Here is a 57,671-nt window from a genome sequence, read left to right on the forward strand (position 1 = left end):
GCCGTGGGGGACGAGATCCACACCGTCCGGCAGGAGACCGTCATCGACCGCGCCGGGGTGGACGCGGCCACCTTCGAGGACGTCCGCACCCAGGAGGTGTCCGAGCTGCGCCGGCGCACCGAGGCCTATCGCGGCGACCGCCCGCCGCCGGTCCTGGCCGGCCGCCGCGTCGTCCTGGTCGACGACGGGTTGGCCACCGGCTCGACCATGCGCGCCGCGGTCGCCGCCGTCCGCCGCCAGGACCCCGCGCACCTGACCGTCGCCGTCCCCGTGGCCTCGCCGAACGCCTGCCGGCAGATCACACCGGACGTCGACGAACTGCTCTGCCTCTGGGCCCCCGCGGACTTCTCCGCCGTCGGCCAGGGCTACGCCGACTTCCGACCGACCGAGGACGACGAGGTGCGCGCGGCCCTCGCGCAGGCCCGCCCCGGTGAGCCGGAGGAGCGCGACGGTGCCGGCTGACGAGGGCGCGCCCGGCTTCCAGGAGGACGTCGTCGTCGACGTGCCCGGGGCGGCGTTGCGCGCCGACCTCGTCGGCCCCGCCGATCCGCGCGGTGTGGTGGTCTTCGCCCACGGCAGCGGGAGCAGCCGGCGGAGCCCGCGCAACCAGCAGGTCGCCGAGGGGCTGCACGCCGCCGGGTACGCCACCGTGCTGCTGGACCTGCTGACCCTCGCCGAGGAGGAGGTCGACGCGCGCACGCGCGAGCACCGGTTCGACATCCCGCTGCTGGCCGGGCGGCTCACCGGCGCCGTCGACTGGCTGCTCGGCCGGCCCGGCCTCGCGACCCTGCCGGTCGCCACCTTCGGTGCCAGCACCGGTGCGGCGGCCGCCCTGATCACCGCCGCCGAGCGACCGGAGAGGGTCCGGGCGGTGATCTCCCGCGGTGGCCGTCCCGATCTGGCCGGCAGCGCGCTCGACCAGGTGCGGGCGCCCGTGCTGCTGGTCGTCGGGGGCGCGGACGCCCAGGTCGTCGAGCTCAACCGGCAGGCCGCCGCCCGGCTCACCGTCGACCACGAGGTCGCGATCATCCCCGGCGCCACGCACCTGTTCCCCGAGCCCGGCGCGCTCGAGCAGGTGATCGACCGCTCCGCGGCCTGGCTGAGCACCTGGTTGCCGGCGCCTTCCTGATGCCCGGACCGGCCGCCCGGTGCGGGGCCGTGCGGAGGTCGCCGGGGCCCTGCGCCGAGGGGGGTCTGTCGGCTAGATCACATCGCGGCCTAGACTCGGGACCGAGCGGTTTGTGAACTCTTTCACAAGCCGCACCGGGCTCGACGACGGACCGGAGGGGTGGCATGACGCGGACCGCAGCGGCGCACGCCGCCGACGTCGTGGTCGTCGGTGCCGGGCCGGCCGGCTCCAGCGCGGCCTGGCACCTCGTCCGCGCGGGCCTGGATGTCGCGCTGCTGGAGAAGGCCGACTTCCCGCGGGAGAAGGTCTGCGGTGACGGGCTGACGCCGCGCGGCGTGCAGGCGCTGCACGACATGGGCGTCCAGACGAGCGGGCCGGACTGGGTGCGCCGCCGCGGGCTCCGGGTGCACGGCGGTGGGCGGGTCGCCGAGGTCGACTGGCCGCGGCTGGCCACCTGGCCCGACCACGGCCTGGTGCGCACCCGCCGGGAGCTCGACGCCCACCTGGCCGACCACGCGCGGCGGGCCGGTGCGCGCCTGGTCACGGGGGTGACCGTCACCGGGCCGGTGCTGGACGACGACGGCCGCGTGGCCGGGGTCCGGGGCGAGGCCGGCGCCGACCGGGAGGCGGTCACCTGGCGGGCGCCCCTGGTGGTCTCGGCGGAGGGCCTGTCCGGCCGGCTGGCCAAGTCCCTCGGGCTGCTGCGCCGCACCGACCGGCCGCTCGGGGTGGCCCTCCGCCGCTACGTGCGCAGCCGGCGCAGCGACGACGACTACCTGGACATCGCCTTCGACCTGACCGCCGAGGGCCCCACCCGCGAGAGCATGCCGGGCTACGGCTGGATCTTCGGGATGGGCGACGGCACGGCCAACGTCGGGTACGGGCTCCTCGACACCCGGCGCGGCACCGGGGCGGACCGGCGGTCGGTCCTGCGCCGGTGGCTCGACCTGTTCCCCGCCGAGGAAGGGCTCGGCGAGGACGACGCCGTCGGCCCGCTGCGCGGTGCCGGGCTGCCCATGGCGCTGAGCCGGGGTCCGGCGTACACCCGGGGGCTGCTGCTCGCCGGGGACGCCGCCGGCACGGTGAACCCCTGCAACGGCGAGGGGATCAGCGCCGCCCTGGAGAGCGGCCGGATGGCCGCCGAGGTCGCGGCGGCCGCGCTGAGGTGCCCGATCGGGACGGCACGGGAGGCGGTCCTGCGGCGGTACCCCGACCGGCTGCGCGCCGAGCTGGGCCGCCACCACAGGCTCGGCCTGGGCTTCCTGGCGCTGCTGGCCCGGCCGGCAGTGGTCCGGCTCGCCATGGCCCGGGGGCTGCGCCGCCCCGCGCTCGCCGACGCCGCGCTGCGGGTGATGGGCAACCTGACCGACGGCCGCGACGGCGACGCGATCGACCGCGCGCTGGCCGTGCTCCTGCGATTCACCCCGGCGACGTGAGGGAGCTGCCATGACGACCGGCCGGCACGACACTCCGTATCCAGACCATGACCAGGCCGTGACCGACATCACCCTAGGGTGCAGCTGATGCTCTCGACCTACGCCCCGCTCGTCGGCCTGTTCGTGCTGGCCGCGGCGTTCGCGCTGTTCTCGGTCGTCGTCGCCCCGTTCGTCGGGCCGCGTCGCCACAACCGGGCCAAGCTGGCCGCCTACGAGTGCGGCATCGAGCCGGTCGACCAGCCGCTCACCGGCGGCCGCTTCCCGGTGAAGTACTACCTGACCGCGATGCTCTTCATCGTCTTCGACATCGAGATCGTCTTCCTCTATCCGTGGGCCGTCGCCAACGACGCGCTGGGGGTGTGGGGGCTGGCCGCGATGGCCGTGTTCCTCGGCACCGTCTTCCTCGCCTTCGCCTACGAGTGGCGGCGCGGCGGACTCGAGTGGGACTGACAGGGGACTGACATGGGACTCGAGGAGAAGCTGCCGAGCGGCGTCCTGCTGACCAGCGTGGAGAAGTTGGTCAACTGGACCCGCAAGTCGTCGCTGTGGCCGGCGACGTTCGGCCTGGCCTGCTGCGCCATCGAGATGATGGCCTCCGGTGCCGGCCGGTACGACCTCGCCCGTTTCGGCATGGAGGTCTTCCGGGCCTCGCCGCGGCAGGCGGACCTGATGATCGTGGCGGGCCGGGTGAGCCAGAAGATGGCGCCGGTCCTGCGGCAGATCTACGACCAGATGCCCGAGCCCCGCTGGGTCCTGGCGATGGGGGTCTGCGCCAGCTCCGGCGGCATGTTCAACAACTACGCGATCGTCCAGGGCGTCGACCACGTCGTCCCCGTGGACATGTACCTGCCCGGCTGCCCGCCGCGGCCCGAGATGCTGATGGACGCCATCCTCAAGCTGCACCACAAGATCCAGCACGAGCCGCTGGGCGAGAAGCGCGCTCGGCAGCAGCAGCAGGCCCGCGAGGACGGCACGGCCAAGGACCTGCTGGTCGAGATGCCGTCGACCGTCCGCGTCGACAAGGAGGCCCGCCGCGCCTACGAGCAGGCGGCCGCCGAGGGGCGCACCGGGCAGTTCGGGATCGAGCGGCGCGGCGGCAACGCCGTCCTGCTCCCGGACGAGCGGGGTGGCCGGCGATGAGCAACGACGGCGGCTCGAACGTCGTCCCCGGTCGCGAGGAGGCCGGCTACGACGACAGCACCGCGCCGTCCGGCGGCTTCCGGAAGGGCGCCTTCGGGGTCAGCGGCAGCGGTGACACCTCGGGGTTCGGTGGGCTGGTGCGGGTGGAGCCCGGCGGCGCGGTCGCGCTGCACTCCACCGACCGGCCCTACGGCGGGTACTTCGACGAGGTCACCGACGCGTTGATCGAGGCCGTGGGGGAGGCCACCTACGCCGCCGCGGTGCAGCGCGTGCTGGTCGACCGGGGCGAGATCACCTACTTCGTCGCCCGGGAGCACCTGCTGACCCTGGTGCAGGCGCTGCGGGACGACGAGGCCCTGCGCTTCGAGCTGTGCAGCAGCCTCTCCGGCGTCGACTACCTCGACAGCGGCGGCCCCGAGGTGACGCCCGGCCGGCCCCGGCTGCACGTCGTCTACCACCTGACCTCGATGACCTACCGGCGCCGCATCCGGCTGGAGGTGGCGGTCACCGCGGAGGACCCGCACGTCCCGTCGGTGACCGGCGTCTACCCGACGGCGGACTGGCACGAGCGGGAGACGTTCGACATGTTCGGCGTCGTCTTCGACGGCCACCCGGCGCTGACCCGGATCCTCATGCCCGACGACTGGGACGGCCACCCCCAGCGCAAGGACTACCCGCTCGGCGGGATCCCGGTGGAGTACCACGACGCGACGATCCCGCCGCCGGACACGCGGCGGGCCTACCGGTGACGGGGGTCTACCGATGAGCACGACCTACAACCCGGCCGACCCCTACGCCGGCTCGCGGGAGACCACCGAGGGGCGGGTCTACACCGTCACCGGCGGGGACTGGGACGTCACCCTCGGGGCCGACCCGCACGGCGAGGAGCGCCTCGTCGTCAACATGGGCCCGCAGCACCCGTCCACCCACGGCGTGCTCCGGCTGGTCCTCGACCTGGAGGGCGAGACGGTCACCAAGGCACGCGTGGTGATCGGCTACCTGCACACCGGCATCGAGAAGAACACCGAGTACCGCAACTGGGTGCAGGGCACGACGTTCGTGACCCGGATGGACTACCTGGCCCCGCTGTTCAACGAGGCCGGCTACTGCATGGCCGTCGAGAAGCTGCTCGGCGTCGAGATCCCGCAGCGCGCGGCCACCATCCGCGTGCTGGTGATGGAGCTGAACCGGATCGCCTCCCACCTGGTGGCGCTGGCCACCTTCGGCATGGAGATGGGTGCCCTCACGGGCATGACCAACGGCTTCCGCGAGCGCGAGATGGTCCTCGACCTGCTCGAGGAGATCACCGGGCTGCGGATGAACCACGCCTACATCCGCCCCGGCGGTCTGGCCCAGGACCTGCCCGAGGGGGCGGTCGAGCACATCCGGGAGTTCCTGGAGGTCTTCCCGAAGCGGGTCGCGGACTTCCACCGGCTGCTCACCGGCCAGCCGATCTGGCAGGCGCGGCTCAAGGACGCCGGGTACCTCGACCTCACCGGCTGCGTCGCCCTCGGCGTCACCGGGCCGGTCCTGCGCGCCACCGGGCTGGCCTGGGACCTGCGCAAGGTGGAGCCCTACCTGGGCTACGAGACCTACGACTTCGAGGTCCCCACCGCCGACACCTGCGATGCCTGGGGCCGCTACCTGGTGCGCATGGCCGAGGTGAACGAGTCGCTGAAGCTCATCGCCCAGGCGCTGGACCGGCTGGAGCCCGGCCCGGTGATGGTCGAGGACAAGAAGATCGCCTGGCCCGCCCAGCTCTCCCTGGGGCCCGACGGCATGGGCAACTCGCTGGACCACGTGCGGCACATCATGGGTCAGTCGATGGAGGCCCTGATCCACCACTTCAAGCTGGTCACCGAGGGCTTCCGGGTGCCGGCGGGGCAGGTCTACGTACCCCTCGAGTCCCCCCGCGGCGAGCTCGGCTACCACGTGGTCAGCGACGGCAGCACCCGCCCGTGGCGCGTCCACGTGCGCGACCCCAGTTTCGTGAACCTGCAGGCCACGGCGGCGATGAGCGAGGGCGGCATGATCGCCGACGTCATCGCCGCGATCGCCTCGATCGACCCGGTGATGGGGGGCGTCGACCGATGAGTGCACTGCCAGGCAGTCCCGAGGGGACGGCGGTCACCGGGCTGGACTCCAGCCCGGTCGACGTCGCGTCCCTCGCCGAGATCCCGCCGCTGCCCGAGCAGGCCCGGCTCGAGGCGCGCGAGATCATCGCCCGCTACCCGGTGGCCCGCTCGGCGCTGCTGCCGATGCTGCACCTGGTGCAGAGCTACCAGGGCTACGTCACCCCCGAGGGCGTCGCGCTGTGCGCCGAGGAGCTGGGGCTGACCAAGGCCGAGGTCGGGGCGGTCGCGACCTTCTACACGATGTACAAGCGCCGCCCCACCGGCCGGCACCTGGTCAGCGTCTGCACCAACACGCTCTGCGCCGTGCTGGGCGGGCAGCGGATCATGGACGCGCTGTCGGCCGACCTCGGCGTGCACCACGACGAGACCGCCGCCGACGGCTCGATCACCCTCGAGCACGCCGAGTGCCTCGCCGCCTGCGACTACGCGCCCGTGGTCACCGTGGACTACGAGTTCTACGACCAGCAGGACGTCGACAGCGCCCGCGAGCTGGTCGCGGCGCTGCGCCGGGGGGAGAAGCCGCTGCCGACCCGCGGCGCGCCGCTCACCGACTTCCGCGGCGTCTCCCGCCAGCTGGCGGGCTTCTCCCAGCACCCGGACGCGGCGGCCGCTGCCGCCGCCGTCGACGCGCCGGGGAACTACGAGCCCACCCTGCGCGGGCTGCGGCTGGCCGCCGATCGCGGGGAGGCAGCCCCGCCGATGCGCGGCCCGGAGCCCGAGCCGGCCGACGTCGGCGAGCCGCGGGAGACCGTGCGCCCCTCGGGGAGCACGGGGGAGACCCCGGGCAAGGAGGCGGCGGACGCGCGGGTGGCCGCCGCCGACACCCCGGCCGAGAAGGCCGGCGCCGCGGGCTCGCACCCCGACGCCCCCGAGCCGGCCGGCCGGCGGCTGCCCGACGGCCGCGAGGGCACCGACACCCCGGCCGGGCAGGAGCCCGGCACCAGTGGCCAGAGCCCTGCCACCCCACCCCCGGACACCCAGGGTCCCGGCGGCCCGACCCGGACCATCGAGGGCCGCGGCCCGAAGCGGAGGCGATGAACCGTGCCCCTCACCCCTGTCCTCACCAGCCGCTGGGGCGCCGAGCAGTCCTGGCGGCTCGCCACCTACGAGAGGCTCGACGGCTACTCCGCACTCCGCACCGCGCTGTCCATGCAGCCCGACGAGCTGGTCACCCTGGTCAAGGACTCCGGTCTGCGCGGCCGCGGCGGCGCCGGCTTCCCCACCGGCATGAAGTGGAGCTTCATCCCCCAGCCCAAGCCGGGGGAGGAGCCCACCGGGCCCGCGGCGATGCCCAAGTACCTCGTGGTCAACGCCGACGAGGGCGAGCCGGGCACCTGCAAGGACCTGCCGCTGATGATGGCCGACCCGCACTCGCTGATCGAGGGCGTGATCATCTCCTCCTACGCCATCCGGTCGAAACTGGCCGTCATCTACGTCCGCGGCGAGGCGGTGCACGCGCACCGGCGGCTGCTCAACGCCGTGGGTGAGGCCTACGCCGCCGGCTACCTCGGCACCGACATCCTCGGCTCCGGCTACGACCTGGAGCTGATCGTGCACGCCGGCGCCGGTGCGTACATCTGCGGCGAGGAGACGGCGCTGCTCGACTCGCTCGAGGGCTACCGCGGCCAGCCCCGGCTCAAGCCGCCGTTCCCCGCGGTCGCCGGCCTGTACGGGGCCCCGACCGTCATCAACAACGTCGAGACGCTGGCCAGCGTGCCGTTCGTCGTCCGCGGCGGGGCCGGGTGGTTCAAGGCGTTCGGCCCGGAGAAGTCGCCCGGCCCGAAGATCTACTCGCTGTCGGGCCGCGTCGTCCGGCCGGGCCAGTACGAGGCCCCCATGGGCACGACGATGCGCGAGCTGCTCGAGATGGCCGGCGGCATCCGCCCCGGTCACGAGCTGAAGTTCTGGACGCCGGGCGGCTCGTCGACGCCGTACTTCACGCCCGAGCACCTCGACGTCCCGCTGGACTTCGACTCCGTGGCCGCGGCGGGCTCGATGCTCGGCACCACCGCGCTCATGGTGTTCGACGAGACCGACTCGATCGTCGAGGCCACGCTCCGGTTCACCGAGTTCTACGCGCACGAGAGCTGCGGCAAGTGCACCCCCTGCCGGGAGGGCACCTACTGGCTGGTGCAGATCCTGGAGCGGATCGCGCACGGCCGCGGCACCGCCGCCGACCTGGACCTGCTGATCGACACCTGCGACAACATCCTGGGCCGCTCGTTCTGCGCCCTCGGCGACGGGGCGACCAGTTGCATCACCAGCTCGCTGAAGTACTTCAAGGACGACTACGTGGCCCTGCTGCCCCCCGAGGAGCAGGCCCGGCTGGGGCGCAGCCTCCGCCTCGAGCCCGTGGGAGCTGCGTCATGACCCTGACGCCCACCAACCCGCCGCCCGCCCCGGCCGTGCCGCCGGGCGCCCCCGGCCCGCACACCCCGCCGGACGCCGTCCGCTGCACGATCGACGGGTTCGAGGTCGCCGTGCCGAAGGGGACGCTGATCATCCGCGCCGCGGAGCAGGTCGGTGTCTTCATCCCGCGGTTCTGCGACCACCCGCTGCTCGAGCCGGTCGGCGCCTGCCGGCAGTGCCTGGTCGAGGTCGAGGGGCAGCGCAAGCCGGTCGCCTCGTGCACCATGCCGGTCACCGAGGGCATGGAGGTCCACACCCAGCTCACCAGCCCGGTCGCGGACAAGGCGCAGCAGGGCACCATGGAGCTGCTGCTGATCAACCACCCGCTCGACTGCCCGACCTGCGACAAGGGCGGCGAGTGCCCGCTGCAGAACCAGGCGATGAGCAACGGCCGCGCCGAGAGCCGGTTCGTCGACGAGAAGCGGACCTACCCCAAGCCGCTGCCGATCAGCAGCCAGGTGCTGCTGGACCGGGAGCGCTGCGTCCTCTGCGCCCGCTGCACCCGCTTCTCCCAGCAGGTCGCCGGCGACCCGTTCATCGAGCTGTTCGAGCGCGGCGCGCTGGAGCAGGTGGCGATCTACGAGGACGAGCCGTTCGAGTCCTACTTCTCCGGCAACACCACCCAGATCTGCCCGGTGGGGGCGCTGACCAGCGCCCAGTACCGGTTCCGTGCCCGGCCCTTTGACCTGCGCAGCGAGGACAGCGTCTGCGAGCACTGCGCCTCGGGCTGCGCCATGCGCACCGACTACCGGCGCGGCAAGGTCACCCGCCGCCAGGCCGGCGACGACCCGGCGGTCAACGAGGAGTGGACCTGCGACAAGGGCCGCTACGCGTTCCGCTACGCCAGCGCCAACGCCCGGCTGACCACCCCGCTGGTGCGCGGCGCCGACGGGGAGCTGCAGCCGGCGTCCTGGCCCGAGGCGTGGGCCGCGGCCGCCGCCGGCCTGCTCCGGGCCCGCGCCGAGGGCGGTGTCGGCGTGCTGCCCGGCGGCCGGCTCACCCTCGAGGACGCCTACGCGTGGGCCACGTTCGCCCGCGTGGCGCTGGGCACCAACGACGTCGACGCCCGTGCCCGCGCGCACTCCGCCGAGGAGCTGGAGTTCCTGGCGAGCACGATCGCCGGCACCGGCCCGGTGACCGGTGCGGTCACCTACGCCGACGTCGGCGAGGCGCCCGCCGTCCTCCTGGCCGGCCTCGAGCCGGAGGAGGAGTCCCCGATCCTCTTCCTGCGGCTGCGCCGCGCGGTGCGCACCCGCAAGCTGCCGGTCTTCGACCTCGCGCCGTTCGCCACCCGGGCCGCCGCGAAGCTGGAGGCCACGGTGCTCACCACGGTCCCCGGGGCGGAGGCGCGGTCGCTGCTCGCGCTCGCCGAGGGCACCTGGGGCGGGCCCGCGGTGGAGACGCTGCGGAAGCCGGGCGCCGTCGTCCTCGCCGGGGAGCGGCTGGCCGAGGTTCCCGGCGCGTTCTCCGCCCTGCTCGCCCTCTCCCGGGCCACCGGGGCCCGGCTCGCCTGGGTGCCCCGCCGCGCCGGCGAACGCGGCGCCGTCGAGGCCGGGGCGCTGCCGAACCTGCTCCCCGGTGGCCGGACCGTCGACGACGACGTCGCCCGCGCCGAGGTGGCCGCGGTCTGGGGCGTCGACCCCGGCGCCGTGCCCGCCGCCCCGGGGCGGGACACCACCGGCATCCTCACCGCGGCGCGCAGCGGCCGGCTGCCCGGCCTGCTGGTCGGCGGCGTCGACCCGGCCGACCTGCCCGACCCCGCCCTGGCGCTGGCGGCCCTCGACGCGGCGGCCTTCGTGGTCAGCCTGGAGATGTTCCCCAGCGCGGTCACCGAGCGCGCCGACGTCGTCCTGCCGGTCGCGGCCGCACCGGAGAAGGCGGGCAGCTACCTGGACTGGGAGGGCCGGCTGCGGTCCTTCGACGCGACGCTGCACGGCTCCGGGCAGCTGCCCGACGGCCGTGTCCTGCACGGCCTGGCCGACGCGATGGACGCCGACCTGCGGCTGCCTGCTCCCGAGGTGGCGCGGTCCGCGCTCTCCGCGCTGGGGGCCCGCCGGTCCGCCGCGACCGCCTCCGGGCCCGACGTCGCCCCGCCGGCCGCCCCGCTGCTCCGGGACGACGAGGCGGTCCTGGCGTCCTGGCGGCAGCTGCTCGACGTCGGCACCCTGCAGCGCGACGAGCCCGAGCTCGCCGGCACCGCCCGCCGCCCGGTCGCCCGCATCGGCACCGGCACGGCCGCCCGTCTCGGCCTGGCCGACGGCGACCGGCTCACCGTCAGCGGGCCCACCGGTTCGATCAGCCTGCCGGTGGTGGTCACCGCCATGCCCGACCAGGTGGTGTGGCTGCCGATGCGCTCGCCCGGCAGCGAGATCCGTTCCGCGCTGGGCGCCGGGCCCGGCGCGGTCGTGCGGCTGGCCCGCACGTCGGCCGTCGCCGGGGAGGTCGTGCGATGAACCTGTGGGCCGCGCCCGACCAGCCGACGCTGGCGGACTTCGGGCACGACGTCTGGTGGATCGTGCTCATCAAGATCGTCGGCGTCTTCGCTGTGCTGGTCGCGATGACGCTGTTCGCGATCGTGTTCGAGCGCAAGGTCGTCGCGCGGATGCAGCAGCGGATCGGGCCGAACACGGTCGGCCCGCGCGGCTACCTGCAGAGCCTCGCCGACGGGCTCAAGCTGGCGTTCAAGGAAGACATCATGCCGGCGATGGCCGACAAGCCGGTGTACTTCCTGGCTCCGGTGATCGCCACCGTCCCGGCGTTCGTCGCCTTCTCGGTGATCCCGATGGGCCCGGTCGTGAGCATCTTCGGCGAGCAGACGCCGCTCCAGCTCACCGACGCCCCGATCGGGGTGCTGATCATCCTGGCGATGTCCGCCATGGGCATCTACGGGATCGTGCTGGGCGGCTGGGCCTCCGGCTCCACCTACCCGCTGCTGGGCAGCATGCGCAGCGCGGCGCAGATGATCAGCTACGAGATCGCGATGGGGCTGTCCATCGTGGCGGTGTTCCTCTACGCCGGCACGATGTCCACCTCGGAGATCGTCGCCGCCCAGGCCGACGGCACCCAGCTCTCCTTCTTCGGCTGGGAGTTCACCGGTCCCAGCTGGTACGCCGTCCTGCTGCCGGTGTCCTTCGTGCTCTACGCGATCGCCGTCGTGGGGGAGACCAACCGGGCACCCTTCGACCTCCCCGAGGCCGAGAGCGAGCTCGTCGGCGGGTTCCACACCGAGTACTCGTCGCTGAAGTTCGCCCTGTTCTTCCTCGCCGAGTACATCAACATGGTCACCGTCTCGGCGCTCGCCGCGACGCTGTTCCTGGGCGGCTGGCGCGCGCCGTGGCCGATCTCCATCTGGGACGGCGCGAACACCGGCTGGTGGCCGCTGCTGTGGTTCTTCCTCAAGGTCGTCGCCGCCCTGTTCGTCTTCATCTGGCTGCGCGGCACGCTTCCCCGGCTGCGCTACGACCAGTTCATGCGCTTCGGGTGGAAGGTGCTCGTCCCGGTCGCGCTGGTCTGGATCCTGATCGTGGCGACGATGCGCACCGTCTCCCGGGAGACCGACCTCTCCACCGGCGAGGTGGCGGTCTACGTCGGGGTCCCGGCGGCGCTGCTGGTGCTCGCCGCGCTCTGGCTCGGCGGCCGTTCCGCGCAGCAGGACACCCGGCTCGCCGCCGCCGAGGCCGCGGCCGGCTCCAACCACCCGACCCGGGCCGAACCGGAGGTGCTGCCGCCGGCCGGGGCGCGCCGCCGGCCCGCCGGTGGCCCCGGCCGCGCCGAGGGCGGGTTCCCCGTCCCGCCGATGGACCTGCAGGTGCCGCCGTCGCCCCGGCTGCGGCGCCAGTCCACCACCACCGCCGACGCGGCCCCGGTCGTCAGCACCGGGCGGCGCGGCACCGCCACCGTCGAGGAGGAGCGCGATGCCTGACCGCGACGAGCGGGAGACCCCCGCGCACGGCAAGCCCGGCGAGCAGGACATGGTCCGGCGGTCCCGCGGGGAGGTGGAGCACTCCGCGGCGGGCGGACGCAACCGGCCCGCCGTCCGGGACAGCCTCCTGCCCGCCGCGGTCCAGGGGTTCGGGGTCACCTTCGCCCAGATCTTCCGGACCGTGACCACCGAGCAGTACCCGTACGAGCCGAAGGTGACCAAGCCGCGCTACCACGGCCGCCACGTGCTCAACCGGCATCCCGACGGGCTGGAGAAGTGCGTCGGCTGCGAGCTGTGCGCCTGGGCCTGCCCGGCCGACGCCATCTACGTCGAGGGTGGCGACAACACCGAGGACGAGCGCTACTCGCCCGGTGAGCGGTACGGCGCGGTCTACCAGATCAACTACCTGCGCTGCATCTTCTGCGGGCTGTGCATCGAGGCCTGCCCCACGCGGTCGCTGACGATGAGCAACGACTTCGAGCTCGCCGACGACAACCGGCGCGACCTGATCTACACCAAGGAACAGCTGATGGCCCCCCTGCTGCCCGGCATGGAGGCCACCCCGCACCCGATGCGGCTCGGCGACGACGAGAAGGACTACTACGTGCGCGAACCGGAGCCCCGGCCGTGACCCCGGACACCGCCGGCGTCGTCATCGGCACCGGCGAGGCCGTCGTCTTCTGGATCCTCGGCCCCGTCGCGCTGGCCGGGGCGCTGGGCATGGTGTTCAGCCGGAACGCGGTGCACTCCGCGCTCTGGCTGGTCCTGACGATGCTGTCGCTGGGGGTCTTCTACGTCGTCCAGGAGGCGCCGTTCCTCGGGGCGGCGCAGATCATCGTCTACACCGGCGCGATCATGATCCTGTTCCTCTTCGTGCTCATGCTCGTGGGCCGCGACTCCTCCGACTCGGTCGTGGAGACGCTCCGCGGCCAGCGGGTGGCGGCCACGCTGTTCGGCGTCGGATTCGCCGCGATCGCCGGGGCCGGCATCGCGCGGGCGACCCGGGACCTGCCGGTCGCCGGGCTCGAGGCGGTGCAGGGCGGGGCAGGCGGCGCTGCGTCGGGCAACGTCGAGGCGATCGCCGGCCTGCTGTACTCGCGGTACCTGGTGGCGTTCGAGGTCACCGGCGGGCTGCTGATCGTCGCGGCCGTCGGCGCGCTGGTCTTCACCCAGATGGAGCGGACCCCGGGCAGCCGCACGGGCCAGCGGGAGCTCTCCCGGGCGCGCTTCCTCACCGACCGGCCGCAGACGCTGCCGGGACCCGGGGTCTACGCCCGCGCCCACTCGGTGGCCGCGCCCGGGCTGCTGCCCGACGGCCGCTACGCCGACGACACGCTCGCCACCGGCATCGAGGCGCAGGAGATCGACCAGATGCCCCGTCCCACCGGCCGGGAGCAGCTCGGGTCACCCGACGCCGCCCTCGGGTCGATGGATCCCACCGTCAGCGACGTGCCCGGAGGGCGGGACCGGTGAGCCTGAGCCACTACCTCGTGCTCGCCGCGATCCTGTTCACCATCGGCGCGGTCGGCGTGCTCGTGCGGCGCAACGCGATCGTCGTGTTCATGTGCGTGGAGCTGATGCTCAACGCCGTCAACCTGACGCTGATCACCTTCGCCCGGTCCACCGGCACCGTCGACGGCCAGATCATCGCGCTGTTCGTCATGGTCGTCGCGGCCGCCGAGGTGGTCGTCGGGCTCGCGATCATCATGTCGATCTACCGGACCCGGCGGTCCGCCTCGATCGACGACGCCAACCTCCTCAAGTACTGACGCGCGGGACGGGGACTTCTGTGTCTGAGACGCTGCCCGCGGACGGGCTGCTGGGCTGGTCCTGGCTGCTGATCGCGCTGCCCCTGCTGGGGGCCGCGGTGCTGCTGCTGGGTGGCCGCCGCACCGACCGCTGGGGCCACCTGCTGGGGACGGCGACCGTCGGCGCGGCGTTCGTGCTGGCGGTGCTGTGCACGGTGCAGCTGGCCGGGCTGGACGAGCGCGCCGTCGACGTGGAGCTGTTCACCTTCATCGCCACCGGCGGGCTGGACGTCACCGCCGGGCTGCTCTACGACCCCCTGTCGGCGGTCTTCGTCCTGCTGATCACCGGCGTCGGCTCGCTGATCCACGTCTACTCGATCGGCTACATGGCGCACGACGCCGGACGCCGCCGGTTCTTCGCCTACCTCAACCTCTTCGTCGCGGCCATGCTGCTGCTGGTCCTGGGCAACAGCTTCGTGGCGCTCTACGTGGGCTGGGAGGGCGTCGGGCTGGCGTCGTACCTGCTCATCGCCTTCTGGTACACCCGCCCGGCCGCGGCCACCGCGGCGAAGAAGGCCTTCATCATGAACCGGGTCGGCGACGTCGGCCTGGCCCTGGCGATCTTCGTGATGTTCGCCCAGCTCGGGACGACCTCCTACGCCGGCGTCTTCGGGACGGTGGGCACCCTGGCGGGCGGGACGATCACCGCGATCGGCCTGCTCCTCCTGCTGGGTGCCTGCGGCAAGTCCGGCCAGTTCCCGCTGCAGGCGTGGCTGCCCGACGCCATGGAGGGCCCTACCCCGGTCTCGGCGCTGATCCACGCGGCCACGATGGTCACCGCGGGCGTCTACCTCATCGCCCGGTCGGCCCCCATCTACGACCTGACGCCCACCGCGCGGGCGGTGGTGCTGGCGATCGGCGCGCTCACCCTGCTGATCGGGGCGGTCGCCGGCTGCGCCTACGACGACATCAAGAAGGTGCTGGCCTGGTCGACGGTCAGCCAGATCGGCTACATGTTCCTGGCCGTCGGGCTCGGGCCCGCCGGCTACGTCGCCGGCCTGGCGCACCTGCTCGCGCACGGGTTCTTCAAGGCCGGGCTGTTCCTCGGCGCCGGCTCGGTCATGCACGCGATGCGCGACTCGGTGGACATGCGGCGCTTCGGCGGCCTGTGGAACAAGCTGCCGGTCACCTTCGTCACCTTCGGGCTGGGCTACCTCGCGCTCATCGGGTTCCCGTTCCTCTCCGGCTACTTCACCAAGGACGCGATCATCGAGGCCGCGCTGGACCGGGACGACGTCTGGGGCTGGGTGCTCGGCGGGGTCGCCGTGCTGGGCGCGGGGCTCACCGCCTTCTACATGACCCGGCTGATGCTCATGACCTTCTTCGGCCGGCCCCGCTGGGAGGAGGGCGTCCACCCGCACGAGGCACCCCCGGTGATGACCGCGCCGATGGTGGTGCTCGCCGTCGGCTCGGTCGCCGCCGGTGGCCTGCTGGTGTCGGTGTTCCCCCTGTCGGGCTGGCTGGAGCCGGTCTTCGGCGAGCCGGCGGAGGCCGCCCACGTGGTGGCCCCGGCGGTCATCGGCCTGGTGGTGACGGTCGTGATGCTGCTCGGCGTGCTGGTCGCCTGGCTGTTCGTCGGCCGCCGCGAGGTGCCGGTGACCGCGCCGGTCCGGGTCTCCCCGGTCACCCGCGCGGCCCGCAACGGCCTCTACGCCGACGCGGTGAACGAGTCGCTGTTCATGCGGCCGGGGCAGTGGCTCACCCGCGCCCTGGTCTGGCTCGACAACCGCGGCGTCGACGGCGCCGTCAACGGCCTGGCCGCGGGCCTGGGCGGCTCGTCGTCCCGGCTGGGCCGGCTGCAGACCGGCTTCGTGCGCAGCTACGCCCTCGGCATGCTCGGCGGCGCCGTCGTGGTCGCGGGCGCGCTGCTGGCGGTGACGTCCGGATGAGCGGGCCGTCCCGCGGAAGCGAACACATGGTTTCGAGCGCCGACCGGTGCCCCGGAAAGGACGTGCTGCGGTGAGCGACTTCCCCTGGCTGCTGGCGATGATCGCCGTGCCGGCCGTCGGCGCCGCGGCGGTGGCCGCCCTGCCGCGCGGGCGCGACCTGCTCGCCAAGCAGGTGACCCTCGCCGTCAGCCTGGTCGTGCTGGTGCTGGCCGTGCTCACGACGCTCGCGTTCGACGCCGGCGGCCCGCGGTTCCAGCTGACGACGGCGGTCTCCTGGATCCCCGACTTCGGGTCGGAGTTCGCGCTGGGGGTCGACGGCATCGCCCTGGTGATGGTGCTGCTCGTCGGCGTCCTGGTGCCCCTGGTGGTCGCCGCCTCCTGGCACGAGGCCGACGGCGGCCGCCGCCCGGTGCGGGTCTTCTTCGCCTGGCTGCTGCTGCTCGAGGCGATGATGGTCGGCGTCTTCGTCGCCACCGACGTGCTGCTGTTCTACGTCTTCTTCGAGGCGATGCTCGTCCCGATGTACTTCCTGATCGGCAGCTTCGGCGGGCCGCGCCGGCAGTACGCGGCGGTCAAGTTCTTCGTCTACAGCCTGGTCGGCGGGCTGGTGATGCTCGCCTCGGTCATCGGCCTGTACGTGGTCAGCAGCGGCGCGCTCGGCGAGGGGACCTTCGCGTTCGACGCGCTCCGGCAGCTCGACATCGACCCCGACGTCCAGCGGTTGCTGTTCCTCGGCTTCTTCGTCGCCTTCGCCATCAAGGCGCCGCTGGTGCCCTTCCACACCTGGCTGCCCGACTCCGGTGCCGAGGCCCCGATCGGCGGGGCGGTGCTGCTGGTCGGCGTCCTGGACAAGGTCGGCACCTTCGGCTTCCTGCGCTACTGCCTGCCGCTGTTCCCCGACGCGTCGCGGGAGTTCGCCCCGTTCGTGCTGGTCCTGGCGGTGGTCGGCATCCTCTACGCGGCGCTGCTGGCGATGGGCCAGAGCGACATGAAGCGGCTGGTCTCCTACACCTCGATCTCGCACTTCGGCTTCATCGCGCTGGGCATCTTCGCCTTCACCACCGAGGCCGGCACCGGCGCGGTGCTCTACATGGTCAACCACGGCCTGGCGACCGGGCTGCTGTTCCTCGTCGTCGGCATGCTCATCGCCCGTGGGGGCTCCCGCCGGATCGCCGACTACGGCGGCGTCGCCGCGAAGGCCCCGCTGCTGGCCGGCGCCTTCCTGGTGGCCGGGCTCGCGTCGCTGGCCCTGCCGGGCACCAACAGCTTCGTCAGCGAGTTCCTCGTGCTGATCGGCTCGTTCCCCGAGCGGCCGGTGTTCACCGTGCTGGCGACGGTCGGCATCGTCCTGGCGGCGCTCTACGTGCTGCTCATGTACCAGCGCACCATGCACGGTCCGCCCCGTGGCGTGCTGCTGCAGGAGGACCCCGCCGAACCGGTGGCGGTCGGTGGGGGAGCCACCGCCACGCTGACCGCCCCGCGGACCGCCCCGCGCCGCTCCCTGCGGGTGCTCGACCTCGACCGGCGCGAGCTGGCCGTCGTCGTGCCGCTGGTGGCGCTGATCATCGGCCTGGGTGTGTACCCGCAGCCGCTGATCGACCTGATCGAACCGGCCGTCGTCGCCACCCTGGGTGACCTGGGCGCCTCCGGAGGGACCGACCGATGATCGAGGCACCCGACCTCTCCTGGGCCGCGCTGGCCCCGCTGCTGGTCGTGTTCGGCGCGGCGTGCGCCGGGATCCTGGTGGAGGCCTTCGTGCCGCGGGACCGGCGCCACGCGGCCCAGGTGGCGCTCGCGCTGGTCGGCACCGTCGGCGCCCTCCTCGCCGTCCTGATCGTCGCCTGGGCCCGCGAGCCCGAGGTCACCGCCGGTGGCGCGCTGGCGGTCGACGACCCGGCGCTCTTCCTGCAGGCGACCATCGCCGGCCTGGGTGCGCTGTCGGTCCTGCTGTTCGCCGAGCGCGCGCTCGATCCGGCGCGGTCGGCGTTCGTCGTCAGCGCCGCCGTCCCCGCGGGCAGCCCGCGCGACCGGGAGCTGGCCACGGTGCCCCGGGTGCAGACCGAGGTCTACCCGCTGGCCACCTTCGCGCTCGGCGGCATGATGCTGTTCGTCGCGGCGAACGACCTGCTGGTCATGTTCGTGGCGCTGGAGGTGCTCAGCCTGCCGCTGTACCTGATCAGCGGGATGGCCCGGCGGCGCCGGCTGCTCTCCCAGGAGGCGGCGGTCAAGTACTTCCTGCTGGGCGCCTTCGCCTCGGCGTTCTTCCTGTACGGCCTGGCGCTGGTCTACGGCGCGGTCGGCAGCGTCCGGCTCAGCGACATCCGGGACGTCGCGACCGTGGACGGCGGCGGTGTCCTGCTGGTCCTGGGCCTGGCGCTGCTGGTCGTCGGCCTGCTCTTCAAGGCCAGCGTGGCGCCGTTCCACGCCTGGACGCCCGACGTCTACCAGGGCGCCCCGACGCCGGTCACCGCCTTCATGGCGGCCTGCACCAAGGTTGCGGCCTTCGGCGCGATCCTGCGCCTGCTCTACGTCGCGTTCGGCCCCGTGGAGTGGACCTGGCGGCCGCTGATCTACGCCGCGGCCATCGTCTCCATGGTCGTGGGCGCGATCCTCGGGCTGACCCAGACCGACCTCAAGCGCATGCTCGCCTACTCCTCGGTGGCGCACGCCGGCTTCCTGCTCACCGGCGTCATCGGCCTCGGCGCCGACGGCGGCGGCTCCGGCCTGTCCGCCACGATGTTCTACCTGCTGGCCTACGGCATCACCACGCTCGGCGCCTTCGCCGTCCTGACCCTCGTGCGGGACGGCGACGGCGAGGCGAGCCACCTGTCGCAGTGGGCGGGGCTGGGCGCGCGCTCCCCCGTCACGGCCGCGATCATGACCCTCTTCCTGCTGGCGCTGGCCGGGATCCCGCTCACCGCCGGGTTCACCGGCAAGTTCGCGGTCTTCCGCGCCGCGATCGAGCAGGGCGCCTGGCCGCTGGCGCTGGTGGCGCTGCTGGCCAGCGCGGTGGCGGCCTTCTTCTACCTCCGGGTCATCGTGCTCATGTACTTCTCCGAGCCGGTCGCCGACGGCCCGACGGTGGGGGTGCCCGGGCTCCCGACGACGATCGTGCTCGCGGTGACCGCGGCCGTGACCCTCGCGCTCGGCATCCTGCCCGGGGCGGTGCTCGACCTCGCCGAGCAGGCGGCTAGATTCGTCGGTTGATATGACCGGAGCCCGTGCTGCAGCCGACGGCACCCCCACCGAGGTCTGGCACCGGATCTCCACCCCGGCGTCGACCATCGGCCCCTGGCTCCCCGAGGGCGACCTCGGGGAGGCGCTGGCCGACGGGCTGGCCCGGGTGGAGGCCGAGCTGGCCGTCGCCGTGGGCAGCGAGCACCCGTTCGTGCGGGAGGCCGCCGGTCACCTCATGGCCGCCGGCGGCAAGCGGTTCCGGCCGATGCTGGCGCTCCTGGCCGCCCAGCTGGGCGATCCGTCCGCCGCGGAGGTCACGCAGGGCGCCGTGGTCTGCGAGCTCACCCACCTCGCCACGCTGTACCACGACGACGTCATGGACGAGGCCGCCGTGCGCCGGGGCGCCCCCAGCGCGAACAGCCGGTGGAGCAACAGCATCGCCATCCTGACCGGCGACCTGCTCTTCGCCCGGGCGTCGGACATCCTCGCCGACCTGGGTCCCGAGGCCGTGCGGGTCCAGGCGCGGACCTTCGAGCGCCTGGTCACCGGGCAGATCAAGGAGACCGTCGGCGCCCAGCCCGGCGACGACGCGATCGCCCACTACCTGCAGGTGCTCGCCGACAAGACCGGCTCGCTGGTGGCGACGTCGGCCCGTTTCGGGGCCTCCTTCTCCGGCGTGGACGACGACCTCGTGGCGGCGCTGACCGAGTTCGGCGAGGAGGTCGGCGTCGCCTTCCAGATCTCCGACGACCTGATCGACATCGTCAGCACCGACGACGTCTCCGGGAAGTCGCCGGGCACCGACCTCCGCGAGGGGATCGCCACCCTGCCGGTGCTGTTCGCGCTGGCCGGCGACGACCCCGCGGAGGCTCGGCTCCGCGAGCTGGTCGCCGGCCCGGTCACCGACGACGCCGAGCACGCCGAGGCGCTCGCGCTGCTCCGGTCCTCCCGGTCGCTGGCACGCGCCACCGACGTGCTGCGCGAGTACGCCGACCGGGCGCGCGGCCGGCTGGACGACGTCCCGGCCGGTGAGGTGCGCGACGCGCTCTCGGCGCTGTGCGACTACGTGGTCACGCGCACCAGCTAGCGGAAGGACCCCCATGCCCTCCGAAGTCGGCGAGCGCGGGCTCGTCCGAAGGCTCGCCCGGAGCGTGCGAGGGGTGAGAGGGGCGAGGTCCTTCTGCTGCATGGGGGCCGCCCTCCTGCTCGCGGCGTGCTCGGGCGGGTCGGAGGAGGACGCCGGCTCGGTCTCGACGCCCCCGACCACCTCGGCTCCCACCGGTGCTCCGTCGCTGCGGGTCGAGGTGGTGGCCGACGGGCTCGACCACCCCTGGGACGTCGCCCAGAGCGAGGACGGCACCCTGCTGCTCGACGAACGCGCGGGCGGCTTCACGGCGGTGCTCCCGGACGGCACCGTGCGGGAGGTGCAGGCCGACCTCGGTGACCTGTTCGTGGCGGGGGAGACCGGCCTGATGGGCCTGGCGCTGGACCCGGCGTTCGCCGGGAACCGGCGGTTCTACACGTGCCAGGGGGATCGGGAGGGGTTCATCGGCGTCGTCGCCTGGACGGTGGCGGGCGACTGGTCGTCCGCCACCCGGGTCGACGACCCGCTGATCGGCGGCATCCCGCTCAACGAGCGCAGCGGCCGGCACGGCGGCTGCCGGCTCGAGCTCGGGCCGGACGGCGCGCTGTTGGTCGGCACCGGGGACAACGCGGTCGGCACCCACCCCCAGGACCTCGGCTCGCTGGCCGGCAAGGTGCTCCGCGCCGACCCCGCCACCGGCCAGGCTCCACCGGACAACCCCTTCGTCGCTCCGGACGACGGTGCGGCCGACCTGATCTGGACCTACGGGCACCGCAACGTCCAGGGCCTGGCCCGGCGGCCGGGCACGGATCAGGTCTACTCGGTCGAGCACGGGCCCGACCGGAACGACGAGGTCAACCTGCTGCGCCCCGGCGCCAACTACGGCTGGGACCCCGTGGGCGGCGGGGGCTACGACGAGAGCGTGCCGATGACCGACCCGGAGATCGAGGGGGCGGTCCCGGCGGTCTGGGACTCGGGCGCCCCGCCCATCGCCCCGAGCGACGGCACGTTCCTCGACGGGGACCAGTGGGGCGACTACGACGGGCTGCTCCTGCTCGGTGCGCTGCGCGGGCAGCACGTGCTGGCGCTGCGCCTGGACGAGGCCGGCGCCCTCGTCGAGCAGTTCCGGCTGCCCGAGCTGGACGGCACCTACGGGCGCATCCGCACCGTCGAGCACGGCACCGACGGTGCGCTGTACGTGACCACCGACAACGGCGGCGGCCGGGACCAGCTGCTCCGCGTCACCCCGCAGGGCTGAGGACCCGGCCGGTCACCCGCAGGGGGACGGTGGTCCCGGCGGGCAGCAGGGGGCAGGGCTCCGGCTCGCCCAGCACCGTCCGGATGGGCAGGACGCCGGCCCACACCGGGTCCGGGGCCGCCGCGCCCTCGATGTCGCGCTCGTCGTCCCCCGGCGGGCCGGTGCGGATCTTCACGCTCGCCTCGGCGAGGTCGAGGGCCAGCACCGCGGTGGCGGCCAGCTCCCTGCGGTCGGGCCGGCGGGTCGCCGTCCAGGATCCGGGCGCCAGGTGCTCGGTGAGCACCTCCAGGCCGAGCAGCCGCTCGTCCGGGTCCTGCACCAGGCGGGCCCGCCCGTGCACGACCGCGCAGCGGTAGTTGACCGAGTGGTGGAAGGCCGAGCGCGCGTAGACGATCCCGTCCAGGTGGGTCACGGTGAAGCAGACCGGCGCGCCGGCGGCCGCGCCCCGCAGCGTCGCGGCCCCCGTCGAGCCGTGCAGGTAGAGGGTGTCCCCGCGCCGGCCGTAGCCCGTCGGCAGCACGACCGGGGCGTCGCCCAGCTGCACGCCGAGATGGCCGATCAGGCCGGCGTCGAGCACGGCGTAGAGGTCGGCCCGGTCGGTGCGGGCACGCTTCGCGCCCCGGCGGACGGTGCTGCGGTCGGTGGGGGAGAGCGGCGGGGCGGTGTCCACGACGTCGATCCTGGACGGCGCAGGTGGTCCTCCGGAACGACCAATCCGCTAGATTCCCGGCAGTCCACTTCGTCGGCGGCAGGAGCACCGTGGTCGACCTCCCCCCGGTGCTGCTCGACCGCAGCTCGGGCACGCCGCTGTCGGTCCAGCTGGCCGAGGCGCTGCGCACCGCCGCCGCCGACGGCACGCTGCGCCCCGGTGACCGGCTGCCGTCGACGCGGGCGTTCGCCGCGGCGCTGCGGGTGAGCCGCACGGTGACCGTCGCCGCCTACGACCAGCTGCTGGCCGAGGGATGGCTCGGCGGACGCCGGGGCGCGGGCACGTACGTCCTCGGCGCGGTGACGGCGGCGCCCGCGGCGGCTCCCGCTCCGGCCGTCCGCTCGCCGGCCGCACCGGCGCTGGTCGACCTGCGGGCGGGGTCGCCGTGCCTGCAGGTCCTCGACCGGGCGGCTTGGCGGCGGGCCTGGCGGGCCGCGGGCGACGAGGCGCCCGACGCCCGCCCGGACGCCGCCGGTGACCCCGCGTTCCGATCGGCGGTGGGTGAGCACCTCCTGCGGCACCGAGGCCTGGCCGCCGGCCCGGAGGAGGTGCTGGCCACCGCCGGCACCTCGGCGGCGGTGGGGGAGGTGGCGCGCGCGCTGCCGCCGGGCAGCCGGGTGGCGGTCGAGCACCCTGGCTACCAGCGCGTCGTCGGTGCGCTGCGCGATGCCGGCGTCGAGGTCGTCCCGGCCGCGGTCGACGACGACGGCCTGGTCGTCGACGCGCTCCCGTCCGGGGTGGCCGCCGTCTACTGCACGCCGGCCCACCAGTACCCGCTCGGCCGCCGGATGTCGGCCGCGCGCCGGCTCGCGCTGGTCGCCCGGGCCCGCGCCGAGGGGTGGTGGGTGCTGGAGGACGACTACGACGGGGAGCTGCGCTACGACGTCGCCCCGCTGCCGCTGCTGGGCGCGCTGGGGCCTGACGTCGTGGTGCACCTGGGCACGACGAGCAAGATCCTCAGCCCCACCCTCGGCGTCGGCTGGATGGTGGCGCCCGAACCGCTGCGGGCGGAGCTGCTGCTCCGCCGCACCGCCACCGGCACCCGGCCCGCGCGCGCCGGTCAGCGGGTCTTCGCGGGGTTCACGGCCTCCGGGGACCTCGCCCGGCATCTGCGCCGCCTGCGCCGTGAACTGGTCGCGCGGGCGGGCGAGGTGCGGGCCGCGGTCGCGGCGGCCGGGTGCCGGGTGGAGGGGGACGCCGCCGGGGCGCACGTCCTCGTGCCGCTGCCCGGCACCGCCGCGGAGGAGGCGGTGCGCGCGGCGGCCGCGGCGCGGGGGATCGCCGTCGACGGGCTGGCCCGGCACGCGCTGGTGGACGGTGGCCGGGCCGGGCTGGTGCTCGGCTTCGCCGCGCCGACGCGGGAGCAGCTCCACCGGGCCCTGCCGGTGCTCACCGACGTGCTGCGGGAGAACGGCCGGCGCTGATCCGCCCCGGACGCAGCACGGCCCGCCTCCCGGGCGGGAGGCGGGCCGTGCGCGCGGAACGGGGTCCTCCTAGGCCTTGACCTCCCAGGTGTCCCCACCGGCCAGCAGGGCGTCGAGGTCGCCGGGGCCCTGCAGCCGGGCCTCGTGCAGCTGCTCGGACATCATCGCCTCGTAGCTCGGCTTCGCCACCTTCCGGAACACGCCCATCGGGGTGTACCGGAGGTCCTGCGTGGACAGCCGGGACAGCGCGAACGCGTAGGACGGGTCCTCGCGGGTCGCGTCGTGCACCACGATCTCGCTCGCGTCGACCTGGTTGGTCTCGGCGATGCGCAGCCCCCCGAAGTCGTCGCGGACCACGCACGAGGCGCCGTCCGGGCCGAACACCAGCGGCTCGCCGTGGACGAGCGGGATCGTCCACATCGGGCCCGTCGCCGGGTCCTTCAGCAGCTCGAACGCGCCGTCGTTGAAGATGTTGCAGTTCTGGTAGATCTCCACCAGCGAGGTGCCCTGGTGCTCCGCGGCCTGCCGCAGCACCTCGGTGAGGCCCTTGCGGTCGGAGTCCATCGCCCGGCCGACGAAGGTGGCGTCCGCGCCGATGGCGAGCGACACCGGGTTGAACGGGTGGTCCAGCGAGCCCATCGGCGTGGACTTGGTGACCTTCCCGACCTCGGAGGTGGGCGAGTACTGGCCCTTGGTGAGCCCGTAGATCCGGTTGTTGAACAGCAGGATCGTCATGTTGACGTTCCGCCGCAGCGCGTGGATCAGGTGGTTGCCGCCGATGGAGAGCGCGTCGCCGTCGCCGGTGACGACCCACACCGAGAGGTCGGGGCGTGAGGCGGCGAGGCCGGTCGCGATCGCCGGGGCGCGGCCGTGGATCGAGTGCATCCCGTAGGTGTTCATGTAGTACGGGAAGCGCGACGAGCAGCCGATGCCCGACACGATGACCATGTCCTCGCGGGCGATGCCCAGGCTCGGCAGGAAGCTCTGGACCGCGTTCAGGATGACGTAGTCACCGCAGCCGGGGCACCAGCGGACCTCCTGGTCGGTCTTGAAGTCCTTGCCCTTGAGCTCGGTCTGCTTGGGGCCGTGCTGCTCGAGCGAGCGGGCGATGGCGGCGTCGATGGGGGTCGGTGCGTCCGGCATGCCGAGTTCGACGGTGGTCACTGCGGTGCTCCGTTCAGGGGTGCGGTGGTGCTGTCGATGGCGTCCTGGATCACCGCGGCCAGCTCGGCCGCGCGGAAGGGCAGCCCGCGCACCTGGGTGTGGCTCTGCACGTCCACCAGGTACTTCGCGCGCAGCAGCAGGGCCAGCTGCCCGAGGTTCATCTCCGGGCAGATGACCCGGTCGTACCGGGCCAGCACCTCGCCGAGGTCGGCGGGGAACGGGTTGATGTGCCGCAGGTGGAGCTGGGCGACCTTCCGGCCGGAGCTCCGGATCCGCCGGCAGGCGGCGCCGATCGGGCCGTAGGTGGAGCCCCACCCGATGACGGCGACGCGCGCGTCGCCGTCGGGGTCGTCGACGTCGGTGGCCGGGATCGACGCGGCGATGCCGTCGATCTTCGCCTGCCGGGTGCGGGTCATGAAGTCGTGGTTGGCCGGGTCGTAGGAGATGTTGCCGGTCCTGTCGGCCTTCTCCAGCCCGCCGATCCGGTGCTGCATGCCCGCGGTGCCCGGGATCGCCCAGGCGCGCGCCAGGGTCTCGGGGTCGCGCAGGTAGGGGAGGAACTCGCCGTCCTCGCCGTTGGGCTCGGTGGCGAAGGCCACCGACCCGGTGAGGTCGGGCAGCGAGTCGGCGTCCGGGATCGCCCACGGCTCGGCGCCGTTGGCGAGGTAGCCGTCCGACAGCAGCATGACCGGCGTCCGGTAGGCGAGCGCGATCCGCGCGGCCTCCACGGCGGCGTCGAAGCAGTCACCGGGGGAGCGCGGGGCGATGACCGGGATCGGGGCCTCGCCGTTGCGGCCGAACATCGCCTGCAGCAGGTCCGACTGCTCGGTCTTCGTCGGCAGGCCGGTGGAGGGGCCACCGCGCTGGACGTCGACGATGACCAGCGGCAGCTCGGTCATGACCGCCAGGCCGATGGTCTCGGCCTTGAGCGCCACACCGGGGCCCGACGTCGTCGTGATGCCCAGCGCGCCGCCGAAGGAGGCGCCGAGGGCCGCACCGATGCCGGCGATCTCGTCCTCGGCCTGGAAGGTGCGCACGCCGAAGGCCTTGTGCCGGGACAGCTCGTGGAGGATGTCCGACGCCGGGGTGATCGGGTACGCGCCGAGGAACACCGGGAGCCCCGAGCGCTGGCCGGCGGCGACGAGGCCGAGGGCGAGCGCCTGGTTGCCGGAGATGTTCCGGTAGCGGCCCGGCTTCATCGGGGCGGGCTTGATCTCGTAGGAGACGGCGAAGGCCTCGGTGGTGTCGCCGTAGTTGTAGCCGGCGCGGAACGCGGCGATGTTCGCCGCGGCGATCTCCGGCTTGCGGCGGAACTGGCGCTCGAGGAAGCGGACCGTGCCCTCGGTGGGCCGGTGGTACATCCAGCTCAGCAGGCCGAGGGTGAACATGTTCTTGCTGCGCTCGGCCTCCTTCTTGCCGAGGCCCGAGTCGGCGAGCGCGTCGAGGGTCATCGAGGTCAGCGGGACGCTGACGGTCTGCCACCCCTCGAGCGAGCCGTCCTCCAGCGGGTTGGTCGCGTAGCCGACCTTCGCCAGGTTGCGCGGGGTGAACTCGTCGGAGTCGACGATCAGCAGGCCGCCGCCGGGCAGTTCGCCGAGGTTGGCCTTGAGCGCAGCCGGGTTCATCGCCACGAGCACGTCCGGGGCGTCACCCGGCGTCATGACGTCGTGGTCGGCGAACTGCAGCTGGAAGGAGCTGACGCCCGGCAGGGTCCCCGTCGGCGCGCGGATCTCGGCGGGGAAGTTCGGCAGCGTCTTGAGGTCGTTGCCGAACGACGCCGTCTCGCTGGTGAACCGGTTGCCGGTCAGCTGCATGCCGTCGCCGGAGTCACCGGCCAGCCGGATGACGACGCGGTCGAGCTCCACGACACTCTTGACGAGCCCACCGGGAGCGGAACCGGACACCGGGGTGGCCGGGGCGCCGTTCGAGCTCGACGGCGCGACGGTCGGGTTGGTGCCTGTCATCAGCGGTCTACCTCCACCGGGCGAGGTTACGTGCGCGTGTACACGGCCGGGATGTGCAACCGGACACGCCGCAGCGGCGAGATGTCACCGCGTCCAGAAGGAGGAACCGCTGCGGTGGCGCGGTCATTCCGCCGGGGGAGGGCACGTCCGTCGTCCGGGAACGGGCGCTCCCGGGACGGCGTTGGACCGGACGTGCAGCGCTGGAACAACGGACTGAAGACCGCCGTCCTCCTGGGCGCCATGGGCGGGCTGATCCTCGCCGCCGGCTACGCGATCGGCGGCAACGGCGGGCTGTTCATCGCGCTGGTGGTCGCCCTCGGGGTGAACGGCTTCGCGTACTTCAACTCGGACAAGCTGGCCCTGCGCGCGATGCGGGCCTTCCCGGTGACCGAGACGCAGGCGCCGCAGCTGTACGCGATCGTGCGCGAGCTCGCGACGGAGGCGCGGCAGCCCATGCCCCGTCTCTACGTGAGCCCGACGAACCAGCCCAACGCGTTCGCCACCGGCCGCAACCCGCGCCACGCGGCCGTCTGCGTCACCCAGGGCATCCTCGAGCTGCTCGACCGGCGCCAGCTGCGCGGGGTGCTCGCGCACGAGCTGTCGCACGTCTACAACCGCGACATCCTGATCAGCTCGGTGGCCGGCGCCATGGCCACGGTGATCACCTACCTGGCCCACATGGCGATGTTCGCCTCGCTGCTCGGCGGCCGGTCCGACGACCGCGGCGGCGGCAACGCCCTCGGCGGCCTGCTGCTGATGCTCCTCGGGCCGATCGCCGCCGGCGTGGTGCAGATGGCGATCAGCCGCAGCCGGGAGTACCAGGCCGACGCCTCGGGCGCCCAGCTGTCGCAGGACCCGCTCGCGCTGGCCGACGCGCTGCGGGTGATCGAGCGGGGGACGGCGGCCCGGCCGCTGCCGCAGGACGACCGGCTGGTCACCCAGAGCCACCTGATGATCGCGAACCCGTTCCGCGGGGCGGGCATGGCGTCGCTGTTCGCCAGCCACCCGCCCATGCCGCAGCGGATCGCCCGGCTGGAGCAGATGGCCCGCGAGCTCGGCCGGTAGAAGGGCCCCCTCGCTCCCCACGCCACGCTCTGCGCGCCGCGGGTCCCTGCGAGGGGGCCGTTCCATCAGGTCACCGGTAGTTGTCGTACTGATCCGCGGTGTTCGACAAGGACCGGTAATCGTTGAGACAGGCTGCTGAGCTGTGACTTTGTGTTGGGTGCCGCTGATCTCCGACGGTCGGGATTGGCTGAATTGCGGACTGGCTGCGGACTGGCTGCGGACTGAGGTCGGGCGATGAACGCCACTGCTGAGGCCGTCTCGGACCATCGAGGCCGTCCCCGCAGCCGGCCGAGGAGGCCCAGGACAGCAGTCCACGATGAGCGCCGACAACCGGTTTGACCGACCAGCTCGCCGCCCTGCAGCCAGGCGACCAGGTAGTCATCGAGACCGGCGGCGACACCCGGCGGCCGCGGCAGTGCGATGGCCGCGTCGTCCGCATCACCCGCGGCGTCCCGTGCGTGCACCGGTTCGGCCGACGCGACGGTGTCTGCACGACGGCACCTGCCGCGTCTGCATGACGGCACCTGCCGCAGTGAGCTCGTCCAGCCCGACGGGCTGGCGGACACCGCCCCGGCGGCGCAGCGCCGGCACGCCGTGCAGAGCGACGCCCTGTACCGGGAGTGGAAGCGCACCCGGGAGGACGAGGCGTTGCGCCAGCGCATGCCGCGATCAGCGAGCACCTCGCGGTGGAGCGCGCCGAGGTCTGACTACCCCGGTGGCCCGAGGCCATCGCCTCCGGATCCGGACCGCGAGGGAGCCGGATCGGAGGAGTGGTCCCTAGACTTCGCGCAAGCTGCTGGAGACCGGGGGGAGCGGGGGTAGATGACGCATTACGGCTTCCGCCTCTACGAGGTGACCCTTCGGCGAGGCACCAAGCAGGCGAAGGTGCCGTTCCAGCAGGCGGGGGTGACGCCGACCGAACCGCGGCACTTCCGCGAGGTCCTCATCGAGCTGCTCACCGACCTCAAGGGTTTCAAGCTGGTTGGCCAGCCCAAGGTGCAGACGGCCGAGGGTGCTGGCGTCGAGCTGGGCGACGACGAGCCCGTCAAGAAGGACCTCATCGGCGACACAGCGTTCCGCATTGAGGCTTTCCGCGAGGTCGAGGGCCTGATCGTCGGGATCGTCCGTCGTGGGCGCTACGGCACCTTCGACATCGCCATGGGCGACGAGGCCACCTCGGACGTCCCGCTCAGTGGGCTCGCCGTCTCCGACTGGTACCGCTTCGTCTTCAACCTGCCCGACGAGGGCAGGACCGCCGTGCTCGCCATCGAGGAGGTCAACCGGGCCGCTCCAGTCGATCTTCTCCTCAAGTGGCTGGGGCAGCGATCCCGCGAGCTGGCCGAGCAGGGGCCGGCGCCCACGAGTGGACAGCCCACCGTTCCCTGGTGGCGACTGATCGGTCGGCAGGTCACCGATCCCGAGAACCTCGACCGGCTGCTCAAGCAGGGACAATTCGGTGCTATTACGCTCGTCAGGAAGGGCTTTGGCGCTGGTCGCGGCGCTCGGCAGCGGGCCTACACGGTCACCGCCCCCAGCGTCCGCGAGACCAAAATCGACGACGTCCGGAACCTGGTCCTCGGCTGGCGGGCCGTCGAAGGTAGTGACGCCCCGCCGACTTCGGACGCCGAAGGGGCTCAGCAACTGGCCGCTCTCATATCACCCGACCTCGAGGGCATCCAGTTCGACGACGGACAGATCGCGGTCCCTGGCTCGGGAGCCCGCCCTTTAAAGCCGAGCCGCCTCACCGAGCTCTTCACCTACGACCAGACCCCCGCCGACCGTCGTAGTCCGGCGGTAGCGTTCTACCGCGCCGTCCGGGGGAACGTCGTGCGCCTCGGCTCCATCCTCCCGGCGGACGAAGCGGGCCTCGAGTGGCCCGCGCACGTCGACTTGGAGTTCGGGAGGTACGGGTGACCCTCGATCGGCTCAACCCCTCGCCGATCCTTCGCGCGCATCGGAAGGCGTTGACGCGCGCGGACCGGCCCGACGGCACGGGTGACTGGGGCGCTCGAGGGTTCGCGTGGGGTGCCGCCCTGCTCTTCGTCCCGGCCTTGATCTGGGACTGGCGCCTTGCTGCGCCGGAAGCCCTGCTCGCTGGGGTCTCCCTGCTGGCCGGCGCACTGCTCAGCGCCTTCGGAATCCTCGCGACAGTGCGCCTACGGCTGCAGGATCGCGTCCCGCACTCCGGTGCGTCTCAGCAGCGGGCGAAGGACCTCCTCGACGAGAGCGTCGCGCACCTGCTGGCGGCCACCCTCGCCTGCCTCGTGAACGCGGTCCTCCTGGTCGTCGGGATGAACATCGCCGATCGGGCCGACGACCCGCTGATCGGGCTCCCCGCGGCGCTCTCGATCGGGGCCAGTGCCTATCTCGCGGTTACGTTTCTCATGCTGCTCACGCGGCTGTACGCCACTTACGTGGACGCCGTGCAGCCCCGCGACCAGCTCAACGGCTTGGTGACGCACTCTCTCGACTAGCTATCCCGTTGGCGGTCGGCCCAGGCGAGCCATCACCCCGGACATGTTTGCGACCGCCTTCCTCATCAGGGCAGGGTCACGGCGCCCGAGCCGCCGGGTGTCGCGATCTCGACGCGGGACACGTTGCGGGTGGTGGCCACGAACGGGGCAGGGTCGTGTCGACGACCGAGATCTCTGTGCCGCAGACGAAGTCTGCCGCCGAACCGGGACGGGCGTGGGCGCAGCGTCGTGGCCGCGACGTGCGCCAACCGGCGGTGAGGCCACGAGTGTCGCCGCGCTTCCTCACCGCGTGACGGGGCGAGATGGTCTCAGCGAGCTTCGTGCATGAACGGTTGATCCCGAAGCAGGAGATGCGCGACACGATCGTGCGGCAAGCGAGCCGGCACACGCTGGTCTAGCACCTGGTCGAACGCCCCTACTCGGGTTCTGAATGGCCAACATCCTCTAGCAGACCTCGATCGCCACGATCGTCGATGCGTTCGCAGAACCCGGCTTCTACGAGGACCGGCCAGGCCCGTGAACGAGCGGCCGAGTGCTTGATTCGCATCAGGAATTCGGCCGTCGGAGTCGGCCCTGGCTCACTTCTGTCGGCGCAGGACTTGTCGGTCGAATCATGATCCCCTGCAGACGAACGTGTCCGCCCCGCTCCAGGTTGCGGATCAACTGAAGCGTCCTCGCAAAGCCACCCCAAGTGTCGCGGCGTGCATCAAAACCCAACTGGCGGGCAAGAGTCTGCGGTGCGAGGTCGAACCAGACCATCGCTATTCGCCCAAATAACATAGGGACGCCGACGGCCACTGCCAGAAGGCCGACAGAACTCGTATCCCCGAGGAAGGGCAAACTTAGTATCGTGGCAAGAGTAATGGGGAGGACTGCGGCGACAAGGAATAGGCGGCGCACCGCCTCGACTCGTCTCACCGACGTGCTCACCGGGTCGGCGTCGGAACCGCGCTTCGCAAGAAAAATTAAGAGAATCGCGGGAGACGCGGCGATGCCCAAAATGGCGGCCGATTCAACGCCGGCCAGCACGGCGGAGGCGGTCAGCAGCGTGCCGGCGACGGCCGTGCCCATAGCCCAGTCGCGCCAATCGCTGTCCCCGAGCCCCCTGCGTAGAAAGTCCTGCGGGCGGCCTAAGGTCAGGAGCGCGACGATCGCAGCCAATCCGAGCAAGCTACCCGTCAGAACGAGCCACACTGCCAGCGTCACGGTAAGGTTATCTTGGGCCGCATCTGCGAAGCGCTTCCTGGCGGCGTGAAGTAAGACCCCAAAAATGAGCACCGTCGCTGTGGTGACTAGAATGGCGCGGGTCGAGGGATAGATTCCGTAAGAGCCATCCCCGTCTTGCATCAAGCTTGCGACGACTAGTGTCACTCCGGCCAACACCGGCGGTCGCATGATTCGTAGAGACAGTCGGCCATGGCGGTGATTTGGTCGCGCCTCCCGCCATCCAGCAATTGCGCCGGCACTCGTCGCCAAGATCAGCGCAAGGGCGCTCGTCCTTAATAGGTCGGCAGTGGCCTGCGATGTACCCCTCTCGACGGCTCCGGCAAAGGCGTAGCCAAATACGGTGGTCGAATTGAAAGCGGTAGAGCTGAACGATGATTCGCCAAGACGTATCGCGCTCCTCGCCACATCGACGAGTCCGTAACCGATGGCGTAACCGAGGATGAGGACCCATGGAAGGGTGATGGCCGTGACGATCGGGGCCAGTTTGGCACTCAGGTCCCTACGGAGCCGTCCGAGCTCGGAACAGCTCGGGCGTAGCGACTCTGATGCGCCCTCGCTGCGCATGAATACTAATACGACAATCAAAGCCGCCCCCATTACGGACAATGGGGGAGTGCTTCCATGTATAGTCGACGTGCCGACGACGACCATCGTTAGGAGGGGGGTGGCGGCATAGGATTGCGGCCAGGACGTCTGGTCACTTCGCGAGCTGACGTAGACTCCGCTTATCGTAACAAAAGCGGCGAACGCGAAGCTCTCCCACGGTCCTCGCCCCGAAAGACTCAGGCGGTTGACTATATTGTCAAGCAACGGCAATAGCGTTAAAGCTGTGATAGCGAGGGTGACGACCTGAACGCCCGCGGCGTGTACACGTCGGGTGTCGGTCGGTCGGCAGCTGACGAGCAGAACAGCTGAGAAGGTCGCCGCCACGAGGGACGTGCAAGCTACGACATAGAGAACTGGCTGCTCCGTGAGTGGTGGAGAGAATTCCTCGACGACGCCAGAGACGGAAAAATCGCCAGTGAAGGCGAGGAGTGTAATGAGCACAAAGCCGACGGGTGCAAAAGGGATCCAGTGAGGGTTGGCTGCGAGGGCGAAGGAGAAGGTTCCTGCGACGATGGCCGATATGTCTGTGTCGACTCCGTACATCCATACCCAAGTAACAGTCGCGCCGATCGTCAAAGCGACGGGTTGAGCTGAAAGGTTACGCCAGACATGACCGACTCGGCCGCATCTTGCAATAACCGCAATCCATGTGGCCAACAGCACAACAAGACCGACATTGTCCAAGCCCGTGACGAAGACTCCGAGCGCGACCATAGATGCGCCACCGATGAGCGCGGACCGATGGCTTAGTGGTCTGTAGGGGAGCGACCATGTAAGCGAACTGAAAGCCAGTTGCGCAATAGCAGGGCCAAGCCCCAAGGCTAGCGCCAGCCCTGCATAGCCGATTGCTTGGCCGGATGGCTGTGGTGAGGCGATATCAAGGAAAGCCGCGACTATCGCGCCGGCGCAAGCAAGCCAGAGGACCGGGTGTGTGGCCTTCAGCTCCCGAACGGCGGTGTCCATGTGCCATCGGATATCCGTTGCAAGGAGGGGGTTAGAAAAGATGTGAATCGGCGTGGGTGGAAGTTCACGGATCAGACGCCCTACGCGGCTTTCGATGCGCTTCCATGTGGAGTCGTCTAACGAGGGCCTCGTCGCTCGAACAAGCAGGGCAATCGGGATCGCCCGAGCTGGCCCCGACAGCTGCAGTAATCGCATTCCGGGTAGCTTGTCATCCGGATGCGGTCGGCCGTTGCTCACAACTAGGAGCGTTCGGTCAGGGTGGCGCCTCCACCAGTCGGCGGCCTCCGCGACTAGAGAACGCGACGCGTAAGCATCGTCCAATAGCAGGATCAGGATGCCACCGTCGCCATACTCCAGGTTGGCTTTACGTTTCGAGGTGGCAACGGCTGCCCGCCAGCTTTCCTCAACTCCGGTGTTCTGGCCTTCGTCATGACTCCTGGAAGCCAAGGCAACGGGACGCTGCAGTCGTTGAGCGGTCGTCACTGCGTAGTCGACAGCCATCTGCGAGTTCTCGGCCGTAACCCATAGGGCGGCTGGCGGTTGTGCTAGTGCCTCGAAAAACGCCGCGAGGGTCGGCCTTGCGGCCTCATCCGTGAAGCCACCCACTTCCCATTGGCGCAGATGTGAAGACTGTTCACTGGGCGAGCGCTTCAGGGTGGTTCTCCGCCGAGGGAGGAGAGCGACTGCGACGAAGACGGCGGCTAGCACCGGAAGGATAACCTGCAAAGACTCCTTGGCGGGTCTCAGAGGGGGGACCCAGTCGTATACCACCAATATTAGGAATCCCACGGTCAATGCGCTCAGTAGCTGAAAGAATGCCACCCTGAAACGGGACAGTGCCGTGTACGTTGCCACAATTGCTCCTGGTGACCTGTCTCAGATGTCAAGCTCGCAGTGACATTCGGGGTCTTGATGGGTGGGTCTCCCTGGGTGGTGGATGTGGTTCTCGCCGCGTTGGTCAGTGGCGTGGTGACTATGACGTGATTAGTGCCAGTTGGGCCACTTCTTCGACTGGCTGGGGTCCTGGTGAGCAGTGCCATGGAGCCCTTGGGTAGCTAGGGGCGGTCGGCCCCCTGCCGTTCGGGGTGGACCTCGACCAGGGTCGCGTCGGCATCGCCGGGCACGGCCTCCGGAGTGGGGAAGACGCCGATGGCATCGGTGCGGCGCTTGATCTCCTGTTCAGTCGTCCAGAGGGTTCGCTAATCAGAACCACTCGTGGCCACTGCTGTGGCGATTCGCTCCACCTGGCGAAGGAGGCTGTCGGGCGTCTGGGTCAGGTCGAGGACGTGCTGCACAATCTCCGCGCCCTTGCCGCGGATGACGTGCCGTCGTTCCGTCTCCCCTGATCCCTTCGCGTAGACCAGGTGTCCGACCGGCAACTCCAGGGCGGTGCAGTAGGCCAGCAGCTGGTAGAGGTCGGCCTGCGGGAAGCCGGCGGGCTTCTCTGCCTTGTACTTCGCGTCGACGACCCCGCGGGGGATGCCCGCTGCCGACGTCCAGACGAGATCCGGCTTCATCCTCACGGAGTCCGCTTCGTCCAGCCAGGTGAGGGCTTGCCGCTGGGCCCGACCGCCGCGCCGCTCGATTTCCTCGCCGAGCGCCACGGTCACGAAGTCCTCGAATAGCTGCGGCATGTTGACCAGGAAGCCGTCGACGTGCAGAGCTCCCGGCGCCAGCTGCATGGAGGTGGCGCGCAGCACCATTTCTGCCAGTCGCACTGCGACGTGGTATCGGGCGTTGAGCCGTGTCGGCCGCCAGGTTGGCAGGGGGCGCCCGGCCGCTGCCGGAGTGACTCCGTCGAGGCGGCCGGCCACGCGGAGGAGCCCGTGTCGAACGTCGCGCGACAGCCGTGGCAGGCGTTGCAGGCGACGCGTGGCGGTGAGGAGCAGCTGGTTTTCGGCGATGTCGACGGTGAACTCGTCGAAGCGAACCTCCAAGGGCACGGGGAAGCCGAAGCGCCTGCGGAGTTGGTCCGACTCCCGGATGCGGCCACGGAGCACGGGGAGGCTTGCCTCGACTTCGCGGTATCCGTGGAGGACCCCCTGGCGGAGCGCGCGATCGGCCTGGCGCACGAAGGCCTCAGCGACGGCCGGCAGCAGGTCCTGCTCCTCGGCGAGGGGGACGGGAGCGTCGTGCCACCTCCTGCCCGACAGCGCATAACCGAGGAGGAAGAGCAGCCGATCGATCGCGACCTTGGGCCGGATCCACACCTCGATACCAGCGACTATCGCCACCCCGACCAGGTTGGCCGGTCGCACGAGGTACCCGTCGCCGTGCAGTAGGCGCTCCACCGTGACGACGCCTGACGCCGACAGCGTCTCCGCCACCGGGCTCGGTAGCCGGACTTCCTGGGCGTCTCCCAGCTCCACGAGTTCCAGGCGCTCAGGAGCCAATGGCTTCTCCCAGCTCTGCTGGCTGTCCGCTTTGGCCTTCCTCGCCGGTGTCCTTGCCAGCCAGAGCGGCGCGGAGGGCCGGTAGGCCGTACCGACGATGGACGTCCACGCCGTCCCCGAAGTGGTGCTCCTCCAGGAGCGGCAGGATCGCCGTGCGCCACACCCGTTCCAGACCACCGTCCTGGTGCGCCGCCGAGCGCATGAGGTAAGACGGCCCGACCTTAAATTCGGGGTCGGTGATCCGCCGATTCAGCTCGGTCAGCAGTCGCGCCGCCTCTTCCTTCCTGCCCTCACGCTCCAGCCAGCGGCCGAGCAGGGCGCGGATCGGCTCCTCCTCCGGGTGCAGCGAGAGGAAGTTGAAGCGTCGCCGCATCGCCGCGTCGACCAGGGCGATGGACCGGTCGGCGGTGTTCATCGTCCCGATGACAAGCACGTTCGGCGGCAGCGTGAAGGCCTTGTCGTCCCCCGAGGCGTAAAGCAACTCGATGGCCTCGTCCCGGTACTCGAGCAGGAAGTAGAGCTCACCGAATATGCGAGCGAGGTTGCCGCGGTTGATCTCGTCGATGATGAGAACGAACGGCTGCTCCGGATGCTGGAGCGCCTGGTCGACTACTCGTCGCAACGGCCCGGGCCGGAGCTTGAACCCGACCGTCCCGCCTTCACCCGCGACGGGGCGGTAGCCCTCGAAGAAGTCCTCGTAGCTGTAGGCGGGGTGGAACTGCACGAGCGTTGTGCCCTCTGGGCCGGCGAGGTGGCGGGCCAGCTTCTGCGCCAGGTAGGTCTTGCCCGTTCCGGGCGGGCCGTAGAGGACGAGCTGTGGCCGGTCGCGCAGCAGCTCCACGCACTCCTGCAGCCAGGCGCGCGGAATCAGCAGCTCGTCGGCCAACTCGTCAGTCACGTCGCGCAGGACGAACGTCGTGACAGGGGCAGCGGCCTCGTTGCGGTCGACGAGCCCCTCCAGCTCGGCCAGTTGGGCCGTTAGGTCGAGCAGCTCGTGTGGGCTCTGCAGCTTCGCGCTGAGCGTGGCCGGCAGGTCGGCGAAGTCGACGCCCTCCCCGGGGTTGTCCCACCTGACGGGCCTGCGGAGCCGGGACGACACCTCCGCGGACCGGTACTCGAGGTCCCCGTCGATCTCACCGACGTAGAGAGCGCCCTTGTCGGTGGTGGCCACGAGGTCGCCGGGCTGCATGCGGCTGAGGAACGCGTGGAGCTCGTCGACCTTCTGGTCGCGCTGGCTGTACGAGACGTGCCCGTAGTTCTCCTCGACGAGGCGCTTGAGCTCCTCGTGAGCAGTCCCGCCTTCGACCGGTGGCAGGTGGGTGGCGGCCAGGCTGATCCAGCCCTCCGCCAGCCAGGAGGGAACCAGGCTCGTACCGTGCACACTCGCCCCCCGGACCAGCCACGCCCTCCGGGACGGGGCGGCTGCCGTGGCGCTCTGGCCCTGGGGCGGTGGTAGCCATTTGTCGCCGTACGGCGGCTGGTACCAGTCGAAGGGCTCGCCGGTCGCCTGCTCGAAATGGTCGCGCAGCGCTAGCAGGTCCCGGTCCAGGTCGCCGGTCGGTGCGACGACGTCCGCGAACGCGGACCGGATCTTCCGCTTGTGCTGGTCGTTGATGATCGGCTCGAAGACGTCGGGGAAGGCAAGGTAGGCGAGGGCGTGCCGCTGCCCGGCCGGCTTAGAACCAGGTGTCGACTGGAGCAGGTCCCGGAACGCCCAGGGGTCGCAGGCCAGTCGCTGGCGCTCCGCTGCGGGCAGCTCCGTCCAGGCGCGGACGAAGGAGATAAGGACCCCGAACTGGTTCCAGACCTGGACCTTGTAGCCCATGCCGCCGTTGAAGACCCCGCTGCTGAGAGTCGCGTCAAGTTCGGGCGGCACCGCGACGGGCTCGGTCATCATCGAGAGCGGACGACGGATGCGATCCCGCTTGGTGTCCACCTTCAGGTCGCCCAGCGGCAAGACCGACAGGTACTGCAGCTCTGCCGCGAGCTGGAGCGCGGTCGGGGAGCAACCGGCCAGCTGACCCCGCAGCTTCTCCAGGAAGCTCCCTGGACCGACGTCAGGATTGTCCACGAAGGCCCGTTCGAGTTCGGCGGCGGCCTCAGCAGTCCACACCGGCGAGCCGGGGGTGAAGGCTGAGTCGCCGTCCACGAGCCCGCCCCTCAGCACGGTGGCTGCGGCCTCTTGCACCTTCTCCTCACCACGCTGGTTACGGGTGCCGTGCTCGCGTCGTGGCCGTTCCCCGATGCACTCCGTGGCCATCCGTGCCTCCCGTTCCACTCCCGCGGTGGCCCGAGTCTTGCCTGCGCGTGGGGCTCGTGCACTGCAGGTACGTGAAAGAGCAGGGCCTATGGGAGGTGGCATCTGGCTCTTCGACGGTGAGGGTGTAGTCGTCGTGTCCCTGTGTGACGTCCTCGTCGGACGCGCGCGGCCCGTCGATACCCAGCACGCTGGAGGTCACTTGCCTTTGTGCCCTCTGGCGCCGTACGCCTCTGTCAGCTCCTCGCCTAGCCTTCCGACGTGATCGATACCCGTCCGGACCCGAACCTCATGTCCCGCTACGAGCGAGCGCGTTGGGACGAGCTGCAGTCCCATTGGGAGAAGAAGGCCAGGCAGAGGCGGCAGTTGCTACCCCCGCGCATGAGGGCCGCCCTGGAGACGACCGCCCAGGCCACCAAGGAGACTGCCACCAAGGCCGGTCGCGCGATGGCTGATGCGACGCCGGAGAAGGTGAAGGAGATCGCGGGTTCCGCGGTCGACGCTGCGCTCGTGCCCACGGTTCAGGGCGTCGTCCACGTGCTGGAACTCGTCAATGACTGGGTCGTCGAGCTGACCGATCAGAAGGCGGTGATCGAGCACCATCAGAGCAAGGGCCGCGACGTCTCTTCCGTGAAGGATCTGAAGGCTCTCGACCTGGAACTCCTGGACGAGTTCACCCACGGGATGGTTCTCCGCTGGCGAACGCTCGGTGCGGGACAGGGAGCGAGCTTCGGCGCGCTTGCCATGATCCCGGTGCCCGTCGTCGGTAGCCTGGCAGCGATCACGCTCGACATGGTGGCGATGCAGGTGCTCAGCGGTGCCATCGCGACCCGCGTCTGTTATGCGTACGGATTCGATGCTGCCGACCCGGCCATGCGGCACATGATCGATCGCATGGTGGTACGCGCCTACCGCAACCAGGCGCCCAAGGCGGGGACCGTCAAGAGCGCAGCCGCGGCGTTCGACGCGGCCAAGGGCCGCGTCAACTGGAGCCAGAAGCTCCGCGATGATCACCGTCTCATGGCCGCGGTGGAGAAGCTCATGAAGCGGCTCGGCGACGGCGGCCGGGTGCCTGTGAAGAACGCCCGGATGGGCATGCCGCTAGTTGCTATCTTCGCCGGCGCGGGGACCAACGCCCACGTGCTCGGCGATATCGCGAAGCAGGCTCGCCACTACGGCGCAACCATGCTGCTCGCCGAGAAGTATGCTCTCGAGTTGCCTCCGAACCTTCGTCAGGACCTGGACAGTGACGAGTCCACCGACGGTCCCGACGACCGATGAGGATCTGAGCGGGAGCACCGAAGACCGGAGGGCGCACGGCGGGGGTAGCCACAAAGCCTCACCGTGTGCTCGGAGTGGGAGTGGCCTTGTGCCTCGTCAAGCCGGTCTCCGGAGGTACGGCGGCTACCGGCTCGGGGACTGGTCTGCTTGTGCGTCGATCCAGGCTCGTAGGTCGGCGCGGCGGTAGAGGACGCGCCGGCCGAGTCGGAAGCTGTTCGGGCCGGTGCCGAGGTGTCGCCAGTACCGGAGGGTGGCGACGGGGGCGCGGAGCACGTCCGCGGCCTCGGTGATGGTGAGCAACTCGGGCTCGTGGTCGGCGGTGGGGTCGGGCATGGCTGGCTCCGAGGGTCGTCGGTGGCGGTGCCGTCACCACAGAAGGCGCCATTTCGCGCCCGGTGGTGACACTTCACAACCAGATTTGTCTGACTGTCTCCGGTTGTTCTCCGGTAGCGGCCACCGGTGGCGCGTCACCTGCCAGCGAAGGAGGCCCTTCATCTGCTGGCGCAGGGCCGGCGCCGCGACAGCCGGTGGACGGCTCCGGTACTGCGGCTGGGTTCGGACCCGTCCCCGACAAGCGGTCTCCCGGGACCGCCTCCACTTCGTCTCCGCCGATGCCCGGTTGTCCGCCGTTGTCGCTGACCGAGCTGCGCCGCTCGCGCTTCTGAAGCCGTTCTCCTGTAGGCCGACGACAGGTGGGGACCCCGTGGGTCCACAGGGACTGGAGAACCACTGGAGGTCCGCGGCTGAACGGGGGTTCCTCCAGTTGTCCTCCTGTTCGCCGATGCAGGCCGCGAGCATCGGGGCGCTCCTGCGCAATGGGTTCCTGTGGACGACGGCTCCTGTCCACAACATCGGGACGGACACCCTCGGGCGGGCGCCGACCTGGCCACGCTCAACTCATGGCACTGGACGACGCACCGGGAGCACGGCGAGACGGCACGGCCCGTGACCGTTCCGCCAGCGGTCTCCGCGACGTGTTGGGTGATCGGGGCGCCCTGACCGGTGGGTCCGCCGGCGACGTCGTCGCGCCGCGGCCGTCGGGGCGGGCCCGGAGCACCCTTCGGGCCACGCTGCGCGTGGCGCCGGCTGCGCCGTCGTCAAGGTCCGCCTGCGGCGGGCTGTGCCTGCTGGTCCCCCGACCCGTCCGGCAGCTCAGCGTAGGGGCCTGCCGCGCCGTCTTCTCCCGACCGGACCAAAATCCTTCCGCCCTTCGGGCGCTTCGCTGCGGAAGCAGTCTTGGTCCGGTCGTCCCCCGCCGTCGCTCCCGGCCCCTGAGCAGAGCTCTGTGCCGGACGGGCCGGGGGAATGGGTGGCAGGACACCTGTTCCGCAGTTCCTCCCGTAACGGCTTCGGCTCCAGTTCCGGGAGGGTCCAGATGACCAGCACCAGCAGCACACGCAGCAGCGCGGCCAACGGCACGGGCAGCAGGGAGAGCCGGAGTCGGCGGTCGCAGCTGAGTCCGGCGCAGCGGGAGGCAGCCGACGCCGCCCGGGCGGCGAGGATCGCCGCCCTGCATGACCAGATCGGCGAGCAGGTGGGGGCGCTCACCGCCGATCCGCAGTGGCGGGCGATGCTGGATGCCGCCGCGAAGTTCCACACCTACAGCCTCAACAATCAGCTGCTGATCGAGCTGCAGGCCGCGCGGCTGGGCATCAGCCCGACCCGGGTCGCCGGCTTCGGCACCTGGAAGGCGCTGAGCCGCAGCGTGGTCAAGGACTCCACCGGACTCGCGGTCCTGGCACCCTGCACCTACACCCCCAAGGACACCCGAGCCGACACCGGCACCGGGCAGGACACCCGTCAGGCCGCACCCGCCGCCACGACAGCGTCGGGGGTGGCGGGGACGGCGAGGGAGCCGGCCGGCGGGGACGCCGACCAGCGTGCCGGGGCGCGGGTGCTGCGCGGGTTCCGGATCGCGCACGTCTTCGACATCTCCCAAACCGAGGGCGACCCGCTGCCGGAGATCCGCCCGGAGCTGCTGACCGGTGACGCCCCCGCCGCCCTGTGGGACGCTCTGGCCGCCCAGGTCGCCGGCCACGGCTACACGCTCACCCGGGAGGCCTGCGGGCAGGCCAACGGCCTCACCGACCCGGCCGCCCGCACCGTGCGGGTCCGCCCGGACGTCGCCGACGCGCAGGCGGTCAAGACCCTCGCCCACGAGCTGGCGCACATCGAGTGCGGGCACACCGCCGACGGCTACGACTACCGGGGCTGCCACGGGCGGGCGGAGGCCGAAGCCGAGTCGGTCGCCTACATCGTCACCGCCTGGGCCGGGCTGGACGCCGGCGCCTACACCGTCCCCTACGTCACCGCCTGGTCGGCCGGGGACACCGACGTCGTCCGCGCCGCCGCGGTCACGGTGACTGCCGCCGCTCGCCGCATCCTCGACCACCTCGACGGCGCCGAGAGCACCCAGGACCCGCGGGGGGATAGGGAAACCGCGCTGCCCGCCGGACCGGCCGCGCAGCCCGGGGGCGTCCGCGTCCTCGCTACCGCCTGAGCGGGGAGAACGCGACATGCCCGCCACCAGCACCCCCGCCGACAACACCCCCACCGAGAGCATCGCCACCCCGCAGAGCATCGAAGGAGAACCCGCCATGACAACGACCACGACAGTTGCCGCCCTGAACACCGTCCGCGAGAGCACGGCCGACGAGTCTTCCGCGACCGAAAATGCTCAAGGTGCCGGGATCGAGCAGCGCGAGACCGGGCACGTCGACCCGGCCGCCCCCGGCAGCGCACGCGTCAACACGGCCGACGACAGCGGTCGGGCACACCGGCTGGTGTGGCTGGACCCCCTGGAGCTGGCCGTGCACCCCCGCAACATCCGCGACGACCTCGGCGATCTGTCCGGGCTGGCCGACTCCATCGCCGCCCAGGGCGTGCTGGAGGCCCTCACGGTGATCCCGCACGTCGCCGCCGACGGCACGCCGGGCCATCAGCTGGTGGCCGGGCACCGCCGGGCGGCTGCCGCGATCCTCGCCGGAGTCACGTCGGTGCCGTGCGTGCTGCGCCCCGACCTCGCCCTCGATGGTGCCGCCGCCGACGGTGACCGGGCGGCCCAGGCCGGGCACGTGGGGGCGATGCTGGCCGAGAACCTGCACCGCCAGGGTCTGTCCGCGGTGGAGGAAGCCCGCGGGGTGCAGGCAATGCTCGACCTCGGCGTGCCCCTCAACAGGGTGGCCAAGTCGACCGGGCTCGGCCGCAAGCGGGTCGCCAAGGCCGCCGGCGTGGCCCGACTGGACGGCGACACCGCCGCCGCGGTCGCCGGTGCCGGGCTGACCCTGGACCAGGCCGCCGCCGTCGCCCTCTACGCCGACGCCCCCGACACCACCGCCGCCCTCATCGCGGCAGCGGCGGAGGGGCCCGGGCGGTTCGCCCACGCGCTGACCCGCGCCAAGCGGGCGAAGCAGGAAGCGGAGCAGACCGCCGCCCTGCTGGCCGAGCTGACCGCCGCCGGGCGCACCGTCCTGGACGAGGACACCGGGCGCGCCGCCACCCGGCTGGCCGACCTCGAGCACGACGACCAGCCGTTGACCGCCGACGGCCACGCCGGGTGCCCCGGCTCCGCGGTCTACGTCCGCACCACCGGCTGGCAGGGGCCACAAGCCGTGGAGGTGTGCACCGACCCGGCCGGCAACGGGCACCGCGACCGCTGGACGGCCGCCGCCCTGCCCGGGGGCGCAGCAGCCGAGGAACCCGGCGAGGCCGAGCGGGAGGCCGCTGCGGCCGAGCGGCGGACCACCATCGAGAACAACAAGGCGATGGCCGCAGCCAACGAGACCCGCCGGGAATGGGTCAAGGGCCTCTTGCAGCGCAAGACCGCGCCCAAGGCGGCGCTGCGGTTCGCCGTCGAAACACTGGCAAGCGACCCGCGGGCGCTGTCCAGGTGGCTGTCCGGGCAACCCAACCGAGCCCAGGACGCCGCCGCCGCCGACCTCGGCATCGACCTCCCCGGCCAGTGGTGGACCACCCGGGACAAGCCCGCGCCCACGCTGACCAGCGGCGAACAGGTGCCCGAAGCCCGGCTCGCCGTGGCGCTGCTGGCCCACGTCGCCGGAGCCATCGAGTCCGGGCTGCACCGCCAATCCTGGCGCAACCCCAGCGCGGGCGACGCCCGGTGGCTTCGGTTCCTTGCCGCCGCTGGGTACACCCTGGCCGACATCGAACAGCAGATCGTTGACGCCGCTGCCTCCGCCGTCGCCGCCGGAGGACATGCCCACGAAGAGCAGGAGGAGCAGCCATGACCTTCCGGCGAAGGGCCGCCATGCCTGTCGGTAGTGCGTTCTCCGACAACCCGCCTCCACCCGGGTGGGTGCGGGGTGTCGAAGCGACCGCGTCCCACCCCCTCGTTAGGGTCGGGCCGTGGGGCTGGGAGGTGCGACCACGTGTCTGAGCACCACGGCCCGGTGCCAACCGTGTCGAACCACAACTGTCACTGACTGATGCGAACTTGTGCTGAGACTCGTCCTGGAACCCGCGTGAACGCCTCGGTCACCCAACTAGATACTCATCCAACCGCCCGTCACGTCGAAGGAAATGGCCCGTGCACATCGAGGAAGCTGGCGGCTCCACAGCATGACGGCCCTGGAAGTTCCCCTTTTGAAAACCGAGCTGCCGCGTTACTCCAAGTCTCCAGCCTACCTCAGCGAGCGCCGGCTTCGAGGTGCGTACTACACGCCTGACTCCGCAGCCACCTTCATGGCTGACTGGGTGATCCGTCGCGATGGTGACCGCATCCTGGAGCCCAGTTTCGGGGCGGGAGTTTTCCTGCAGGAGCTCAAGACGGCCGGGGCGCGCCGGAACCTGAAGCTCGACGTCACGGGTGTTGAGCTGGATCCGCCAACGGCAGCCGCTGCCGTGGCCGCTGGCTTGGTCGCCTCGGATCGCGTACGAGTCGCTGACTTTCTGCAGCTCTCCCATTCGGGAGTCGACGCAATCGTTGGTAATCCGCCCTATGTACGCCTGCGCCACCTGAGTGCTGAAGCCCGCCTGACGGCCCTACGCGTTTCTGAGGAGGCGCTGGGAGCGCCCATGGACCCGAGCGGCAGCCTGTGGATGCCGTTCGTGTTGCACGCTACCGAGCGCCTGCGGCCGGAGGGTCGGGTGGCCCTTGTATTGCCGTACGACTTTACCTATGTGCGCTATGCGCGCCCCCTGTGGGATTACCTGGCGCAGCGCTTCGCGTCTCTCAGGATCTTGCGCTCTCACGAGCGCCTGTTCCCTGAGATTCTGCAGGATGTCGTCATTCTCCTCGCTGACGGCTTCGGGGGACGAACGAACGTCGTCGAGTTCGAGGCGTACGAGACGGTTCATGAGTTGACAACCGGCGAGCCAGCCATCGCCGAGTCAATAGCCATTGCAGACGTCGTGCGAGGTGAGCGTGCGTTCCTTGAAGCGCTGCTGCCTCAGGCCCTCCGTGTCCTAATGCACGAGAAGCTTGTTTCTGCCACCGTTCGGGCAAGAGAACTTGTCACCTTCAACATTGGCTATGTTGCCGGGGATAAGAACTTCTTTCACCCGGATAGATCGACGGCCAAGAAGTATGGCTTGCCGTCTCGCCATCTAGTTCCGGCGCTTACGTCCGCTAGGGCCTTGAGGCGCGCTGGCATCTATACCTCCGACCTCAAGTCGGAGCAGTTGTCGCAGCTCTACCTCCCTTCGCCCGATGGGCAGTTGGAGCCAGGAGAGCGGGCGTACGTGTTGCACGGCGAGCAGGAGAAAGTGAACGACCGTTACAAGTGTCGGATACGGAAGCCCTGGTACGTGGTCCCCGGGGTGCGGGTCCCTGATGTGTGCATCTCTGTGTTCAGTGAACGTCCGACCCTGTTCGTGAACGACGGCAAGTACGTCGCTTCAAACAGCCTTCTATGTGGCTACCTCCGCGAAGGAACCGCGACGGAGATGGCGGCGCGCTGGTTCACGTCGCTGACGTTGCTTCAGTGCGAGCTCGAGGTCCATGCTCTCGGCGGCGGCGTCATGGTCCTGGTTCCGCGCGAAGCGGGCAATATCCGGCTGCCGCGGAATGTGGGAATCGATCACCTGAACTCCGTGGATCTTGCCCTCTCCCGCGGAGATACACGCCTGGCCTTCAAAGCTGGGGATGCTGCAGTCCTAGAACGTGGGCTCGGCCTAAGCCGAGCTGAGGTGGAGCTAGTCCAGGAGGGCGCTGCCGTGTTGGCGCATTGGAGAACCTCGGCACGAGCCTCATGATCCCAGTCAGGCCTTGAACTCGTCCTGATCGGCCTCGTCGATAGGGTCGGGCATTGCCTCAATTGCCTCCAGCGCCAACTGTGCGGGCGTAGGGGGCGTAACAGGGCCTGCCCTCGCCGTCCGTTCGATGTGCCGGGCGGCGGAACGCAAGTCTTGGCATGCGCGGTAGAGGACCGTGTCGATCTGCAGTCCGGTCATTCGAGGCACGTTCCGTACTTGATAGCACATAGGGCTTTCTGGAATGGGTTCGTAACAAAATAGGCCTACGCCATCCAGGACCTGAGCTGCGGCGCTCCCAAGGTTCACCACGGCATTGAAGTCGCCATCACTCAGCACTCTGGCTGAGACGAAGAGGTATGAGGCAGGGCGCATGGTGCGAAGCCACGTCGTCAGGTTGCCGTCACCGGCGGGCGTTGTGGCCTCGGGTGATTGAAAGCCGTACGCCGCTTTCAAATCGATGGTCTTGAATGCGGCTTCCTTGATGCGCTTAGGCAAGTCCGCTGAGCCAGGGCGCCCCAATGCGTTCGGCTGGCGAGGACTGCCGGGATGCTTTGGCGTCCCTACGGCTTTTGCTTCCAGGAGAAACTCCACGAGACCACTTCTGGGGTACGTCACGTCGAGATTGTGAGTCGGAAATATCAGCCCTGGGACGCCGGAGCGACTGTCAAGCTCGAGGCGAGAGCAGTTCTCTAGTAGGAGGGCCAAGACATCGTTAAAGAAGTCGCCCTTTCCGTTCTGGCGATCACCCTGCGTCGTCTCACCGGCCACCACGGCACTGTCAAATGCCTCCATCGCGGCCAGGAAGTCCCCTTCCACCTGCCCCCAGCGCGACGGACCCGCTTCCACCGCGCTGCTGTACATGTCTCGTAGGGGGCGGCAGGCGGCACTGGTGGCGACTGTCTGACTGGTTGAGCGAGGCACGCGAGGAGCCTTCCAGGACGGCCTAGCGGGATTGCGCTTGGGTCCCTCGGCGCGTCGCTCATCGGGTCACCCCCGTGACAGGCAGTGTCCGAGGACTATGCACGTGAGACTGATCAGTCAACCCTTCCCGGACGGGCATGACCTCAGCCAAATGCTCGACCGGCTGTCCGACGATGACGGCCTCACCGAGCTGGTTGTGGTCGTTGCCTGGGCCAAGCGCAGCGGTTTCCGCCAAGTGGAACGTGCCCTCGGCAGGCTTCGCGAGCGCGGCGTCCGCATCACCATCATCGTGGGGATCAGTGAGGGCGGAGCGACCCGTCAGGGCCTGCACCGAGCCCTGGAGGTTGCGGACGCGGCGTTCGTTTACCACGTGGCAGGCCGGACGTTCCACCCCAAGCTCTACGTGGGCTCAGGGCCGGAGTCCTTCACTGCACTGGTGGGGTCTCACAACCTGACCCGCGGAGGCGCGGTGGAAAACTTTGAGCTCGGCGTGGTCGTCGAGGGCCGCACAGGTAATCCCGACGACGCTGAGTTCCTAGCGCAGATCCAAGCCTTCATCGATCGGCTGCTCGACGACTCGGAAGTATGCCTGAGGCTCGATGAAGAGACGATCGACCGCATCATCGCTAGGTATCCCGTCGGTGATGAGGACGAGCGGACGGGCCGGCGGGATACGCCACGATCCATTGACGACTCCGACGACGAGGGCAAGGGGCCTATGTTCGGTCGTAGCCGACATGTCCTGCGAAGAGGTCTACCAGTCTCGGACCCCACAGCCCCGGGCTCGCGACCGGATCGCGTGGGGGCAGGCCGTCCCCGTAGTGAACGACCCGAGGAACCCGGACAAGACCCTGGTGGAGGAACTGCCTCAGATAGTCCGATTGTCGAACGCCGGTGGATCAAGCTCCTCAGGGCATCAGACGCCCAACGGCTCGGCGGCAACAGCAACCCCACCGGGCACCTGACCCTTGTTCGCGCCGGTAACCCGTTGGACGATGCGGTGGGATGGTTCCGTGACGAGTTCTTCGGTGACGAAGATTGGCAGCCCGTCAGCCCTGGCAGTGCACGCGAGCAGCTGCAGGCGCCCTTCGAGGTGATTATCGACGGAGTCTCGCATGGGACGCGTGGCTTGGTCGTGGACTACAACCCGAGCTTTCAGGCGGACCAGAACAACAGGGTCGTAACTCTGCGTTGGGGAAACGAGTTGAACGATTACCTGCACCGCCAAGCTGATCGGCGCGGTGACTGGGTAAGTCTGGAGAGGTTCTCAGATGGCACTTACCGGCTCACCATCGCAGCGGCACCTACTGGGGAGTCCACGCCGTAGCGTGCGTGCCCGACAATGTGCAGACGGCCGCGGCCCCGAGTGACTGCGTCTCGCTCGGACCGCGGTGCCTCATTCTTCACCCGCCACTCAGGCGACTGACGGCCCGCTGAGGTAGGTCTCCGCGTACTCCAGCTGGCCTAGCCCTTCGTCGTGAGGATCGCCTGTCATTCTCAGGCCGAACAGGCCGCTCGCCACCTTCCGCAGCTGCTGCCAGCCCGGGCTTTGACCGCGGAATCAGGTCAGAGAGCCTCAGTACTACCGGTGGCAGGTCAGAACGGAGCGGCGGTGACACCTCGCGCACGTCGGTGAAGGGACCATCCACTGCCGATAACGTTCAATGGGGCACCAACGCGGCCGAATAGCCCATCCCGGCCATCTGCCATGGCAACCATTAGGCCCTTCACTCCGAACGGAACGGAACGGAACGGCACGCATGCTACCTTCGGAGGTAGATCGGGCCCCGCTTTGCGGGGCCCATCGCCGTTTCGAGGGGTGACTTGTTGGTCATTGTTGGGTGGCGGTGAGAATGCATGGCGGGATGAAGATCTACGCCGGGGCGCCGGCGGCTGCCCGGCAGTACGTGGAGGCCGACCGGGGTCGGGCGGATGACTACTACCTCTCCGAGGGCGTCGGCGTCGCCCGCCGGTTCAGCGTCACCGAGGGGCGGGTGACCGAGCTGTCGCCGCTGACCGGCGACGACTACGAGACGTGGGTGGCCGGCTGTGACCCGGGCACCGCCGAGCCGCGGGGGCAGCTGCGCGGCGACGGGCATGCGGTGCGGTTCGTCGAGGTGGTGGTCAACGGTCCGAAGACGTGGTCGCTGGCAGCGGCGCTGCATCCGGACATCGCGACGGCGTACGACGCGGCGCAAGCCCGGGCGGCCGAGCAGATCATCGGCTGGCTCGGGCAGCACGCCACCACCCGGGTCGGTCCGCGCGGCGGGCAGGTGCAGGTGCCGGTCGAGGTGGCCGAAGCGGTGACGGTGGCGCACTACACGTCGCGGGCCGGGGACCCGCACCGCCATCTGCACCTGCAGATCAACGCCCGGGTGGTCGCCGCCGGGAAATGGCGCGGGCTGCACACCGTCGGCCTCCGCGATTCCCTCGCCGCAATCAACGGTATCGGGCACGCCGCGGTCGCCTGCGACCCGCAATTCCGGACCGCGCTCGCCGCCCACGGATATGCATTGTCTGCCGATGGGGAGATACGGCAGCTCGCGGATTTCGTGGGCGCCTTCAGCGCGCGAGCCGCGCAGATCGCCCGAAACATCGACACCTACGAACGAGTTTGGGCCGCGGCGCATCCGGGCGAGCACCCGGGCCCGGCGTTGCGCCGCTCCTGGGACGCGCGAGCGTGGGCAGCGGGCCGCCCGGACAAGGTGCTGCCCCAGCCGGGGGAGGACCTCACGGCCCGGTGGCTGGCCGAGCTGGTCGCCCTGGGCTACCGCGACCGGAATGTTCCTGTCGGCCTGACCCCCACCCCGGTCGGCAGCCTGGACCGGGAGCAGGTGGTGGAGCGGGTGCTGGCCCGGCTGGGCGCCGCCCGCTCGGCGTGGAACGCCGCCGACGTGCGCGGGGAGGTCGAACAGCTGCTCGCTGCCGCCGGCATCGTCACCGACCCGGCGGTACGCATCGAGCTCGCCGAAGACCTCACCGCCCGCGCGATGGACCGGTGCGTGCCACTGCTGGACCGCGATAGCCCTGTCGGTGGGGTGCCCGAGCACATTCGGGCCTGGACCTCGGGGCCGGTACTCGCCGTCGAGGCCGACCTCACCGCCCGCCTCGCCCGCCGCGCCACCGAGCGCTCGGCCGGCGTCCCTGCCACCGACCCGATCCCGCCGGTCGACGTCGCCGCCGGTGCCACGCGGCTGGATCCCGGGCAAGCCGCGGCGGTCGCCGCGCTCGCCGGCTGGCGGGCCCTGGTGGTGATCGAGGGCGCAGCCGGCGCCGGCAAGACCACCACGCTGGCCGCCACCAGGAACCTGCTCGACCAGCAGGGCCGCCGGCTGGTGGTCGTCACCCCCGACGCTGAAGGCGGCCCAGGTCGTCGCCGCGGAGGTCGGCGCGGTCGCCGGGTCGGCGGCCCGGCTGGCCTTCGAATACGGCTGGCGCTGGAATGCCGACGGCGCGTGGACCCGCCTCGCCATCGGCCACCCCGACCCGGTCACCGGCCGCGTGTTTGCCGGACCGGCCGACGGGGCGCGGCTGCGGGCCGGCGACCTCCTCGTCGTGGACGAGGCGGGCATGCTGGATCAGGACACCGCCTGCACACTCCTGACGATCGCCGACGAGTGCCAGCTGCAGGTCGCCCTGCTCGGTGACCGGCATCAGCTCGCGGCGGTCGGTCGCGGTGGCGTCCTCGACCTCGCCGCGGCCCAGGTCGACCCGACCGGGCACCTGACCCTGGTCGGGGTGCACCGCTTCACCCGCACCGACGCCACCGGCCGCACGACACCCGATACCGACTACGCCGAGCTGACCCTCGCGATGCGCACCGGCAAGAACCCCGGAACGGTGTTCGACGCGCTCCTGGCCCGCGGGCAGATCCGGCTGCATCCCGACGCGCAGGCGCTGCGGGAGGCGCTGGCCGCCGGCGCGGCTGACGGCTACACCGCGGGCGAGCGGATGGCCGTGGTGGTCGCCACACGTGAGCAGGCCGCCGCCCTCAATGCCGCCATCCGGGACCGGCTCGTCACCGATGGCCGGGTCGACGACGGACGAGTGATTGTCACCGGGGCCGGGGAGCGGATTGGCGTCGGCGACCGGATCGCCACCCGCCGCAACGACCACGACCTCCAGGTCGCCAACCGCGACGTGTGGACCGTCACCGGCGTCGACGCCGACGGCGGGCTGCACGTCACCCCCGACGAAACGCCGCGTGTCACCCCCACCGGCGGCGTGTCCGCCGCTGTCCCCCTCGCCGTCACCCCGGCCGGGAAAGGGGCGCGGGTGCTGCCCGCCACTTACGTCACCGCGCACGTGGAACTGGCCTACGCCACCACCGCGCACGGCACCCAAGGCGACACCGTGACCGCCGCCCACCTGGTGATCGGCGAGGACACCGGCGCGGCCGCGGCCTACGTCGGGATGACCCGCGGCCGTACCACCAACACCGCACACCTGGTCGCGGCCGACCCCGCCGAGGCGCGGGAGCAGTGGCTGGCGGTCTTCGCCCGCGACCGCGCCGACCTCGGCCCGGCGCACGCCGCACGGCTGGCCGCCGCCGAGGCCGCTCGCTACGCCGGGCAACGCCCGCTGGAACAGGCGCTCGCCGACCTGCACTTGGCATGGACGGCCGAGCACCGCTGCCTGGATCGACTCGCCCATGACCTGCCGCGCCGGGACGCCCTGCGCGAGTTCGTCGACCTCGAGGCCGCCCACGTCCACCGGGCCGCCGCGCTGACCGAGGCGTATCGGCAGACAGGGATCGACGCCCGCCACGCCACCGCGCGGGCCGAGAACAGTGAGGCGCGTATCGCCGCCGAGACTGACCGGATCCGTGACACGCTGCTCGGCAGCTGGGACACCGGGCGTGACGCCGCCCGCGACGCGGCGCAGGTCGTGCTCGACGGTCCAGGCCGGCTCCGGCTTCGGCGGGGGGCGGTGCACCGGGCCGGCGAGCAGCTGGTGGACTGGGCGGACGCCTGGCGGGCCTACCTGCCGGCCATGCCCGCAGACCCGCGGCAGATCGCGCGCCTGGCTGACCGGTCCGACGACCGGCCGCGGCTGTGGACCGCCTTCGACTCCTACGCCCGCCACCACGCCGAACGCGCCCACCCCGAGCACGCTCAGTTGCGCGCGACCGCAGCCACCGCTCAGGAGGCCCACCGGCACGCCGGGGCCGCGGTCGTCGACGCCCGTCGTCAACACGAGGAGCGGCTCGCCCGCTTCGGATCTCTCGCTTGGACCCTCGACCCGGCGGAGCGGCTGGCCGACACCGACCGGGACATCGCCACCGCCCGCACCGAACTGGCTGCCGTCCGCGCTCGCATCGCGCGCCTGACGGCCGAGCCGGCTCTCCTCGCCCAGCCGGCCGACGAGCTAGCCAGAGAGCGTGACCAGTGGCGAGTCCGCCACGACCGCGAGCTCGCCACCCCCCAGACACCCGCCTCCCCGTCGGCGCCACCGCAGCTGGTCGTCCGACCGCCGCGTCCCGAGGACGTCCGACGGCTCGGACTACATCCCGACGCGGGCCTGGGGATACCTCGGTGAATCCCCAGCGAGGCGGGAGCCGGAGACAAATCCCATTCACGGTGTCAGCGTTCGGGTCAGCAGATGAGCCGAGCGTGCGCTGGCCATGGCCAGATTCGCGACCAGGGAGGCGATGAGCGGTGGCGTCGATCGCGAAGAGACCCGACGGGACTTTTCGGCCGCGGTACCGGGACGAGAACGGCAAGGAGCACGCCCGGCACTTCAAGCGGAAGGTCGACGCCCAGCGGTGGCTGGACGAGGTCACCGCGGCGATGGTCACCGGCGACTACGTCGACCCCGCCGCGGGGAAGATCACCTTCAAGGCTTGGTTCGCGCAGTGGTCGGGCAGGCAAGTGTGGGAGCGCGGGACGACGCTCGCCGCTCAGCAGGCGGCCAGCTCGGTGAGCTTCGCCGACGTGCCGATGCGCCAGATCCGCCCGTCCCACGTGCAGCAGTGGGTCAAGGCCATGTCGCAACCGGCAAGTGGCCGCAAGACCGGACTCGCGCCCAGCACCATCCGGACGCGCTACAACTACATCCACATGGCGATGCGGGGCGCGGTCGTCGACCGCATCATCAAGACCGACCCATCGGCCGGCGTGCCGCTGCCGAGAACACGCAGGACGTCAGCGTCGATGACCATCCCCGCTGTCGAGGAAGTGGGGCGCGCGCTCAGCGCTTCGCCGGAGTGGTTTCAGCCGTTCATCGCTGTGTGCGCCTTCGCCGGGCTGCGACTGGGGGAGGCGGCCGGACTTCGGCTGGAGGACGTCGACTTCCTGCGCCGGACAATCTCCGTTCGCCGCCAGCTGCAGGGCGAGAACAGCGCGACGACCCAGCCGGTTGCGCCCAAGTTCGGGTCCGAGCGAGTGGTCTACGCCCCGGCCGAGCTGACGGCGCTGCTGGCGAAGCACGTAGAACGAGCAGGTGTCCAGCGAGGGGACTGGCTGTTCACGAACGCCGGCCAACCTCTGAACCGGAACTCCGCGGGGCACCAGTGGCGGCAGGTCCGCAAGGCCTCCGGGCTCGAGGCGTACACGCTGCACGACCTGAGGCACTTCTATGCCAGCGGGCTCATCGCCTCCGGATGCGATGTGGTGACCGTCCAGCGATCGCTCGGGCACTCGTCGGCGACGATCACCCTCGGCGTCTACTCGCACCTGTGGCCCACCGCCGAGGACCGGACGCGCGCCGCAGCGGGCGACCTCATGGCCGCCGCGCTGGGCGCGTCTGCGGACTCCCTGCGGACCGCGAGACGGTAGCGACCCTCGGACCTGCAGGTATGGGCGTGGTCAGCGATAGTTGTCGAACTGCAGGGCGACGTCGAGGTCGGCCCCGCGGAGGAGCTGCTGCACCGCCTGCAGGTCGTCGCGCTTCTTGCCGCTGACCCGCAGCTGGTCGCCCTGGATCTGCGCCTGCACGCCCTTGGGGCCCTCGTCGCGGATCAGCTTGGCGATCTTCTTCGCGACGTCGGACTCGATGCCCTGCTTGATCGTCGCGCCGATCTTGTAGCTCTTGCCGGAGGCCTGCGGCTCGCCCGCGTCGAGCACCTTGAGCGAGATGCCGCGCTTGACCAGCTTCTCCTTGAACACCTCCAGGGCCGCCGAGACGCGCTCCTCGGTGTCGGCCTGCAGCGTGACCCCGTCCTCGCCGGCCCAGGCGATGGTGGCGTTGGTGCCGCGGAAGTCGAACCGCTGCGAGAGCTCCTTCCCCGCCTGGTTGAGGGCGTTGTCGACCTCCTGGCGGTCGACCTTGCTCACGACGTCGAACGATGCGTCGGCCATGTCTGTCCTCTCGTACCGGACGGACCCGGCGCGCGGTCGCGTCGCCGGGGACCCGTCACCCGTGGGTCCGTCGTCTTGTTACTCTCTCCCGGTACCAAACACGGCGGGTTGCCCGAGTGGCCAATGGGAGCGGACTGTAAATCCGTCGGCTTAGCCTACGAAGGTTCGAATCCTTCACCCGCCACGCCCGGTACGACGGCCCCCGACCACCAGGTCGGGGGCCGTTCGCGTACCGGGGTCAAGGCGCCGTGGGAGCCCGGGCGCTGGAGACGGCGGTGCGCTCCAGCTGCTGACCACCCAGGAAGAGCCAGCCGAACGCGATGTCGACGTGGCGGGTGCACCGCACCGTCACCTCGGCCCCGTCGGTCTCGGCGGTCCAGCTGTCCAGTGCGAGCCCCCCGTCGGCGAGCTGGTCGGCGACCGCTGTCTGCGCGGCGGCGCGGCCGAGCGGGAGCTCGGTCCCCACCCCGTGCGCGTAGACCACCGCCTCGTCGGCCTGGTTGGCCGCGGCCAGGGCGGCGCCGTCGCAGACCGACTGCACGGACTGCTGCTCGAGGAAGGCATCGGAGGCGGCGATCGCCCCGAAGGCCATCAGCGCCGCGACGAGCCAGCACACCAGCACGAACGGCAGCGTCGAGCCGCGCTCGCGGTCGTCCGGGCCGGGGTGCACGCGCGGCAGCGTAAGCGCGCGTCCGCGGCGTCCGCGGGGCATCGACACGATCTGTGGACCACCGCGGAGGACGGTTCACCCGTCCTCGTGCACGCCCGTGCGTCTGCGCGGGTGCGCAGTGTGCGCGGACCGGCAGGATCCGCGGCTGGAACTGCCGGTCCGCGCACGCGGTCGGCGGAGGAGGGGCCAAATCACGCGTCGTGTGATCAGCGTGGCGGCTGGTGACGACACGACGGGTCACGCGGCGTGTCGTGATCGAGATGCTTGTGGCGGCCGGTGACGGGAAGGAGTGTCACCCGCGCGGTCCGTATTCGACGACGCCCTGCCCCGCGCGCGGATGGCTGCCGCAACAGCCAACAGTCGTGCCACGAGGGAGGCGCCATGAACAGCAGCACGCAGCGTGAGATCGGTACCCGGGGTGTGAAGTGGGGCCGCGGTGTGAAGTGGGGCCGCGGTGTCAAGTGGGGCCGCAACGAGGCCTGAGCCTCTGCGGCGCCCGGTCGCCGGACTTCGTGCGGGGCAGTCGGTCCGATGGGCCGGCTGCCCCGCACTCATGTCCGGGGTGCCGCGTGCCGATGACCGTGGTGGACGGGTCGCTCTCCCGGGTGCGGGGAGGGTGGCGGTGATCGACACCGCTGCTAGCCTTCGCCCGCCCGACGACCCGGGGAGTGCCGTGCACGTGGCTGAGCAGGACGTTCGTGAGCGTACACGCCCGCGTACCGTCCGCAGTCCCTGGGCGGTCGCGACCCTCGCCCTGGTGGTCGCCGTCCCGGCGGGCGCCGCCGTGGTGGCGCGGGAACCGCTCGCGGTCGATGGTCGGGTCCTCGTCGCGGTCCTGCTGGCCGCGATGCTCGCCGAGTGGGTCAACGTCCACGTCGAGTTCCGGCGGCACAGCTTCGTCAACTCGGCGAGCGAGGTGGCCTTCGTCATCGCGCTCCTCGTGGTGGGCGGGGTCTGGACCGCCGTCACCCGCGCCCTGGCCGTCGGCACCGTCCTGGCGATCCAGCGCTATCCGCGGCCCAAGATCGTGTTCAACGTCGCCGTGGCGGTCATCGACAGCGCGGTCGCCATCGGGGTGCTGGAACTGCTCCCGGCGGGTGACATCAGGGATCCGCTGACGTGGGCGTCCTGCTTGCTGGCCGTCTTCGCGGCCAACGTCGTGGGGGCCGGCATGGTGGCCGGGGCCATCACCCTGACCCAGGGGTATCCCGGACGTTCGGTCTGGACGAGCCTCTTCGTGCCCGTCGTCGTCGTCCAGCCGCTGGCCGTCGTCATCGGCCTGGCCATCCTGCTGCTGCTGGACACCACCCTGTGGGCCGCGGTCATCCTCACCCCACTCGTGGTCGCGCTCGTGCTGCTCTACCGCCGGTTCGCCGAGGTCACCCGGGAGAGCCAGTCCCTGGAGCGGGTCTACGCCTTCGCCCGCCGGGTGGAGCAGGTGCAGCCCGACGAGTCGGGAACCCGGCGGATCGTGCAGGCGGTGCAGGAGCTCCTCAACGCCGAGCGGGTCGCCCTGTGGCTGCCGCCCTACCTCGACGAGGGGCCGCGGCTGGTCGTCGCCACCGAGGGCGGTGCCGACTGGTACGACGGGCCGGGCGACCCCGACGACGTGCTGCGCCGTCGCGCGGTCGCCTCGGCCGGGGCGATCCACGTCGCGGCCGGCCGCGCCGACGAGGTCGAGGCGGCGGCTCTCGCCCGGCGGGGGGTCGCCGAGCTGCTCGCGGCGCCGGTGACCACGGCCGCCGGCGAGCCGGGCTACCTGGAGGTGTGCGACCGGCGCAGCGACGCCGTCTCCTTCGGCAGCAGCGAGCGCGGCGCCCTGGAGTCGATGCTCACCCACATCAACGCCGCGATCCGGCAGCAGCAGCTGCTCACCCGCATCCGCTTCGACGCCGACCACGACCGGCTCACCGGCCTGCCGAACCGCCAGCGGCTCGCCGCGGAGATCGAGGCCCTGGTGGCCGAGGACCCCGAGGGCGGCCAGGCCGGCCTCATCCTCGCCTCGCTCGGCACCTACGCCGACGTCACCGACACCCTCGGGCACGCCGCCAGCGATGAGCTGCTGCTGGTCACCGCCGGGCTGCTCCGCGAGCACGCCCCGCCGCGCGCGCTCCTGGCCCGCATGGAGCGGGAGCAGTTCGCCGTCCTGCTGCCCGGTCTCTCCCTGGCCGCCACCGAGCAGGCGGCCCGGCGGCTGCGCGAGGCCGCGGCCACGCGGGTCCGGGTGGCCGGCCTCGACCTGGAGGTCTCGCTGACCATCGGCGTCGCCGCCGCACCGGTGCACGGCACCGACGCCGGCGCGCTCATGCAGCGCGCCGACGTCGCCCTGCTGGCGGCCGGGGAGGCCGGTGGCGTGGCCAGCTACCACCCGGTGCTGGACCAGCAGAGCCTGCGCCGCCTGCAGCTGGGCACCGAGCTCGAGCAGGCGATGGCCGACGGGCACATCGACGTCGTCTTCCAGCCGGTCATCGACGCGCAGACCTCCGACATCGTGTCGGTGGAGACGCTCGTGCGCTGGACCCACCCGCGCTACGGCAGCATCCCGCCCGAGGACGTGATCGGGCTGGCCGAGCAGATCGGCCGGATCGGGGCGGTCACCGACCACGTCCTGGAGCTCGCGCTCGCGCGGTGCCGGCGCTGGCTGGACCAGGGCATCTCGCTGTCGGTCGCGGTCAACGTCTCCGCGTGCTCGCTGAGCGAGCCCGACCTCGTCGAGCGGATCCGCGGTGCGCTGGAGCGGCACGACGTCCCCGGCGAGCTGCTCATCCTGGAACTGACCGAGAGCAGCGTCGTGAACGACTCGGTGCGGGAGAGCTCGGTCCTGGACAACCTGCACGACCTGGGGCTCCGGCTGTCCATGGACGACTTCGGCACCGGCTACTCGTCGCTCTCCCAGCTCCGGCAGCTGCCCATCGACGAGCTGAAGATCGACAAGTCCTTCGTGCTCACCATGGCCACCAGTCAGGGGGAGTCGTTCATCGCGCGCTCGATCATCGAGCTGGCCCACAACCTGGGGCTGTGCGTGGTGGCGGAAGGCGTCGAGGACGAGATGACGCGCAACCAGCTGATCGCCATGGGCTGCGACAAGCTGCAGGGCTTCCTGATCAGCCGGCCGCTGCCCGAGGACCGGCTGGAGAAGTGGTTGCTCGCCCGCACCGGCGTGCGCTCCGCCGCACCGGGGACCACCCACCGCCGCCTGTACGTCCGGACCTGACGAAGGACCCCGCGTCCCCCCACCGCTCGCGAGCTCGCGAGCGGGCCCCTCACGCGGGGCCGTTCCAGCACGTCCGGGTGCTCGCGGCAGGCCCCTGCAGGGGGGCCGGAGGCATCGGGTACAGTCTTCGATGGCTCCTCGGAGCACGCCCCTTTAGCTCAGTCGGCAGAGCGTCTCCATGGTAAGGAGAAGGTCTACGGTTCGATTCCGTAAAGGGGCTCTGGCAGTAACCTGACCTACCGGTCCTGTCGCGAGACCGGCCCGGGCGGTCACCCCGGCGGTGTAGCTCAGCCTGGTAGAGCAAGCGGCTCATAATCGCTGTGTCACCGGTTCAAGTCCGGTCACCGCTACTCCCGACGGACCCCGCACCCCGGGGTCCGTCGCCGTGTCGGCCACCTGGCCGGTGCGGCAGCAGGGCCCGGTCCCGGGTCCTGTCCCACA

Annotated in this window: 40 protein-coding genes, 3 tRNA genes and 1 pseudogene (1 of these 44 running past the window's edge); 34 read left to right on the forward strand and 10 right to left on the reverse strand. The window is 71.2% G+C overall.

Features of this window, described 5'->3' with window-relative positions; translation table 11 throughout:
* The 19 genes from ACI8AG_RS05890 to ACI8AG_RS05980 all read left to right on the forward strand — a co-directional run.
* Positions 1-462, forward strand: partial view of a phosphoribosyltransferase gene (locus ACI8AG_RS05890; RefSeq protein WP_456596282.1) — the 3' portion only. The gene continues 243 nt to the left of window position 1, outside the view; 462 of the gene's 705 nt are visible here — the last part of the coding sequence; the start codon falls outside the window, past its left edge; it ends in the stop codon at positions 460-462.
* Entirely contained in the window at positions 452-1,129 is a 678-nt protein-coding gene (locus tag ACI8AG_RS05895; RefSeq protein WP_456589110.1) for a dienelactone hydrolase family protein, read from the forward strand. The genes ACI8AG_RS05890 and ACI8AG_RS05895 overlap by 11 nt, the downstream gene beginning before the upstream one ends.
* 164 nt (positions 1,130-1,293) lie before the next feature.
* Positions 1,294-2,565 carry a geranylgeranyl reductase family protein gene (locus tag ACI8AG_RS05900; RefSeq protein ID WP_456596283.1) on the forward strand — a complete coding sequence of 424 codons (1,272 nt, stop codon included), beginning with the start codon at positions 1,294-1,296 and terminating at the stop codon, positions 2,563-2,565.
* 87 nt (positions 2,566-2,652) lie between these two features.
* The gene (locus ACI8AG_RS05905) at positions 2,653-3,015 is read left to right on the forward strand and encodes an NADH-quinone oxidoreductase subunit A (RefSeq protein WP_456589109.1); all 363 of its coding nucleotides are present in this window, start codon (positions 2,653-2,655) and stop codon (positions 3,013-3,015) included.
* A 12-nt stretch (positions 3,016-3,027) separates the two neighbouring features.
* On the forward strand, positions 3,028-3,705 hold the full coding sequence (locus tag ACI8AG_RS05910; RefSeq protein WP_456589108.1) for a NuoB/complex I 20 kDa subunit family protein: 678 nt from the start codon (positions 3,028-3,030) through the stop codon (positions 3,703-3,705).
* A complete protein-coding gene (locus ACI8AG_RS05915; protein ID WP_456589107.1) occupies positions 3,702-4,454 on the forward strand; it encodes an NADH-quinone oxidoreductase subunit C in 753 nt (250 codons plus the stop codon). Before ACI8AG_RS05910 ends, ACI8AG_RS05915 begins: the two co-directional genes overlap by 4 nt.
* 13 nt (positions 4,455-4,467) lie before the next feature.
* Positions 4,468-5,799: an NADH-quinone oxidoreductase subunit D gene (locus tag ACI8AG_RS05920; protein ID WP_456589106.1), complete on the forward strand. Its 1,332-nt coding sequence runs from the start codon at positions 4,468-4,470 to the stop codon at positions 5,797-5,799.
* Positions 5,796-6,878 carry an NADH-quinone oxidoreductase subunit NuoE gene (gene nuoE, locus ACI8AG_RS05925; RefSeq protein WP_456596284.1) on the forward strand — a complete coding sequence of 361 codons (1,083 nt, stop codon included), beginning with the start codon at positions 5,796-5,798 and terminating at the stop codon, positions 6,876-6,878. Before ACI8AG_RS05920 ends, nuoE begins: the two co-directional genes overlap by 4 nt.
* Before the next feature lie 3 nt (positions 6,879-6,881).
* On the forward strand, positions 6,882-8,210 hold the full coding sequence (gene nuoF / locus ACI8AG_RS05930; protein ID WP_456596285.1) for an NADH-quinone oxidoreductase subunit NuoF: 1,329 nt from the start codon (positions 6,882-6,884) through the stop codon (positions 8,208-8,210).
* Positions 8,207-10,702, forward strand: coding sequence for an NADH-quinone oxidoreductase subunit G (locus ACI8AG_RS05935; protein ID WP_456596286.1), 2,496 nt, complete (start codon positions 8,207-8,209; stop codon positions 10,700-10,702). Before nuoF ends, ACI8AG_RS05935 begins: the two co-directional genes overlap by 4 nt.
* On the forward strand, positions 10,699-12,171 hold the full coding sequence (gene nuoH, locus ACI8AG_RS05940; protein WP_456589102.1) for an NADH-quinone oxidoreductase subunit NuoH: 1,473 nt from the start codon (positions 10,699-10,701) through the stop codon (positions 12,169-12,171). Before ACI8AG_RS05935 ends, nuoH begins: the two co-directional genes overlap by 4 nt.
* A complete protein-coding gene (gene nuoI, locus ACI8AG_RS05945; RefSeq protein ID WP_456589101.1) occupies positions 12,164-12,802 on the forward strand; it encodes an NADH-quinone oxidoreductase subunit NuoI in 639 nt (212 codons plus the stop codon). The genes nuoH and nuoI overlap by 8 nt, the downstream gene beginning before the upstream one ends.
* Positions 12,799-13,644: an NADH-quinone oxidoreductase subunit J gene (locus tag ACI8AG_RS05950; protein ID WP_456596287.1), complete on the forward strand. Its 846-nt coding sequence runs from the start codon at positions 12,799-12,801 to the stop codon at positions 13,642-13,644. Before nuoI ends, ACI8AG_RS05950 begins: the two co-directional genes overlap by 4 nt.
* Complete coding sequence (gene nuoK, locus ACI8AG_RS05955; protein WP_091931090.1) at positions 13,641-13,940, forward strand: NADH-quinone oxidoreductase subunit NuoK; 300 nt, start codon at positions 13,641-13,643, stop codon at positions 13,938-13,940. Before ACI8AG_RS05950 ends, nuoK begins: the two co-directional genes overlap by 4 nt.
* Positions 13,941-13,960: 20 nt before the next feature.
* Positions 13,961-15,868, forward strand: coding sequence for an NADH-quinone oxidoreductase subunit L (nuoL, locus tag ACI8AG_RS05960; RefSeq protein WP_456589099.1), 1,908 nt, complete (start codon positions 13,961-13,963; stop codon positions 15,866-15,868).
* Positions 15,869-15,938: 70 nt separating this feature from the next.
* On the forward strand, positions 15,939-17,534 hold the full coding sequence (locus tag ACI8AG_RS05965; RefSeq protein WP_456589098.1) for an NADH-quinone oxidoreductase subunit M: 1,596 nt from the start codon (positions 15,939-15,941) through the stop codon (positions 17,532-17,534).
* The gene (nuoN, locus tag ACI8AG_RS05970) at positions 17,531-19,075 is read left to right on the forward strand and encodes an NADH-quinone oxidoreductase subunit NuoN (protein WP_456596288.1); all 1,545 of its coding nucleotides are present in this window, start codon (positions 17,531-17,533) and stop codon (positions 19,073-19,075) included. The genes ACI8AG_RS05965 and nuoN overlap by 4 nt, the downstream gene beginning before the upstream one ends.
* A gap of 1 nt (position 19,076) precedes the next feature.
* Positions 19,077-20,132: a polyprenyl synthetase family protein gene (locus ACI8AG_RS05975; RefSeq protein ID WP_456589096.1), complete on the forward strand. Its 1,056-nt coding sequence runs from the start codon at positions 19,077-19,079 to the stop codon at positions 20,130-20,132.
* 100 nt (positions 20,133-20,232) lie between these two features.
* Positions 20,233-21,387 carry a PQQ-dependent sugar dehydrogenase gene (locus tag ACI8AG_RS05980; RefSeq protein WP_456596289.1) on the forward strand — a complete coding sequence of 385 codons (1,155 nt, stop codon included), beginning with the start codon at positions 20,233-20,235 and terminating at the stop codon, positions 21,385-21,387.
* Here ACI8AG_RS05980 and ACI8AG_RS05985 read toward each other — a convergent pair.
* On the reverse strand, positions 21,371-22,057 hold the full coding sequence (locus tag ACI8AG_RS05985) for a pyridoxamine 5'-phosphate oxidase family protein (protein WP_456596290.1): 687 nt from the start codon (positions 22,055-22,057) through the stop codon (positions 21,371-21,373). The two genes, ACI8AG_RS05980 and ACI8AG_RS05985, sit on opposite strands and share 17 nt — an antisense overlap.
* A gap of 89 nt (positions 22,058-22,146) precedes the next feature.
* Between ACI8AG_RS05985 and pdxR the strand changes: the two genes are divergently transcribed.
* Entirely contained in the window at positions 22,147-23,520 is a 1,374-nt protein-coding gene (pdxR, locus tag ACI8AG_RS05990) for a MocR-like pyridoxine biosynthesis transcription factor PdxR (protein ID WP_456596291.1), read from the forward strand.
* 69 nt (positions 23,521-23,589) lie between these two features.
* On the opposite strand, the gene ACI8AG_RS05995 is transcribed toward pdxR, so the two are convergent.
* Together ACI8AG_RS05995 and ACI8AG_RS06000 are read right to left on the reverse strand one after the other, a co-directional pair.
* Positions 23,590-24,684 (reverse strand): 2-oxoacid:ferredoxin oxidoreductase subunit beta, encoded by a 1,095-nt coding sequence (locus ACI8AG_RS05995; RefSeq protein WP_456589092.1) that lies wholly within the window; start codon positions 24,682-24,684, stop codon positions 23,590-23,592.
* Positions 24,681-26,648, reverse strand: coding sequence for a 2-oxoacid:acceptor oxidoreductase subunit alpha (locus ACI8AG_RS06000; protein ID WP_456589091.1), 1,968 nt, complete (start codon positions 26,646-26,648; stop codon positions 24,681-24,683). Before ACI8AG_RS06000 ends, ACI8AG_RS05995 begins: the two co-directional genes overlap by 4 nt.
* Before the next feature lie 192 nt (positions 26,649-26,840).
* On the opposite strand from ACI8AG_RS06000, the gene htpX reads away from it, so the two are divergent.
* The 3 genes from htpX (at position 26,841) to ACI8AG_RS06015 (ending at position 30,187) form a co-directional block, all read left to right on the forward strand.
* Positions 26,841-27,713: a zinc metalloprotease HtpX gene (gene htpX / locus ACI8AG_RS06005; protein WP_456596292.1), complete on the forward strand. Its 873-nt coding sequence runs from the start codon at positions 26,841-26,843 to the stop codon at positions 27,711-27,713.
* A gap of 822 nt (positions 27,714-28,535) precedes the next feature.
* Entirely contained in the window at positions 28,536-29,627 is a 1,092-nt protein-coding gene (locus ACI8AG_RS06010) for a hypothetical protein (RefSeq protein ID WP_456596293.1), read from the forward strand.
* Positions 29,624-30,187: a hypothetical protein gene (locus ACI8AG_RS06015; RefSeq protein ID WP_456596294.1), complete on the forward strand. Its 564-nt coding sequence runs from the start codon at positions 29,624-29,626 to the stop codon at positions 30,185-30,187. The genes ACI8AG_RS06010 and ACI8AG_RS06015 overlap by 4 nt, the downstream gene beginning before the upstream one ends.
* 546 nt (positions 30,188-30,733) lie before the next feature.
* Here ACI8AG_RS06015 and ACI8AG_RS06020 read toward each other — a convergent pair.
* The 3 genes from ACI8AG_RS06020 to ACI8AG_RS06030 form a co-directional block, all read right to left on the reverse strand.
* Positions 30,734-33,484, reverse strand: a complete 2,751-nt coding sequence (locus tag ACI8AG_RS06020; protein ID WP_456596295.1) for a hypothetical protein — start codon at positions 33,482-33,484, stop codon at positions 30,734-30,736.
* Positions 33,485-34,182: 698 nt separating this feature from the next.
* The gene (locus ACI8AG_RS06025; protein WP_456596296.1) at positions 34,183-35,352 is read right to left on the reverse strand and encodes an McrC family protein; all 1,170 of its coding nucleotides are present in this window, start codon (positions 35,350-35,352) and stop codon (positions 34,183-34,185) included.
* 13 nt (positions 35,353-35,365) lie between these two features.
* Entirely contained in the window at positions 35,366-37,525 is a 2,160-nt protein-coding gene (locus ACI8AG_RS06030) for an AAA family ATPase (RefSeq protein ID WP_456596297.1), read from the reverse strand.
* A gap of 369 nt (positions 37,526-37,894) precedes the next feature.
* On the opposite strand from ACI8AG_RS06030, the gene ACI8AG_RS06035 reads away from it, so the two are divergent.
* Entirely contained in the window at positions 37,895-38,914 is a 1,020-nt protein-coding gene (locus ACI8AG_RS06035) for an EcsC family protein (protein ID WP_456596298.1), read from the forward strand.
* Between the two features lie 123 nt (positions 38,915-39,037).
* On the opposite strand, the gene ACI8AG_RS06040 is transcribed toward ACI8AG_RS06035, so the two are convergent.
* Entirely contained in the window at positions 39,038-39,247 is a 210-nt protein-coding gene (locus ACI8AG_RS06040) for a helix-turn-helix transcriptional regulator (protein ID WP_456596299.1), read from the reverse strand.
* 1,042 nt (positions 39,248-40,289) lie between these two features.
* Here ACI8AG_RS06040 and ACI8AG_RS06045 point away from each other — a divergent pair.
* The 3 genes from ACI8AG_RS06045 (at position 40,290) to ACI8AG_RS06055 (ending at position 45,127) form a co-directional block, all read left to right on the forward strand.
* The gene (locus ACI8AG_RS06045; protein WP_456596300.1) at positions 40,290-41,414 is read left to right on the forward strand and encodes an ArdC-like ssDNA-binding domain-containing protein; all 1,125 of its coding nucleotides are present in this window, start codon (positions 40,290-40,292) and stop codon (positions 41,412-41,414) included.
* Positions 41,415-41,430: 16 nt separating this feature from the next.
* Positions 41,431-43,161 (forward strand): ParB/RepB/Spo0J family partition protein, encoded by a 1,731-nt coding sequence (locus tag ACI8AG_RS06050; protein WP_456596301.1) that lies wholly within the window; start codon positions 41,431-41,433, stop codon positions 43,159-43,161.
* 331 nt (positions 43,162-43,492) lie between these two features.
* The gene (locus ACI8AG_RS06055) at positions 43,493-45,127 is read left to right on the forward strand and encodes an N-6 DNA methylase (RefSeq protein ID WP_456596302.1); all 1,635 of its coding nucleotides are present in this window, start codon (positions 43,493-43,495) and stop codon (positions 45,125-45,127) included.
* A gap of 6 nt (positions 45,128-45,133) precedes the next feature.
* On the opposite strand, the gene ACI8AG_RS06060 is transcribed toward ACI8AG_RS06055, so the two are convergent.
* A complete protein-coding gene (locus ACI8AG_RS06060; protein WP_456596303.1) occupies positions 45,134-45,988 on the reverse strand; it encodes a hypothetical protein in 855 nt (284 codons plus the stop codon).
* 163 nt (positions 45,989-46,151) lie between these two features.
* Between ACI8AG_RS06060 and ACI8AG_RS06065 the strand changes: the two genes are divergently transcribed.
* The 3 genes and pseudogenes from ACI8AG_RS06065 to ACI8AG_RS06075 all read left to right on the forward strand — a co-directional run bounded on the left by ACI8AG_RS06065 (position 46,152) and on the right by ACI8AG_RS06075 (position 52,824).
* Positions 46,152-47,375, forward strand: coding sequence for a phospholipase D-like domain-containing protein (locus tag ACI8AG_RS06065; protein ID WP_456596304.1), 1,224 nt, complete (start codon positions 46,152-46,154; stop codon positions 47,373-47,375).
* A 538-nt stretch (positions 47,376-47,913) separates the two neighbouring features.
* Positions 47,914-51,586, forward strand: a pseudogene (gene mobF / locus ACI8AG_RS06070) (MobF family relaxase).
* Positions 51,587-51,705: 119 nt separating this feature from the next.
* Positions 51,706-52,824: a tyrosine-type recombinase/integrase gene (locus ACI8AG_RS06075; RefSeq protein WP_456596305.1), complete on the forward strand. Its 1,119-nt coding sequence runs from the start codon at positions 51,706-51,708 to the stop codon at positions 52,822-52,824.
* 30 nt (positions 52,825-52,854) lie between these two features.
* Here ACI8AG_RS06075 and ACI8AG_RS06080 read toward each other — a convergent pair whose 3' ends face one another.
* Entirely contained in the window at positions 52,855-53,346 is a 492-nt protein-coding gene (locus ACI8AG_RS06080) for a YajQ family cyclic di-GMP-binding protein (RefSeq protein WP_456596306.1), read from the reverse strand.
* Positions 53,347-53,448: 102 nt separating this feature from the next.
* Here ACI8AG_RS06080 and ACI8AG_RS06085 point away from each other — a divergent pair.
* A tRNA-Tyr gene (locus tag ACI8AG_RS06085) sits at positions 53,449-53,530 on the forward strand.
* A 54-nt stretch (positions 53,531-53,584) separates the two neighbouring features.
* On the opposite strand, the gene ACI8AG_RS06090 is transcribed toward ACI8AG_RS06085, so the two are convergent.
* Positions 53,585-54,016, reverse strand: a complete 432-nt coding sequence (locus ACI8AG_RS06090) for a pilus assembly protein TadG-related protein (RefSeq protein WP_456589088.1) — start codon at positions 54,014-54,016, stop codon at positions 53,585-53,587.
* A 757-nt stretch (positions 54,017-54,773) separates the two neighbouring features.
* Here ACI8AG_RS06090 and ACI8AG_RS06095 point away from each other — a divergent pair.
* From ACI8AG_RS06095 to ACI8AG_RS06105, 3 genes are all read left to right on the forward strand, one after another.
* Entirely contained in the window at positions 54,774-57,230 is a 2,457-nt protein-coding gene (locus ACI8AG_RS06095) for a putative bifunctional diguanylate cyclase/phosphodiesterase (protein ID WP_456589087.1), read from the forward strand.
* 147 nt (positions 57,231-57,377) lie between these two features.
* Positions 57,378-57,450, forward strand: a tRNA-Thr gene (locus ACI8AG_RS06100).
* Positions 57,451-57,506: 56 nt separating this feature from the next.
* A tRNA-Met gene (locus ACI8AG_RS06105) sits at positions 57,507-57,580 on the forward strand.
* Positions 57,581-57,671 lie beyond the last annotated feature (91 nt).

It is taken from the genome of Blastococcus sp. SYSU DS0552 (assembly GCF_054050815.1).

Excerpts from the sequence above, each read along its gene's own strand:
- ACI8AG_RS05900 (WP_456596283.1), top strand. The coding sequence starts at position 1,294 with ATGACGCGGACCGCAGCGGCGCACGCCGCCGACGTCGTGGTCGTCGGT.
- ACI8AG_RS05905 (WP_456589109.1), top strand. The coding sequence starts at position 2,653 with ATGCTCTCGACCTACGCCCCGCTCGTCGGCCTGTTCGTGCTGGCCGCG.
- ACI8AG_RS05910 (WP_456589108.1), top strand. The coding sequence starts at position 3,028 with ATGGGACTCGAGGAGAAGCTGCCGAGCGGCGTCCTGCTGACCAGCGTG.
- ACI8AG_RS05915 (WP_456589107.1), top strand. The coding sequence starts at position 3,702 with ATGAGCAACGACGGCGGCTCGAACGTCGTCCCCGGTCGCGAGGAGGCC.
- ACI8AG_RS05920 (WP_456589106.1), top strand. The coding sequence starts at position 4,468 with ATGAGCACGACCTACAACCCGGCCGACCCCTACGCCGGCTCGCGGGAG.
- nuoE (WP_456596284.1), top strand. The coding sequence starts at position 5,796 with ATGAGTGCACTGCCAGGCAGTCCCGAGGGGACGGCGGTCACCGGGCTG.
- ACI8AG_RS05935 (WP_456596286.1), top strand. The coding sequence starts at position 8,207 with ATGACCCTGACGCCCACCAACCCGCCGCCCGCCCCGGCCGTGCCGCCG.
- nuoH (WP_456589102.1), top strand. The coding sequence starts at position 10,699 with ATGAACCTGTGGGCCGCGCCCGACCAGCCGACGCTGGCGGACTTCGGG.
- nuoI (WP_456589101.1), top strand. The coding sequence starts at position 12,164 with ATGCCTGACCGCGACGAGCGGGAGACCCCCGCGCACGGCAAGCCCGGC.
- nuoN (WP_456596288.1), top strand. The coding sequence starts at position 17,531 with ATGATCGAGGCACCCGACCTCTCCTGGGCCGCGCTGGCCCCGCTGCTG.
- ACI8AG_RS05975 (WP_456589096.1), top strand. The coding sequence starts at position 19,077 with ATGACCGGAGCCCGTGCTGCAGCCGACGGCACCCCCACCGAGGTCTGG.
- ACI8AG_RS05980 (WP_456596289.1), top strand. The coding sequence starts at position 20,233 with ATGGGGGCCGCCCTCCTGCTCGCGGCGTGCTCGGGCGGGTCGGAGGAG.
- ACI8AG_RS06000 (WP_456589091.1), bottom strand. The coding sequence starts at position 26,648 with ATGACAGGCACCAACCCGACCGTCGCGCCGTCGAGCTCGAACGGCGCC.
- ACI8AG_RS06010 (WP_456596293.1), top strand. The coding sequence starts at position 28,536 with ATGACGCATTACGGCTTCCGCCTCTACGAGGTGACCCTTCGGCGAGGC.
- ACI8AG_RS06020 (WP_456596295.1), bottom strand. The coding sequence starts at position 33,484 with ATGGCTGTCGACTACGCAGTGACGACCGCTCAACGACTGCAGCGTCCC.
- ACI8AG_RS06040 (WP_456596299.1), bottom strand. The coding sequence starts at position 39,247 with ATGCCCGACCCCACCGCCGACCACGAGCCCGAGTTGCTCACCATCACC.
- ACI8AG_RS06045 (WP_456596300.1), top strand. The coding sequence starts at position 40,290 with ATGACCAGCACCAGCAGCACACGCAGCAGCGCGGCCAACGGCACGGGC.
- ACI8AG_RS06050 (WP_456596301.1), top strand. The coding sequence starts at position 41,431 with ATGCCCGCCACCAGCACCCCCGCCGACAACACCCCCACCGAGAGCATC.
- ACI8AG_RS06055 (WP_456596302.1), top strand. The coding sequence starts at position 43,493 with ATGACGGCCCTGGAAGTTCCCCTTTTGAAAACCGAGCTGCCGCGTTAC.
- ACI8AG_RS06060 (WP_456596303.1), bottom strand. The coding sequence starts at position 45,988 with ATGTACAGCAGCGCGGTGGAAGCGGGTCCGTCGCGCTGGGGGCAGGTG.
- ACI8AG_RS06080 (WP_456596306.1), bottom strand. The coding sequence starts at position 53,346 with ATGGCCGACGCATCGTTCGACGTCGTGAGCAAGGTCGACCGCCAGGAG.